The organism is Novosphingobium sp. HNCC26BN242, from assembly GCF_057180525.1.
The window spans coordinates 282610-340280 of the sequence record NZ_JBXUGM010000002.1 but is presented as its reverse complement, the minus strand read 5'-3'; the positions used below and the strand labels follow the sequence as shown (position 1 = coordinate 340280).

Sequence of the window (57671 nt, the reverse complement as noted above, 5' to 3'; positions counted from 1 at the left end):
CGAGTAGGCGGGCTTTCACATTGCCCATCGCATCGACATACTGCCGGGTCAGCGTGGCGACGCCCGAGAGGTGTTGCACAGTGTTGAGCGCGCTGCGCTCTGCCGTCAGCATCGCGCGGGCATTGCCTTCAAGGCGCATGAGCGGGGTGCCGGGGGTGACCCTTGCGCCTTCCTCGGCGAGAATTTCGATCTTTATTTCGGGATCAAGCGCGCGGAAGAACGCCGCGGCAATCGGCAACCCGCAAACGGTGATCGCATCGCGGCTGTCCATGACGCCGGTAAAACGCGCGTCTGCCGGGATCACGCTTTCCGAGGTTACGTCATGCCCGCCGCCGGGCAGACCTTCGCCCAGATCCTCGGCCAGCGTCGAGGCGACGAAGCCGGGCAAATCGAAGCCGGGGATGGAGAACTCGGACATCAAACCACTCCGCTCGTCCTGAGCCTGTCGAAGGACGCATATTTGCCGCTAACGGCTCTGGTATGCTTCGACAAGCTCAGCATGAGCGGGGTTGTGCAAAGAGTAGGGGTGTTAGGGTAGGGGGTGACACGAGGGGTATTGTGCCGAAGGCCTTCAGAAGAATGGTTCGCGCAGAGACGCGGAGAAGAAAAAGAGACGCAGAGGATGTTGCGCTGCATGCTCCGCGTCTTTCTTTTTTCTCCGCGTCTCTGCGTGAAACCCTTTAAACGGCTGCGCCGAAAGCAGGATCAGTGAACGAAGCGGGCCACCACATCGCGGTAGGAGCGCGAGACTTTTACTTCTGCGCCCGATTCCAGCACCAGGAAGCATTCGCCGTTGGTGTGGGGCTTTACCTGACGGACCTGATCGAGATTGACGATCTTGGAGCGGTGAACGCGCTGAAACACGCGGGGATCAAGGCGGCGTTCGAGGTCTTTCATTGTTTCGCGCAGGATCAGCGAATTGTCGCCGGTGTAGATGCACATGTAATCGCCTGCGGCCTCGATCCGTTCGATCGTGTCGACATCGACGCGGAAAATTTTGCCGCGATCCTTGATATTGATCAGCTTTTCAAAGCGGCCTGCGGCGTGTTCCTCCTCGTCGTCCATTTCTGGCATCGCGCCGGGGGCGACTTCGGCCAGCACGCTTTTCAGCTTGTCGGCCTCTTCGCGTCCGCGCTTTTCGGAAAGGCGGGTGCGCGCGCGGTCAAGCGCGTCGGCAAGGCGGTCTTCGTCCACTGGCTTGAGCAGATAGTCGACCGCGTTCGCCTCGAACGCCTTGATCGCGTGTTCGGAATAGGCGGTGACGAAAACGAATAGCGGCGGATCGATCTCCATCACGCCTTTGACCACCGAAAAGCCATCGAAGCCGGGCATCTGGATATCGCAGAACACCAGATCGGGCTTTTCGGTCTTGATCTTGCGGATCGCTTCGCGCCCGTTCGAGCACGTGTCGATCACTTCGACATCGGGGAAGGCCTGAAGGCGCAGCTGGAGGCCCTGAATAGCCAGTTTCTCATCATCGACGAGGATGGTGCGGATGGTCATGCGAATCCTTTGTTCATCACGTTGTGCCCCCGTGATTTACCCCCCGTTGGAGCTTTACTGAGGGAAGGACGGTGCAACCGGGATTCGGTTCCCGAAATCCGGTTACCGAAATTGGGTTCCAAGGCGCGCGGCCCTTCATGCCGGCACCCCGACTGGCCGCCGTGCCGGTGCGATGGTGGGCGCATCGGCCTTGGCTTCGAATGGCAATTCCAGCACCACCTGAAAGCCGCCCTCCGTGCGGTTGGAAATGTCAAAGCGCTGGTTTTCGCCATAGGCCTGCACCAGACGATCCCGGATATTGGCCAAGCCTATGCCAGTGCTGTCGCTGCTTGCGCCGAAGACGGTTGAGGGATCGGTGCCCGCTGGCAAGCCCGGCCCGCTGTCTGATACGATGACTCGCAGCATTGGGCCGACGAGTTGTGCCTCGACCGTGATTTCCGCGCCATATTCCAGCGGGCTGACCGCATACTTGATCGCATTTTCAACCAAGGGTTGCAGCAGCAGCGAAGGCATCAACCCGTTGCGGACGGCATCATCGATGCGGAATTCGGTGCGCAGCCGCTCTTCGAAGCGCATGCGTTCGATATCGAGGTAGAGCTTCAGCGTCTCGATCTCTTGCGCCACGGTGACGCGCGCGGTCGGCTCGTTCACCAGCGTATAGCGCAGGAACGAGGAGAGGCGCGAGAGCATGGCGTTGGCAGGCTCGGTCTGCTTGAGCAGGACCAGCGTGGAGATGGAATTGAGCGTGTTGAACAGGAAATGCGGGTTGAGCTGGTAGCGCAGCATGGCCAGCTGGGCCGATGTGGCCTGCGCCTCAAGCCGCATCAGCTGATCGTTCTGCTCTTCGACCTGCAGGAAGAAATTGATCGCGTAGTAAAGCCCGGTCCACGATATCAGCAGCGTGAGATCAAGGTAGAACACGCCGAGGAAGAGCTGCGCAAAGCTGGCATCATCGCCCTGACGGTAGAGGCTGATCACCCACGAATCGATGAAGGCATAGAGGCCTACGGCAGTTGAGAGCGCGAGCGAGGTGATGCCCCAGGTAACCAGCGGCCGCCGGTTGATCAGTGCGCGGTAGATGACCGACAGAATTAGCGAGATCGAAAAGCCGGTGATCGTGGCGATGACCACGATGACGAGGAACGACCACGGCTGGCCATTGGCAACCGACGACATCGCACGCAGCAGCATCGCGCCGCCCCAGCCAAGGAACTGCAGGCGCCAGAAAGCGCGGTTCTTGTTGCCGAAGAACGGCGTGGGTCTGAACGGCAAGGCTGCCATGATAGGGGTTGTAACCTGTTGGGGCGGGCTAGGCTAGTGCAGCTCAGCCTTTACGCGCCGCGTCGATGGCCGATTGCAGTTCTTCGGGTGGAACCGCGCCGCTGATGATGCGCCCGCCGATGATCCATCCAGGCGTGCCGTTGATGCCAAGCTGGCGGGCAAGTTCGAGATTGCGCTTGAGTTCGTCTTCCACATCGGGGCGAGCGGCGAAAGTTGTGGCGGAGGCCAGATCCAATCCGGCGGCGCTGGCCGCTGCGGCAATGCTGGTATCGGACGGGCGCGCGCCTGAAAACATGGCTTTGTGATAGGCGGGATATTTGCCCTGTGCGGCGGCGGCGAGCGCCATGCGGGCGGCGGCTGCGCTTTCGGGCGCAATGATCGGCAGTTCGCGCACCACCACGCGCAGATCAGGGTTCTGGGCCACCAGTGTTTCGAGCGCTTTCACGCTTTGGCGGCAATACCCGCAGGCAAAATCGGTGAATTCAACCAGCGTGACCTTGCCCGTGGGGTTGCCCAGCACCGCGCCGGGGAAGGGCGTTTCCAGCGCGCCGCGCATCGGGCCGATGCGGGCCTGCGCCTCGCGCGCCTGAAGCCGATCCATCGCTTCGGGCAGGACTTCGGGGTTTTCCAGAATGTAGTTGCGCACCACGTCTTCAATCGCGGCGCGATCGGCGCCGCTGATCCCGGCGGTGGCGCGCTGATTGGCGTACCACCATCCGCCGCCAGCGCCTGCGAGGGCAAACAGGGCGGCGGTTGCGGCGAACAGGCCGAGGCGGCGGGGCGGGGTTTCGGTCATCGGCTCAGTCATCGGGTGGGCCTAGCGCGATTTGCGCTGGCGTTCCATCATCGCGCGGGCTGACATCGCGATATCCTGTGCGCGTAGCCAATCGGGCGTGCCTTTGGGCAAGGCGGCCTCAGCCGCCTCAGCGCTGCGCACGGCATTGCCCAGTTGCATGTTCATCAGCTGCTGTTCGGCGCTGGCAAGACGCGCGCGGGGAATATCGCCCTTTGCTTCATAGATCACGCCAAGCTGATACCAGGTGAACGGATTGTCCCGATCACGCACCACCGAGGCGCGAAGCACCTTTTCGGCTTCGGCAAAGTTGTCCTTGTCTTCGGTGGCGATCAGCGCGTGGCCGAAAGTGGTGGCGATCAGCGGGGAGTTGCCGGTCAGCCTAGTGGCTTGCCGCAAGGGGCCAAGCGCTTCGGCAGGTCGGCCGGATTCGAGCAGGATCTGGCCTTCGAGTTCAAGGAAATAGGGATTTTGAGGATCGCTGGCGATCAGGAATTTGGTTTCGGCCAGCGCCTTGTCGACCAGCGCGTCCTTGTGGAAAGCATAGGCGCGGGCATAGCGGGCGGGAACATCAGTCAAATATTCAGGATAGGCGCGCAAGGTCTCCTGCGGATCGGCGAGGTATCCGTAGAGCTTGGCCTTTACCCGCAGAAACCGCGCTTCGAGCGAGGCGGGAGGCGGGGTGTTCCACGCCGGGTCCTGCGAATAGGTGTCCAGCAGCGTGGACAAACGGTCCGACGTCATCGGGTGGGTGCGATAGAATTCGGCATCGGGATTGCTGCGCGCGCTGTAGCCATAGCGAAATTCAAGGTTCTGCAGTTTCTTGAAGAATTCAATCGAGCCGCGCCCGGAGATTCCGGCCTTGGCCAGAAAGTCCGCGCCAGCAGCATCAGCCGAGGATTCCTGCGCGCGGCTGAAGGCCAGGAATTTGCCCATGGCGGCTTGCTGCCCGGCCATGAACACGCCCATGGCCGCATCGGCAGACCCGGCAGCAGCGGCAAGGCCCCCCAGCAGCAGCGACAGCACGGTGATGCCGGTGGCAGGTTTGAGCCCTTCATTGAAACGGACGATGTGACCGCCGGTGATATGGCCCAGCTCGTGCGCGATCACGCCCTGCAGTTCGTTGACGCTGTCTGCCGCGCCGATCAGCCCCGAATGAATGTAGATCGCCTGCCCGCCCGCGACAAAGGCGTTGATCGAACCGTCATTCAGCAGGACCAGATCGATGGCGTCAGGATTGAACCCCGCCGCCTTGAAGATTGGGGCGGACGCCTCGCGGAACATCGCTTCGGATTCGGCATCACGCAGCACCGATTGCGCCGCTACCGGTTGCACGCACAGCGACGCGGCGGCGATCAGAGCAACAATGCGGGCAAGAATCCGGGTCACGATGCGGGACTATCCCTGTGTCGCCTTAACCGCAACTGAAGGCGCGGTGACCTGATTCAAAAACGGCAGTACTGCATCGATGGCACGGCGATCCCGCGCGAAGGGCTGGGCGAACATCATGATGATCTTTTCGTGGGTGACGCCATCGAGCAGGACCGGCTGGTTGGGTACGCCTGCCTGCGCGAGCAATTGCGCCAGCCGCTTTGAATTGCGCGGGCGCACCCGCGTATCGGCATCGCCGGTGACCAGCAGCAGCGGCGGGGCCTCACGGCGAACAAAGTTGATTGGCTGGGTCTTTGCCAGATCGGGCGCATTGCCGAAGGAATGGATCGTGGCGTCGCTATCGAGCGGCAGGAAATCGAACGGGCCGGCCAGCGCCACGGTACCACGGATGACTGCGTCATCAAGGCCCACCGCCCGCAGCCATTGCGGATCGAGCGTGATCATGGCGACGTTATAGGCTCCGGCGGAATGGCCCATCAGCGCAATACGCGCAGGATCACCGCCCAACTGCGTTGCATGATCATGCACCCAGCGCACGGCAGCGGCGCCATCTTCCAGCATCGCGGGGAATTGTGCCTTGGGATAGAGACGATAGCCTGCCAGCACCACGGCATAGCCCTGCGCGCAGAAGGTGCGGGCGATGAAGCGGTAATCGTGCGGATCACCGCCGGCCCAACTGCCGCCGTGGACAAAGATCAGCACCGGCAAGTTGCCCTTGGCCCCTTGCGGCACGAACATTTCCAGCTTCTGGGCAGGGTCCTTGCCATAGCGCAGATCGGCCACCTGCCGGATTGCGCCATCGCCGCCGTTCAGCAGCTTGTCTGCGCCATCGAGCACGGCCACGGCATTGTTTTCCAGCGCACGGCGGAACGCATAGACGCCAATGCCGCCCAGCAGGACGAGGCCCAAGACCGTCCAGCCGATCCATCCCATGCGCCGTTTGCCTTTTGCCATGCCTGTCATCGGGCAGGGGCTAGCAGGGCGGCGGGCGGGGTGGAAGAGGCCTAACCGATCAGGTGGCGGGCGGCCTTTTCAAACAGCGTTGCATCACCGGCCACTTCGCCCAGCGCCACGATTTCTCCGCTTTCAAGGCGGCGCACCATGACCAGCGCAAACTCTTCGCCTGCGGGCATGGCAATCTCGGCAACCTTGCGCAAGGGCAGCGCGCGCAGCGATTCGGCCAGAGCTTCGGGGCCGCGCTTGGCCAGTGCCTTGCCAGCCTCTTCGCGGCGCAGGCGGCGTTCGGTGTTGATAACGCCTTTCAGCCCGCCCGGCGCATCGGACAGATAGGCTGCCAGTTCACCCTGCCCAAGGCCGATACGCTGCGCATGAGTGAGCGCGGCGGCATATTCGGTCAGACGCGTCTTGTCGTAATCCGCGCCGAACACGAGTTTGACCACCGGCGTCATCGGTGCGCGGTCCTGCATGGTCAGGCCTGCATCTTCAAGCAGTTCGGCAAAGTCCCCAGGCTCTGCCTGCGCCGCAAGGGCAAAGTCCCACGCCCGGCCAATGGCGGCATAAAGCGTGGCGCGTGTGCGGTCTTCGCTGGAGTTGGCAGCAAGCGCGAGTTCGCGGGCAGAGGCGAGCCAATCGGCCAGTGCTTCCGGCTCCGGTTCGCAGGTGGCTATAGGCAGTGGAAGAATGTCATCATCCAGCGCAAAAGCGGGTTCGGGCAGTTCGCGGCCATCGAACACGTTGCTTTCCGGCAAGCTGGCATGAAGCGACGCCGGGCCATCGGCCCAGGCGTCCGATGCTTCGATCAGGGGGCGACGAGGTTGCTTGCGGATAGGCGAGGCTTCCAGCGCCTGTCCGATTTCGAGCAGCAATTCATCGGTCGTGGCCTGATCAGCCAGTTCCTTCCAGTTGATCGCGCCCATGATGTAATCGATCACTGCGCCATCGGATGAGAATGGCAACAGAATGCCCCGATAGAGGATAGTGCGGCCATGCTGGTTGACGAATTCGGCCTCAAACCCGATCGGTGCCTGATTGGCGATGATCTGCATGTAATGATCGGTAATGCGTGAGAGCAGCGAGCGCCCGGGAACATGGCTCAACCGTTCGATCGAACATTCGGTGCCGCACTCTTCGGCCAGCTTCGCGCCCAGAAATGCGATGGCTGGATCTTCGATGCCGGAGTCGAAATGCAACAGAACGATGTTTTCGGCAAAATCGGGATAGTCCCCGCCAAGCAGGGAATCCGCCAGTGGGAAGGCATGGTTGCCAAGCAGGCTGGCCCAATAGTTATAGGCCCGCACCTGCATGCGGCGCTCATCCTGGCCGATCTCCTGCGGTGGCGGCTCACTTGCCACGTCGTCTTCAAACCGGTCTTCGTAACCCGAAAGATCGAGTTCGCTTTCGATGCTGCCGTCTCGATCAAATCCGCGCAAAGTATCCATTAAACCCACCCGGTCCCCTAAGTGTCAGGCAGACCTTCTGGCGCAACTTTGTGAAGAAGTGCTTAAGTTGCGCCAACAAGGCTTACGGGTGTTAACGGTTGGCGATGGCTGCCGCTTTGGCCAGCAGACTTTCAGCCTGGGAAAGATGCAAGAGTTCTGCCATCTTTCCATCTACGCGCAGCGCTCCCTTGCCTGCATTGGCCGGGTCGGCAAAAGCGGCAACGATGGCTTGCGCTTGCGCAAGGTCACCGGCCGAAGGGGCGAAAACCCTGTTGCACACATCAAGTTGCGCCGGGTGAATCAGGGTTTTGCCATCAAAGCCCGAATCGCGGGCCTGCTGGCATTCAGCCGTGAGCAGGGCCTGATCTTCTATTGCGTTGCACACACCATCAAGGATCAGCAGACCGTGCGCGCGCGCGGCCAGCACGGCCATGGTCAGCACAGGCACAAATGCACTTCGGCCCGGCAGTTGCGCAATGCCGCTGTCCTTGGCCAGATCGTTGAGGCCTAATACAAAGCCGCGCAGCCGGGTGGTGGCTCCGCAGGCGGCGATCCGTTCGAGCGCGAGGACGGCGCGCGGTGTTTCGATCATCACCCACAGCGCAACTTCGGGCGGGAAACCCGAGCTGTCCATGGCGGCGGAAAGTGCTGCGATATCTGAGGCATCGTCAACCTTGGGGGCGAGCACGGCTTCGACAGGAGCAGCAGCCAATGCCTGAAGATCGTCATGCCCCCATGGCGTTGCCAGCGCATTGATCCGGGCAATCAGGCGGCGGTGGCCAAAGCCGCCCGCCTGCGCCTGCGCCACCAGCGCGATGCGGGCGTCAGCCTTGGCTTCGGGCGCGACCGCATCTTCGAGATCGAGCGCGACGGCGTCGCAATCAAGCGTGCGGGCCTTGGCCATGGCGCGCGCATTGCTGGCTGGCATGTAGAGGACAGAGCGAAGCGGGCGGCAATCGATCAAGGTCTGGTCTCCGGGAAGTTATCGGGCTGGAACACTGTCGATCCGGCCTTCCTCGCGCGTGGGCATGGGGGCGACAAAGTGCATAGCAAGCGATGCTATGAGCCAGATCGCCGCGCCATGCAGCGCGGTTTCAAGGCTGGTCGCATCGGCCAGCGCACCCCAGACCCATGCGCCAAGGGCCATGCCGCCAAACGTCACGGCCTGATAGATGGAAAGGCAACGGCCCAGAATATCCTCGGGGCTGCGCAATTGCATGGCCACGTTCAGGCTGGTCATCGTGCTGGCCCAACCCATGCCGCCAAGGAACGTGGCCACAACGGCCATCGGGATGCTGGTGGCTGAAGCCATCAGCACCAATGCGCTGGCAAAGATCATGGTGGCCGCAGTTACCACTGCTTCGCTGCCAAAGCGCTGCCGCACCCGCGAAATCCTTAATGCCGTCAGGATCGAGCCGATGCCAAAGCCGCCCAGCATCAGGCCATAATCCAGTTCGGTACCGCGCAGCATATCGCGCGCGATGCTGGGCATCAGCGCTTGCAGGCCCGCTGCGCCAAAACCGATCAGGAGGCCGCGCGCCAGCACTTTGAGGATCGGAGGCGATGCGGCACAGAACCGCACTCCGCGCACGATCGCAGCCAGCATCGGCTCGCGCCGGGGCGGTGTGGCCACAGGCCGCCACAGCATCAGCACCACGATCATGCCGATGTAGCTGACCGCGTTCAGCGCAAAAGCCAGACTTGTTGACCACAGCGCGATGAGGATGCCGCCAAGCGCCGGGCCGACGCTGCGGGCAAGGTTGAAGGATATGGCGTTGAGCGAGATCGCTTGCGGCAGATCGGCGCGCCCCACTTGCAGCCGCACCGAGGCTTGCCATGCCGGGCCATTGAGCGCGGTGCCCATGCCCACCATCAGCGTGAGCGCCAGCAGCGACCATGGGCCGACATTCCCGCTGTAGGACAGCGTAGCGAGGACCGCAGAGACGACCAGCATCCCGGTTTGCGCAGCCAGCATCACCCGTCGCCGATCAAAATTGTCGGCAATGGCGCCTGCGAACAGCCCCAGTAGCAGGATTGGTATAGTTGCCGAGGCCTGCACAAGTGCGACCAGCACATGACTGGTGGTCAACTCGGTCATCAGCCAAGCCGCACCGACCGACTGGATCATTGCGCCGATGTTGGAAAACAGGTTTGCCGTCCAGATGGCGCGGAAGGCAGGGTAGCGGAACGGGGCGAGCGCGCTTCCTGGAGCGGTCTGGCCCTGAGCAGTCTGAACCGGCGCTGTTTGCACTACAGGTAGCGGACCTTCATCTTCATGCGCACGGGGGCACCGTTCACGTCAAAGGCTGCCGCTTCAAACTTCGGTGCGGACATCTTGACCGGAGCATCGCGTGAAAAGCCGAAGCCTTCTTTGGGCAGGAACAGTGTCTTGTCCATCTTCTTGTTCGAATTTTCATCGTGCAGCAGGACGATGGCATAACGGCCCGGCATCACATCGCGGATCACCAATGGTCCTGTTTCGCTGGCTTTGAGCGAGACTGAGCGGTGAGCGGGGTCCTTGTCGCATCCTTCAGGAAAAAGCTTGGGATTGGCGCTCATGCACAGCCATACCGTGCCTTTGGCATTGCGCAGGCCGGTGATGTCCACGGTGATCGTGGCCGGTGCAGGGGCAGCGCTGACACATGTCGGGGTCAACAGCACGGATAGCAGAAGTAGAGCGCGCTTCATGGGGCAGAAAGTCCCTTGTCGGTGCCGCAAAGCCGGTCCCAGAAACGGAAATAGAGACCGTAGTTGCAGCGGTAAAGTTCGTGATGACGGCTATGATGGCTGGCTGTTATCACCCAGTTCCCTGCGCGGGCATGAACAAGCCAGTGGGGAAACATCTCCCAGCCCATGTGATTGGTCACGCCCATCACGGTCATCACCAGCAGAACAAGGCCAAGCATCCCGGCATGGATCGGGATCACGAAGACCAGCGCCGGGATCAGCAGCGAGACGATAGCCGCCTCAATCGGGTGAAAATTCATCGCCGCCCACGCGGTTGGCGGGCGGCTGGCGTGATGGATGGCATGGATGCGCTTGAACACCGCCGGACGGTGCATCCAGCGGTGGGTCCAGTAAAACCAGGTATCGTGGATGAACAAGTAGGCGAGCAAGGACACCGGCATCCACCACAGCGGGTAGGCGGCAGGTTCGGTATAAATCTGGGTCCAGCCGCGCTGTTGCCAGCCCCACGCAACCACCCCTGCAGGCACGCCATAGATGGCGGCAGTGGCAAGGCTCCACGTGATTTCGGACCGGATCTGCTTGCCCAGGCCAGCGTAATGGCCGGGCCGCACTTTGTGCGTGGCCCATGCGAACAGGCCGCTGGTGAGCAGATAGCGCACGGCCACGATCACGGTCATGGCAAGGGCAGAGGCATAGACGCTGGTCATCGTGCGCCGCTATGCCAAGGTTTGGCAGCGGGGGACAGCCCTGCCTTAGGGCAGGGCTGGATGTTGTTGGTTGCTGGATTCCCGCCTGCGCGGGAATGACGATTGAACGATGCTTTCGTCATTCCCGCGAAGGCGGGAAACCAGTGAAGCCAAAATCAGTGCCCCAGATCAGCTTGCGCGGCGGACCTTGTTGCGGTGTGCGCCAACGCCGGGAGCGCCCCCGCCGCCGCCATTTCCATTACCGCGGGGGCGGAAATTGCGGGGCTGGGCGGCATCGCGTTCACCGCCATTGACGGTGGCATCGAGCACCGGATTGCGAACCGGACCACGATCATTCACGCCACCATCGCGGCGTTCCTGACGCGGGCTGACGTCGCGCGGGCGACCATCACGGCCCTGGGCCTTGCCACCGAACTTCTGGCCAGAGCTTTGGCCGGAATGCTGATTGCCGCGCGGTTGGTCACCGCGGTTCTGGCCGCTTCCACCACGGCCACCATTGCCGCGCTGGGCGCGGGCATCGTGGCGGGCATCGCGCTCTTCCTCGGCCGGCTTGCGGCTGGGGGCGGGCAGCTTGGCCGCTTCGGACAGGAAGTTTTCGGGCAGCGCCATCGTGTCGATCTTGAGGCGCGTCAGCTTTTCGATGTCCTTGAGGTACGGCTTTTCATCGGGTGCGCAGAAGCTCATCGCGATGCCATCGGCACCCGCGCGGGCCGTCCGCCCGATGCGGTGGACGTACTGTTCGGGCACGTTGGGCAGTTCGTAATTGAACACGTGTGACACGCCCGAAACGTCGATCCCGCGCGCAGCAATGTCAGTGGCGATAAGCACCGGGCATGAACCCTGACGGAACGCTTCCAGAGCGGCGGTGCGCTGCGCTTGGCTCTTGTTGCCGTGGATGGCGCGGGCTTCGATTCCGGCGGTGGTCAGATGACGCACCACGCGGTCTGCACCATGCTTGGTGCGGGTAAACACCAGCGCGCGGTCCATTTCTTTCGACGCCAGCAGCGTGCGGATGCGCAGTGTCAGAAGCGCCTGCTTTTCAGCCTGGTTAATGAAGGTGACGTACTGTTCAACGCGCTCGGCGGTGGTCGAGTTTGGGGCGACTTCGACGCGCACCGGGTTGACGATGAACTGCTTGCCCAGATCCTCGATCGCCTTTGGCATCGTGGCCGAGAAGAACAGGCTCTGCCGTGTCTTAGGCAGGAGGTTGGCCACACGCTTCAGCGCATGGATAAAGCCCAGATCCATCATCTGGTCAGCTTCATCGAGCACGAAGATTTCGGTGCGGCTGAGCGTCAGCGCGCGCTGATCGATCAGATCGAGCAGGCGGCCGGGGGTGGCGACGAGGATGTCGACACCGGGCACCAGACGGCGGGCCTGCTTGCCGACGGGAACGCCGCCGAACACGCATGCCACCGAGATGTTCAGGTACTTGGCGTAGCCTTCGATGTTGTCGGCAATCTGTGCAGCCAGTTCGCGCGTGGGCGAAAGAATCAGCATGCGGCACGATGCCGGCTTGCGATCAATCGGGTTGGCAGCGAGGCGGTGCAGCGAAGGCAGCGCGAAGGCTGCGGTCTTGCCGGTGCCGGTTTGCGCAATGCCGAGCAGATCGCGTCCTTCGAGCAGGGCAGGGATCGCCTGACGCTGGATCGGGGTGGGGTCGCTATAGCCCTTGGTGGCAAGCGCGCGGAGGATTGGTTCGGCAAGGCCGAGTTCAGCAAAAAATGACATAGGTATGCTTTCGTGGGAGCGCATCGGCAGATGTGCCGACGCGCAATTTGGGTTCGCTGGGCGCAAACGCCCAAAAGGCGCATGCGGGGTCGATCATGCGACCCGTGCGTGAAAGGGGAAGCGGGCGGGGCAAAAACCGTTCATCCGGGGCGGAACCAATGCCTTCAGGCAGATTCTCACGCCAGCACCCGGATTGCAGCGGAATGATCCACCGCCGGTCTTGCTGCCGTGCACTTAGGTGTGGAGTTTCCATAAAGCAAGGAAATTCGGGGAAAAGCAGGTTGCACAAGGCATCGCGCGCGGCCAACCTGCCTAGCAAAGGAGCAAGGCATGCCTCTGGTTGCGCGCGTTATCACCGGCTTGGCGCAGTGCACCGCGCCCGGTTTCAACACCCGGCTGACGGCCGAAGAGGTGTTTGGCAAAAGGTCTGTGCCATGACCTTGGCCGATCCGCCCAGCCCTTGCGCCAAGGTTTGCGCCATTGATTCAGCCAGCAAGCTTTGCCGGGGGTGCCATCGCACGTTGGATGAAATTACCGAATGGGGGTTTGCCAGCAGCCCACGCAAACATGCGATACTCGAAGCTGTTGCCCGCCGTCAGAAGGTAAGCGTCAGGTCTATGTAGCCATAGCGGGTATTGCCGCTGGCAGGCGCATTGGGGGCATCGCGCAGCAATCCGCGCTTCAGCAGCAACGCTGCGCCTGCATCCATTTGCAGTCTTTCGGGCCAGATCCAGTAGCGAACGCGTCCTTCGATCTGGTGTGCGCCGAGGCTGCCAGCTTCTCCGCTCGCATCGCGCACCCCGGTTGCAGCGAACTGGTCCCGTCGATCTTCGGCCCAGGCGGTGCGCCATGCAATGAACGCGTCACTGCGCTTTGACGGAGCGACTTCAAGCCGCGCCGATGGCGAGACGATGTTGCTGCGGCGAAAGGGTCCGTACAACCCGTTTGGCCCGAATTCAAAGCGGCGCGCGGAATAGAGAGTGTCGAAGCGGGTGAACGTGCCCGGCTTGCCACCATCCCCGCTGGCTGCATCAATCATGGCCAAAATCCGTGGCGTCCATTCAGCATCAAATGTGCGGCCCAGCTCTGCGTGGAAAAACCATGCAAAGACATCAAGATCGGTTCGATCAGCGGCAGACGTGGTGCGCCGTGCCTTGCCGAACTGCACCGCGCCTTCCAGATCGTGATCCCACTTGCCCGCCGCCGCCTTGGCAAAGTGCCGTGCGCCCAGCGTGCCGATGCGGCGGTTGGCAGTGGCCAGCCTTTTGCCATCACGCTCGATCAGGCCGAAGACATAGGGTTGTAGCGTGCCGCCTGCCACATCGGGCAAGGTGCCATGCGCGCCAAAGAACAGGACATCAAAGTTTTCGCGGTCCACCTTCACGCGGTCGGCCAGAATGCCTTCTGCGTCATCGGGCAGGCGCTGGTGCGGCAGGGTGAACACCAGATCCAGCCTGCGCCCAGCCCCGCCATCAAGTGCCAGATGCGCCCCTGTAAAGGCATTGGTGGTGTTGCGGAACCGCTGGCGCGCCATCATGCGGCGGTTGCCCAGGTCAAGCGTATAGCGCCCCAGCTTCAGCACGCTTTTGCCGCCCAACGGCACTTCGACATTGGCCTGCACCAGTTCGAAAGCGTTGACCTCTCTGGTATTGGCCGATGAACGCGCATCCTGCCCCCAAGCGCGCGCGTCCCACAACTCGGCGTTGAATCGCACCGCGCTTGCATCGTAACTGGCTGTGATTTCCGTGCGGAGCGACACCATCGTGTCCGTTTCGGGCGCTGGAGATGGGTTGAACTGGCCGTCTATGGATTCCAAGCGCAACCGGGCCGAAGCTGAAAGTGTTACAGGTCCTGCGGGCTGCTTCGCCAGCGCAAGGCCCGACCAGCTGACAAGCGCAGGCAAGGCGAGGCCGATGAGTTTCCGCATTGCTGCGCCGTAACCTGTGCTTGCACCTTTGGCCATAGGCCGTTATCGCGCGCCCACGTCACTTGGGGAGTAGCCACCGCTTAACAGCGGCCCTCAGCGTCAACATGCTTGGCCGAGAGGCCATGGCGCAGGCGGCGGGACCTTTTGCGGTCCACCGGGCGAGACCAATGACAGCGCGCTTTCTGCCCGGGCCGGGTGGAGGGGCCCGCTGTCGTTGGCCTGATCGCTCCACCCGGCCCCGGAATTACCATGATCCTCGAAGCGTTTACCACCTCCACCGCCATCGTTGCGCTGGCCGAAATCGGCGACAAGACGCAACTCCTTGCCATCGTGCTGGCCACGCGCTTCAAGCGCCCGCTGCCGATTGTGTTCGGCATTCTGGTGGCAACGCTGGCCAACCATTTCCTTGCCGCACTGCTGGGGGCAACGGCAGCCGCGTTTCTTGATGGCCAGTGGTTCCGCTTTGCCATTGCCGTGGGTTTCGTGGGCATGGGCCTATGGACATTGGTGCCTGATAAGCTGGACGCAGACGACACACCAAAGCCCTCTCGCTATGGCGCCTTTCTGACAACGCTAGTGGCCTTTTTCATCGTGGAGATGGGCGACAAAACCCAGATTGCCACGATCGCGCTGGGCGCGCGCTTCAATGATGCGCTTATGGTCACGGCGGGCACTACGCTGGGCATGATGATCGCCAATGTCCCTGCGGTGGTGTTCGGCCAAGCCCTGATCAAGCGCGTGCCGCTGGATATGGTGCGCATGATCGCAGCGGCGCTGCTGGTAGCGACCGGCGTGTGGCTGTTCGTGCAGACGCTGGGGCTGTGGTAGGCGCTTTACCTGTTCGTCATTTGTTCTTAACCTGATGCCATGATCGAATCACTTACGGCAAATCAGGACATTATTGAGCGTGAGGCGAAGGCCGTAACGCGCGGGATATGTCGCCTTTTCGCGCGAAATGATATCTGGTGCTTGGCTGAAATGCCCTTGCGGTCTGGCCGCCGGGCCGATCTGATGGGCATTGATGCCAAAGGGCAGGTGGTGATCGTAGAGATCAAGGTCAGCCGCGCCGATCTGCTGGGCGATGCCAAGTGGACCGATTACCTTGATCATTGCGACAGGTTCTATTGGGGGCTGGCACCGCACCTTGATCGGTCGGTGCTTGAGACGGAAAACTTTCTGCCGCACGCCTGCGGGGTGATCGTGGCCGATGGCTATGACGCTGAAATCCTGCGTCCTGCACCCACGATTCCGCTCGCTGCCGCACGGCGCAAGGCCGAAGTGGAAAGGTTGGCGCGCACGGCGCTGAGGCGACAGCTGGTCAGCCTCGATCCCGAATGTAGTGCCTGGGCGCAATAATCCGGTTCAGGGCCTGCGCTTTATTCCCAACGGCGGGATCAGCGTCAGCAGAGCGCTGCGGGCTTCAACGAATTCGTGCCATAGCGCAGTGGCTGCCGCCGCCGGTGATTGGCCTTTCGCTGAAATCGCCAATAAGGCAGCGAGCCCGGGTTCCATGATCGCCGCCAGATCATCCACGCCCTGCTTGGCGTGATCATAGCGCCAACCGCCAGTATCGCGCATGATGGCCGGAAAATTGCGCACTTCGGGCTTGCGCATTTCAGGCTGCAATCCCGCCAGCTTGCACACCACGGTCGAAGCATCGTGGAGAGCCGACCATTTCATCGACATGGCATTGCCCGAAGCCTGGCCGAACTCGGCCCGAGGTTCGGTTGACCGCGAATCAGATTGGGCCGGGGAAAGTGGTTGCATGGCTGTGGTTTTACAGGCCAGCGCGCTACCAAATCCCTAAGCAAATGCCGATTGTGGTCCTTTATGGCCAATGACTGACAAGAAAAACCACTGGCAACCGCGCAACGGCACTGCTAGTTGCGCCTCTGGCTTAGGCACCCGTAGCTCAGCTGGATAGAGTACTGCCCTCCGAAGGCAGGGGTCACAGGTTCGAATCCTGTCGGGTGCACCAGATTCTTCAAGTAAAATCAGGGAGTTGGCTGTTTGAGCCGACTCGGGAAAATCGGCTCGGTGCACAGTATGTGCACATAACGCGGATTTCCGACCCTCCAGACCGATGGCGCAAACGAAAAACCGCCGGAAGGGCTGGCACCCTTCACAGCGGTCATTTCGATAGCTTCGCGGCTATTCTTCCCATTTACGCGACCCGCGAATCGGGTGCAAGGGCAAACCTTGCGGGAGGTGCTTCATGAGCATCTCTTTGGCACACAACGGGCTTCCACCCGGTGTCACCCACTTCAACATGGCTGACTTGATCGAGAAGATCGCGTCAGGGTCTCGCCGCGAGGAACGCCTGTCGGCGACCGCGGTGCGCGTCCTGAAGCACTACCTGCTCGGCTGCCGGTCGTCCGACTTTGAGCGTGGCAAGATTTGCGGGGTGTGGGAGCAACCACAAACCACGGCTCAGACGCTGCGCATCTCAACGAAGGTCCTGCACAACGCTGAAGCCGAACTTGAACGCGGCGGGTTCATCGAGCGGAGCCATGTTCCCCATGCGCGTCGCACCGGTCAGCGGCGTGACGGCGTAATCGTCAGCCTTGCGGGGATCAGCCTACGTCCGCTCATCGATGGCTATGGCCGGTGGAAGGCCCGGCTTGAGGCAATGGAGTTGCACGAGCGGGCGGTTACTTCATTGCGGCACGAGATTGTCATGCTCGGTCGCGAGATCCGCGCGACGCAGGCGGCTGCTGTGATCGAAGAGGCAGAACGTATTCTGCCCCGGGGACGCGTGTCCCGCATCACCTCCATAGAGAAGCTGGGTGCCTTGAAGGGCATGCTCGAGGCGCTGCTGGTGCAACTGGATCTTCCGTCCGGTGACACGAAATCTTCCCACCGGACGGAAGAAATCTTCGCACCCAATATACCTGTCAAAGACTCGTCCAAAAACCGTAAGCGCGCGACTGGCGCTGATCGGTCGGACGAGGTCTCCCCAGCAATGGCTGCCAGCCTTGCCAGTGGAGACTATCGCAGCCTGCTGCCTTCAGACCGGCAACCGAGCTGGCCAGACATTGTTGACGCGTCGGCTATCGCCTGCCGTTGGCACAATGTCTCACAACCGGCCTGGGCAGAGGCGTGCGAAAGGCTGGGGCGCGAGCGTGCGGCGCTATGCGTCCTGGTCATCGACCGCAACGCGCGATTGCCAAGCGATCACCGCTACCGAGCGCGGTCAGGCAGGAAATGCCTGAGCGGGCTGCTGCGGAACGCCTCGAGCCTGTTGCCCATGATCAAGGCTGCCAAGGGCTATCCAGAGGGGAGCTTGCCGGACCGCCAATTCGAACCGGAGATGTCAGCCCCCAGAACCGGCCAGAGTTTTGCAGGAGCATGTCTGTCAGCCTTGGCGAAGCTCTCCGGGGAGGTGCAGCCATGACAGAAACGCGAAACACAAGCCTTTGGGCAGAGCTGGAGGCGGGCAACATCTGGTGGCCGTCCTACAAGCCCCGGCGGGACCCCGTTTTGAGCTGGCGCCATGCCGCGGCGATCCTGATGCGCGACATTGATCCGGAGCCGATCTTCGATGCCCTGCCAGCGGTGTTCGGGGAGATGTACGATCTCACCGCACACGAAGTCTCCGATCAACTCCCAGTTCCTGACGGCCAGGTCCTTTGGCCTGTGTGGCTGGAAAGCTGGGTCAGCCATTTCGACCATTGGCACGTGGCACGACCCGGTCAGGCAACTCGTCGAGCAGCATTGTACCACTCCAGATGCCCGGGTCATTGCCGGCATGCTGACGAGGCTGGACGGGGCCGCCTTCTGTGACTTCGTCCTTCAGGCTTACGAGAGAGCGGTCATTCTGCGGTCACTCGGTGGGGCGCCCATCGGCGATGACCCGCTGCCGATCGTCCAGACGATCCCGAATGCGGCACCGTTCGAGCGGCTCAGCTACGGCTTTTACCAGCGGTTCTGCGCCGAGCTGAACCGGGAGGCTGAGCCTCCACCGACCCCGATGTCGGGCCTGGATTTCGACCGAGCCGGAAACCCCAACATATTTGGCGGAGACGTCACATGAACACTGCACAGAACGCGATCATCGCTTTCCGGCTGCTCGGTCGGTGGCACCCGGCAGGAAATGCCAAGCCACGTTATGACTCCCCACCATCAGAACGTCAGTCACGAAGCAGCGCATATAGAAGTGCACACTCCACGCTGAATTCGAGCGGTGGCAAGGGGTGCGCAAACCCGCAGAAATCAGCCATTCTAGGCCCTAGGCGCGGTTCTAGGGGCGACCAAAAAGCACTGCAAAGCTGTCGCGCACAGCAGCGTGGCCTTCTAGAACATCTCTATATCAGACACTTAGATTGTAGGCCCGTCGATCTCCCTGCAATCCGGGGGAGGGTCTGATGGCACAGGTCAATGTCTCGGTTGAGGACCGCATCCTTGCCGCCCTCGACAGGGTTGCGCAGGCAAAAGCGCTCAGTCGGCCCGAGCTTTTGCGCAAGGCGATCCAGGAGCTGATCGAGGCGCACGATGCCGGTCGGCCGACCTTCCAGACCGAAGCTGCGCCCAAGCTCGATGCGACCGTCAGCGGGCTGGTTCACCAGTTGCGGGAGCTGGTGATGGAGCTGGACCGGGCACAAGCGGACAATGCGCGGATGCTTGGCAAGCTGACCGAGAAGTGGAACGGCGGCGAGGAAGCCAATCGCATCGCCCTGCAGAAGCTGATTGTCGAGCTTCGCGAGCTGGATGAAGCCGGCCTCTCGCCGTTCATGACGCAGACTGGTGAGCTGCTGTCAGCCTTCGATGCGCTGGAGCCCAAGCTGCTAGGGCTGCTCGAGCCGCACTTGGCGAAGATTTCCGCGCAGCTTGATCGGTCGATAAAGCTGGCGAGCGAGCCGCGGCAGATGAGATCCATCTACCTCGGTGACAACCGCTTTCTGTCGCTCAAGTTTCTGTCGGCATGCGGAGGTTTGGCGCTTTTTATCGGCGCGCTCATTGCAACAATCCTGCCTACCCAGTTCGATGGCTGGTCGGTCTGGCAGTCAGCCAAACTGATCGATCACCCTGCGAAAATGTGTCGGCTGATCGCCCGCAAGTACGGTGTCACCGATTGCAGGGTTCCAGAGCAGGAGCGCGATCTCGGCCTGCGCGTCATTGCCCATGAGGACCGGCGATGATTACGCTCGGCAGCATAGGCTCGGCTTCATCCGCAGCGGAGTACTACTCCCAGGACAACTACTACACCGCTGATCAGACGCAGGATGCCAGCGCGTGGTTTGGCAAAGGTGCCGAGGCGTTGGGCCTGACCGGCAAGGTGGAGGAACAGACCTTTGCCGCTGTGCTCGAGGGCAAGCTTCCCGACGGGTCGGTCATTGCCGGGAAGGCCGGCGTGCATCGCCCCGGCGTTGATCTCACCTTCTCGGCGTCGAAGTCCGTGTCGCTGGTGGCGATGCTCGGCGGCGACAAGCGTCTGGTCGAAGCGCTGAAACAGTCGGTTTCGGCGACACTGCGGTGGGCGGAGAAGAACGTTGTCGAAGCGCGTGTCTGGGATGCGGCGCAAGGGCGGCAGGTGCCAGAGCGTACTGGCAACATTATCGCCGCGACCTTCCTGCATGACGTGAACCGGAATGGCGAGCCGCAACTACACATCCACGCCGTCATCGCCAACGCGACCAAAGCCTCGGATGGCAAATGGCATGCGGTGCGAAATGATGAACTCTATCGCGCGCAGCATGTGCTGTCGGCGGTCCACAACGCCGAACTGCGCAGCCGTGTCGAAGCCTTGGGCTACGAGACCGTGCCTGCCCGCAATGCCATCGATGGTGCTTTCGAGATCAAGGGTGTGACGCGGGAGGCAGTTGAGGCGTTCTCGTCGCGCCGCGCGGAAATCCTCGCCGAGCTGGCCAAGGAGGACAGAGGCAGTGCACGCGAGCGCGAATTGGCGGCGCTATCGACACGGCGTGGAAAGGAGCTGGAGCCCGATGCGGCGCGGCAGGTCGCGGCGTGGAAGGAGACCGCCCGCGCCATCGGCTTCGATCCGGCCCGGCTGATCCAAAACGCTATGGCACGAGTGGCGGGCGAACAGACCGTCTGGTCGCGCGTCGTTGACGGCATTCGCGGCATCGGTGAGCGCGGCATGGCGATTGCCAGTGCCATGGGGCTGACCCCACGCGATCGTGATCCGCTGGTGCCCGAACGCCTCGGCCGACTTGAACCCAAGGTCTTTGCCGCAGCGCAAGCGGTGGCGTCGGCTGCGCGGGAACTTGGCGAACGCGAAGCCGCCTTTTCCCGCAATGATCTGATCCGCACCGCGCTCGAACGGCAGGGCCCGATCACCGTCGACATGATCGAGGCGCGGATCGATGTGTTGCAGGAGCGGGGACTGCTGGTCGGCAGCGGCCCGGCGGATCGCGACCGCATGCTGACCACCGAGCAGGCGCTGGCCATGGAGACCAAGGTCATCTCCTTGGCGCAGGCGGGCAAGGACGGCGTTCAGCCCATTGCTGATAAGGAGGGTGTCGTCGCGCGGCTGCAGGAGCAAGCGCGGGCCATCGGCCTGCGTCGCCTCAATCCCGGGCAGGAGCAGGCGGGCGTCGCGATCCTCACCTCCAAGGACCGCGTGCATCTGGTTCAGGGCGGCGCGGGTGTGGGAAAGTCGGCGGCGCTGGCTCCGGTCGCAGCCATTGCGCGGGAGGAAGGGCGGCAGGTTGTCGCGCTGTCCCACGTGGGCCGGATCGCGCGGGAGTTTGGGGAGAAGACAGCCAGTCCGGCATCGACCGTCGATGCGTTTTTGGCACGGTATGCCCGTGTCATCGATGGCAGTGCCAGCGCGGATAAGGTGGCAGCGGCAAGGGCAGAGCTGTCCGGTGCGCTGGTGATGGTGGATGAGGCCAGTCAGATCGGCACAGACCGGCTCGCGCGGCTGATCGCCCTCGCCAACCAGATGGACGTGGGAAAGCTGGTGCTCGCCGGTGACATCAAGCAACTGCCCGCCATCGAAGCCGGCAAGCCCTTCGCGCAGTTGCAGCAGCAGGATCTCAGGCAGAGCCAGATCACCGAGAACCTGCGGGCGCAGACCCCGCAGATGCAGGCTATCAACCGCGCGCTCGAACAGGGCGACGTCGCGCAGGCCTTCGCCGCACTCAAACCTGCGACCATCGAAGTTGCGCCGGGCAAGATCGCGGGCATCGCCGCCGACATGTGGGCCGACCTGCCCAAGGAGCAGCGCGACAACACCATCCTTCTGGCGGCAGGGCGCGCGATGCGCAGCGCGGGCAATGCCGCTGCGCAGGCTTCGCTCATCGATCGTGGCCAAATCAGCGCGCGGGGGATCAGACTCGAGGTGCTCGACCGCGTCACCGTCACCCGCGAAGGTGCGCGGCAGTTGAAGGGCTATCAGGAGGGGCGCATTGTTGCATTCGAGACCAACCTGACCAGGCTGGGTTTTGCCCGCAGTGAGCGGGGAACGGTCATCGGCGTCAAGGACGGTAAGGTCGAGCTAGCCATGCCCAATGGCGAAGTGCGGCGCTTCGATCCGGACCGTCTGCCCCGCAACCTCAAACACGATGCGGTCACTATCTTCGAGCGCAAACAGATTGCCCTCCACCAGGGCGACCGCATCCGCTGGACCGCCAAAGATGGCGCGCGCGGACTGCTCAACGGCGACATCGCACATGTCACGCGGATCGACGGCGGCACCATCACTGTGACGGCCAGCGACGGCAAGCTGCACGATCTTCCGCGCGGCGATCCGATGCTGGAGCGGCTCGACCTCGCCTACGCCATCAACGTCCACGTCGCGCAGGGGATGACCGCGCAGAACGGCATCATCATGATGTCCGAGCGCGAGCGGATGCTCAACACTTCTGCCTCCTTCCTAGTCGCGGTGACTCGGATCGCGGAGAATGCGACACTTGTCACCGACAACCCTGACCGGGTCGAACGCCAGGTCGATACGCGCTCCGGCGCAAAGACCAGCGCGCTCGAGACCGCCCGCGGGGATACGAACGGGGACCGTCCAAATCAGCAAGAGGTCGCGGCCATGTCCGAAGACCTAAAGAAACTCGCTGAAAAGCTTGGCCCAGAGTTCGCGCTGGCAGTGCTCACCAACAAGGAGCGCGACATCACGCTCGAAAAATCCCTCTACCGCAGCGAACCCGGAAGGGGCTCCGGCGACCGGGAGATGGACCGGGAGCGCCAACTCGAGCGAGAGCGCGACCTCGAGCGGGGCCGCTGACCATGTCGACACCCGCACATCCCATGTCGACACCCGCACATCACCACAATCGCACAGCATCACATGCCCACATGTGAACATGAGGACCGCCGCACATGACCACGCATTCATATGCCCACACCCGAACTGTCGCCATCATCAGTCAGAAGGGTGGCGCTGGAAAAACCACGCTCGCTATTCATCTCGCCGCCGCTGCTACCCGTGTAGGGCGGGTCAGCCTGTTGATCGATACCGACCCGCAGGCCAGCGCCTCGCAATGGGCCGAGTGGCGGAAGGGCACGCCTCCCGAGGTGATCGACAGCGCTCCGCCGCGCATCCCGGCCAAGATCGCTGCGGCTGCCGCGCAGGGGGCCGAGTTGATCGTGATCGATACGCCGCCGCACGCCGATCTTGCGGCCAGCAAGGCGGCCGAGTGCGCTGACCTGGTGCTGATCCCATGCCGCCCCAGCGCCTTCGACCTCGCCGCCATGCGCACGACAATCCGTCTGGTCGAACTGCTGGCGCGTCCCGCCTTCGTAGTGTTCACCGCCGGGCCGCCCCATGCGCCGCACATCTATGCCGATGCCCGCGAGCTGGTGGCAGGTTTCGGCGGTCAGACCTGTCCCATCATCCTGCCGGACCGCGCCGCCTATCGTCATGCGGTCGCAGGCGGGCAGACGGTGTTCGAGCTCGATCCCGGCGGAAAGGCGGCCAGCGAGATCGAACAGCTTCACATGTGGACGTGTGAACAACTCCATATGTCCACGCGCCCGCAGACCCCGGCACAGCAGAGGAAGACCGCATGAACCGCTTCGCCAATCTTGCCGATCGCCAGCCCAAGAATGACGAGGCGGACCAGACCGCACCGGCATCACCGGTCGCCCATATCCCGACGCCGCCAAGCCGCGTCGGTCGCAAGGCGATCTCAGGCTACTTTTCACCCGAGCTATCGCTTGCCTTGCACACCTGCGCCCGGCGCCATGGTCTTAGCCTTCAGGATCTGATGGCCGAAGCCTTCGACGACGTCCTACGCAAGTACGGCGAGAGCCCGATCGGGCGCTAGTCGATCCCCAAGCCGGGCTGGGAGAAAGGGGGGTGTGGCGATGTGAGCGTGTGTGACTGTGCACATGTGAACGTGTGAACATGAGGGTAGCGCCAGCTCAATCGAGCCGCCGAAACCTTTCAACAACAGGAGAAACCGATGCGATTGTTCCAGTGGCTGACCGATCTGTTCGCAGGATCAAGTGACCCGCAGCAGCCCTCCTTTGACGAGGGCGTCTCCATCAACCCTGCCACCGGGCTCCCCATGACCGGGCCGGGCCTCGGCGGCGTAGATGTCGGAGGCAATCCCTTCGGCCAGAATCTGGACCGCTGGGACGACCATCATCCCCATAATGGCGATGATCATCGTGCGCCGGGTTCGACCGGCAGCGGAATGGATCTTTGGTAGGCACTCTGGCTCTGGTCTGGCGTCTCAAAGCTGACGAGGCCCGGAGTCATCGGTATTCGAAAGGCCCATTATGACCTCTATCCAACGCACCGCGTCCGGCTTGCGGTTCATCGCGCGTCCGAAAACAACCCGGATCGAGCGGATCGCATTTTCCGTTTTCCGCCATTGGCGTTGGACCGGAATTGCCGTGTCCAGCCTGCTCACTGCCGGCTTGATGTTGTTGTCGGGCACACTGACAGCAGGGCTTCACGCAGAAGAGCCCATCCGCGCTGGTACCATCGGTTTCCTGCTCGCGATCCTGCTTCTCGCGGTGCCTGTCTGGCATGTATCTCGCATCGAGCTGCGCGCCGCCCCCGCATGGATGATCCGTGCGGCACTGGCTACCGCCACCGACAATGAGCGCGCCTTCCTGTTCGAGCGGCTCCTGCAACTCGCTACATCAGAATGGCGCATCGATCCAATCAGCTGCGGCGCGCTGCTCTATTTGTACCGAGAAGCGAAGCTCAACTTTGGTGATCTCGTCTCGCTAGAAAGCGAACGGCTCATGTCGCAGCGTGATGAGCAGGTTGCGGCCTTGCGCAAAGTTGCCATTGCAACAAAGACATAGTCTAGTATCTTCACCTCGGCGGCATTGAAAAGCGGCGCGCAGGAGGTAACTTGGACGCTCTTCCGCAGTGGACGACCAAAATCGACAAGCGGGGTCTCGATCCGCTCGGAATGCAGAACGCAGGCGTGGGCTTGTATCAAGATCTGCTACCCGGAATCAGCAACATCACACTGCGGATGCGATACTACGGGTTTTTTTGCTGGCTCAGCGACGCCTACGCACGCCGCGGTGTGACGACTGATTTTGAGCTGTGGCGCAAGTGGGTACGGCGGGCCGAGGCCCTATTTGCCCTCGTTTGTGCTGACGCAAGCGGCGAGGGTGGAGTAGGAGGCATCGAGTGGGCCAGTGAAGCGCTTCAAAGCGGTGAGGCGGTTATCGATTTCGATGCGGCGGCGTCGACAGACGCCGATGTGAAGCGATATCTCATACAGAGTCTCGGTGTTTTCGGCGCGGCGTACTTCACGCAGATGCAGGAAATGGGGCTCTTCGAGCTCGGGCCAAATGGCATTCAGCGGGTCACCCCAAACGCTGGTCTTGAATTGGCGAATGCCTTTCGCGCATCGATTGGTCCGGATATCGAAACGATGTTCACCGCGGCAATGGATGCGGCCCAAGTCGATCGAGATACCCTAAAGGCCCTACATCCGATTGTGCCGTCGGCGATTCCTGATCCATCAGACGAACGGGTGGTTTACGAGAAGGTACTGTTTGCTGGCGGACCGGCAGCGATAGCTGAAGACAAAAGCCGTCGTGACAGCCTCAGCCTGATCCTCGAGGTCGCAGGGCGTAAGGCTGAGCGACCGACGCCGGAAAACTTTCGATGGGCGCTGTTTGATCCTCCATCGACCCCGCTTTCAGCTGATCTCGAAGGCCAACGTCTGCGCTGGGAGGCGTATCAATGTCAGGACCTGTTTCAGGTCGCTGCGGCAAGTTTGCTCGCTTGGTCTATCTCGATCATAGGAGAGACTGATGAAGGCGCCAGAATCCCTGAAATCCGGGATGCGGTCGAGGCGCGGTTAACACAGGCAGATACCGCGTCTGCGAGCGTTGCATGGTCGGATCTGCGGGACGCTATGGACATCGAAGGGTTTGCCTGGCGAGAGGTTTGGTCGAAGCTCACCGGCAGACGAGGATCACCGGAGGAGAAATCTTGGGATGCAGTCCGGCTGATCGCCTCGCTTCATCGCCGCGTCGCGATCCGCACTGATCTCGCAGACACAATGCGCAAGGTGTTGCCAATCAATGGGCAGGCTCGATCGATCGTCACAGAGTTGCGCTGGTTTGAGGGCCAGAATGCCCGTTCTGTCGCCGATGTCGTCGGAGAATACGTCGTGCAGCGTGTGGTCCTCCGCCATAGCTGGGTCGCAATGCAGAAACTGAGACGCCAGCGTGACTATACCTTCCTGTTTGAGGCGCGGGACGGCAGGCTAGTACACCGGGCCGCATATCAACCCGTGCCGACCACACCGCGCTTGGCGCCGGCGATCCAGTTCCTCGAAGATGTCCACCTTGTGAGTGCGGACGGTTTGACCGCGCGAGGGCGCGCACTGCTCGGAGCGAACCGTTGAAGCTGCCGGAGCGGCTAGCAAGGCGGAAGGGCAGAGGCTTCCACTCGGCGGTAGTGACAAGCTTCTCGCTCGAGTTTGCCGCGTTCGAAGAAGTGATGCTTCCGCAGATATCGGCGTCGGGCGCGACAAATGTGCTTCTGATTGCAGACGGTCGCATGGCGACAATGGCGCTGAGTGACGGATCCGCCCTGCCGGAAGCTTTGGGCAGAGATTACGTGCTGCATTCGCCTCCTGTCTCAGACGGGATATTCCACCCAAAAGTTGTCTTGCAGGTGGGGCGCGAGGGCGGTCGATGCTTCGTCAGTTCAGCGAATGTCACGGGCGCAGGTCTAGGCGGCAATGTCGAAGTTGCGGTCGAAATCGAATGCGGCATTGAACCCGGTCCCGAGAAGGAGATTGTGCAAGCGGCGTGGCGTTATGTCGATGCCCTGGTGCCCGCCGACGCGGGCGCTGCACGCGAGGCAATTGTCTGGGCTCGTGATCGTGCGCCCTGGCTGGACGGAGGCGGGAAGGAAGAAAGTCTTCACCATTTAAGCGATGGCACAGCAATTGCGTTCCTTGCGAGGCCAGGCGGCGAGGGAATCGGCACACGATTCTGCGGCATGATTGGCGATGAAGCAGTCGAACAGTTGCTCATCGTCAGCCCGTACTGGGACCAAAATCTGGAGGCCGTTCAGGACCTGACCCGCTTGCTCGCCCCTGAGCGCACAAAGATCCTGCTGGATGTAGCTCGGCACGAATTCCCAATAGGCACAGTGATGCCGCCAAGGTGTGACATCATCGACATTTCAGGCTGGCAAGCTAGCCGATTCAAGCATGCTAAGGTCATCATTGCGGTCACACAGACGCACGACCATGTGCTCAGTGGCAGCGCCAATTGCACTGTCGCGGCGTTAGGGCGTGAGGGCTTCCTCGGCACTAACGCTGAGGCGTGCATCTATCGACGACTGCCGAGGGGCGCAGCCACAGCAGCGCTCGAGGTGGACAAATGGTTGGAAGCGGACCCGTTTCCCTTCACCGATCTTCCTGAACCGGTGGGGACGACAGCCATACCGCTCGACGAAATGAATGCGGGAGGAGCTGGCACATTTGAGACGGAGGGTGGCAGGCTCAGTTGGCGCAGACCGCCGGAGCGTTGGAACGATGGTATCGTCATCCTGTCGAGTGCGTCCGGCGACATCGTGGCCGAGATCGAAGTGGCGAGCTTCGCAGAAGCGGGTGACCGATTGACGGCGTGGGTGGGTGAAGGCGTGCTCGAACTCGCTGCGTTCGCGCAGGTTCGTTCAAGCACCAGCGAGTCATTGCGTGGCTTCGTAGTCCATCGATCGGCACTGCGCGCGCGGCGGCGGGAGTCTGTCAGCGGACGCGTCAGCAATGCGCTGGCGACTTTCGACGATGCATCGGAGATGCAGCTCCGGATGCTTCAGATGTTCGACGAGTTAGCCAGAGCCGACGTAGAGGAAGAGGGCACCGACGAGGTCGCCACTCGCAAAACTGCGCGCGCAAAGTCTGCTGCTTCAACCGAACCTCCGGAGGTCAGCTTCATGACCTACGAGGAATTCATGGCCGCCCGCCCAACGCGAAAGGGAAGGGGTGGCCGCAGCGATAGTTCTGTTGCCGGCACGCATTTTGACAGCGTTCGTGCACTGTTGAATCGCCTGTCCGGCGTGGAGCACAAGCAAGCGGGTGGTCGCGGCCCTCAGGACGATGGATCGTGGATGGATCTCGGTGATGAGACTGGTGAGCTCGCGGATACCAGCGAACCTTCAGAGGCGGAAGAAGCCGTCGAGCCGAAAACTCGCCCCGCTCCCGATATGGCGGCCTACGACCGTGCCGTTAAAGCCTACGTGGAGGGGGTCACCGCGGAAGGTAGAACTATCGGTCCACGCGAGGTGCTACGCCTGCGACTCTGGATTGCGCTCGTGCTGTGGGAAGCAAGATGTGAGGCAGCCCCGAAGGGGATGCCCGCGGTGGCAGATGACAAGGGTTGGCCACGGTTGGTTGTCAGGGTCGTTGCCGCTTTTTTTAGGGGCAAGAATGCCCCGATCGGAAGACTGGTGATGTCTAGCGATTATGCCGACATGCCGGTGGACTTCTTCGAATGCTGGTCCACCATCTTATGGGCACTGGACGCTATCATTGCACTGGTGCCCGATCAGCCGAGAACGCGTGAATTTAAGAAGCGGATACCTACTCTCCGCGCCCGGGTCGTGACAGCTCTTGGCCTGACGCATGCGGAATTGCTGGGCGAACCGATGAAGTCGCAGCGCCTGGGGCTCAATGCTGAGTTGGGAAATCGCCTAGGTGTACTGCTGGACGAGAGTGCGTCGTAATGCGTTGTCTATCGACCACGAACGTCCGGAAGCACGCGACCAACTCACGTCGTTGCAGTGCACCGAGGTGATCGTCGGCTATCGCCAAAACCTTCCGTTGCCATATGATCGCGGACGCACGCCGCTCCCGCCCCATTGCTGACAATTTGAGGAAAAACGGATCTTTCGATAGCTGCCGGTCATTTATAGGGGTGCAATACCCCAAAAGCATCTGCGTGTTGGTTCTGCGATGATGGCGGCGACAGGTATGGAGCCAATGGCAGCGAACTGCCCATTCTGGAGACGCGCGAAGCTCGGCATCGCGCAGGCTCGACATCGGACGACATTGCCTCCAGTTTGAGGCCATGAAGCAGAAGCCGCTAAAGACTGAACTGCACCATTGGTGGCCGCGAACGCTGGCCGATCATTGGTCTGCGGGAGATGGCATGGTCTCGGTGATCCGACCGGACGGAACCGTGCGCCGCGCGCCGCCCGGCGCATTCGGCGCGATCACCAATGCCCATCATATGAAGATGGGCGGGCCATGGGACTCGACCTTTGAGCCGATCTTCAATGAGCCCGACAATGAAATTGCGGCGTTTGTGCAATGGCTGGCGACGCTCGATGCTTCGCTAGCGACGCCCGACCGGGCGATGGTTGAGCGGATTTTGCCGCAACCGCTCCCCGAAGAACGCGCATCACAGATTGCCCGCGTCACTGCATCGTTACTGGCCCGCAGTCCGAACATTCGCGCGGCGATCAAGCGGACCACCGAATATCATCGGCGCAATTTCGGGCTGGTCGATCCCACCGCCGACAAGACGCTGATCGCTGCAAACCAGCGTGGGCTCTATGACGCCTATCGCAAGCGCATGATGCATGGCCGTTGGGCGATTTTGTTCAGCGACGAAAAGGAGTTCATTGCGGGAGACGGCTTTCTGCACAATTTTCCTGCCTCGCAGGACGCGCTCAACTCCGGGCTAAAGCTAACGCTACCGATCTTGCCGACGGCGACGATCGTCTACATGTCGCCAATGCAATATCCCTCTGAGCCACGCCTAGTGACGCTGCGGCTTGGCGCCCAGGAGGTGGAACGGCTGAACGAGATCACTCAGGTTTACGCCAGCGACTTCCTCTTCTATCGCGACGACAAGCCCGAACTCTACGAAGCCTTCCAGCACGGTGGGCATCGCCAGTTCCGATATCATGGTCATCACTGGCTCGATCCGATGCTCGACGATCTGTCGCAGTATAACTGCTGGGGGAAGGGCGGCGCTGCCGGCATCTCTGGCCGCCGCCCTTATAGCGAATCGCTACAAGGCAATCGCTGGCTCGACGGTCTGGTTGCCCGGGGCAAATAGCTTTAGGTCCGTAGTAGTAGCACGGCATGCGTTGCCTCGTCGCTCACTGGCGATCGGCTACCTCTCAGCAGCTTTGCCCAGCCTTATGCTTTCCTCTCGACGGCACCATCCTGGGGCACACCAAGAGCGCTCGACCATGGTCCAGACCATGGCGGGAGCGTTCCATCGAAGCGGACTTCTGAACTTCTGAGAGCATAACTGCCCACCGCTCTGGCCGGGTCATCCTAGTCTTGCGGATATCGGCTACAAGGCTCATCTAATCGCCAATGTCCAAGTCAATAAGCCTCCCTGAAAATTCTAAATTCACTCGCACGTTTCGCAATCTTTCGCGTGAAGAAATCGCTGATCCGGATAAGCTTGAGGCCTATGAGTCCATGGGTCTCGGCGGGCAGACGGACTGGGGTGACTTGCTGGGATCGAAACGGGTTCTGATTGTTTCCACAGCGGGTGCCGGCAAGACACACGAATGCCGGGAACAGGCCAGACGACTGTTTTTGGAAGGTAAGGCCGCTTTCTTCCTGACCCTCGAGGGCATTTCCACTAACGACATTCGCTTCCTGCTCGAGCCGGCGCAATTGGCCCGCTACCGCCACTGGCTTACGGATGGGCATACTGAAGCTCACTTCTTTCTGGATTCCGCCGACGAACTGCTTCTGTCGCATGGCGATTTCCGGCTCGCGCTACGCAAGCTCGCCGCCGCCCTTGATGGGCAGTTGCACCGCGCCAGCATCGTCGTCACCAGCAGACCTATCGCGCTCGACCTAGATGCCTTCGCCAACGAGTTTCCGGTTATCCCTCCGCCTCCCGAAGTCGAAGTCGTCGATTCTCCCGATGAACCATTCCGGCGCCTGATCAGCGGGGAAGAGCGCAAGGAACATCACGGAAGCAACAATAAACCTCGGGATCTTGACCCTGAGACCGGGGTTCGCATTGTAGGTTTGACATCGCTGAGCCAACCCCAGATTGAGAGGTTGGCGGCTTCGCGCGGCGTCAGGGACATGCCTGCCCTCATTGCCGAAATCGATCGCAAGCGGGCCTGGGAATTTGCGCGGCGACCGCAAGAACTGATCGAGATTTGCTCCTATTGGAACGAACATGGGCAGTTGGGCACCCGATCCCAGCAGGTCGCCGAGGACATCCGCAGGAAGCTGCAGGAAACGGGTGAGCGCAAGCGTTACGTCACCCTGTCCGATGCGAAGGCGCTGGAAGGGGCCGAACGCCTTGCCCTTGCCCAGATCCTGACACGCAAGCGCACGATCCGCTTCTCGGACCTATCGCTTGATGCTGCCGAGCAGGAGTCGGCCACCGATCCTTCGCTCATTCTGGGTGACTGGTCAGAAAAAGAGCGAACCGAACTGCTCCAGCGCCCATTGTTCGGGTTTGCGAGCTATGGGCGGGTTCGCTTCCATCATCGGTCAGCAGCCGAGTATTTAGCCGCGCAGCGCCTGAACCGGTTCTGTCAGAACGGGCACATGGCCAAGTCTGCACTGTTCGGCCTGCTATTTGGCGAATGCTACGGCCAACAGCTCGTTTTTCCGTCAATGCGCGCAGTTGCTGCCTGGCTAGCCATCGGGAATGACGCTGTACGCGACGAACTGCTTCGCCGCGAACCCGAAGCGCTGATGGACGACGGTGACCCCGAGAGTTTCCCGCTCAGCGCGCGGCGCCGAATATTGGCCGAATATGTCCGTCGTTATGGCAAGGATGAGTGGCGCGGTGTGCGCATTCCATATCCGCAGGTCCTGCGCTTCGCCTCGCCCGAACTGTCGCCGACCGTTCGCGAACTCTGGGGCGAAGGCAGCACCAGCCCTGAAGTGCGCGAGTTGCTGATCGATCTGGTGCAAGCGGGTCAAATGCAGGATTGCCTCGACATCGCATCAGAGGTGGCCAACGACCCCGATGCCACCCCGACTGATCGGGTGACCGCGCTCACGGCGCTTGCCGAAATGACCGACCCCGGTGGCCTCGACGCACTGACAGCCTCGATTTTGGCTGAGAAGCACTGGCCCTCGCGGGTCAAGGAAGGCGTACTCGGTACGTTGTTTCCCAAGCACATGACAATCGATCAGTTTGTCGAGATGATCGGGCAAATCGAAATCACTAAACACACCGTCGGCGGGATCGAGTGGACCCTGCCGCGTTTGATCCCGGCCATGTGTCTCGACAGTACCCAGTCAAGGGAGTTTAGGGCTGCGCTCACGCGGTTGATGGAAGCCAGCATCGAACACAGTGAAAATTGGCCGCATTTTGCAAGCCGCTACAGCCACCTCTCCTCGACGCTTGCCACCTTATGCCTTGCGGAACTGACAAGCGATGCGGTCCCGTCGCGAGACCTGATCGCTGCGGCGGTCATTGCAACGCGCCTGGGCGGCCATGAATATGGCGACGAAAAACCGGGGGCGGACCTCATCAACCGGTTCCACCGGGCACCGCGTTCCTGGCGCAAGGATGTCTATGTGGCTGAAAGCGCGTTCTGCGCAGCGCACATTCCGGCCCGCAATGGCAATGAGTTCGGCGCGAACCTGACGCATGGCACGCTGGTCGGCCAACTCGACAATGACGACTTCGGCTGGCTGGTTGCAATCTGCCGTGACGCAAGTGTCGAGCAAAAGACCCGCGCGGCCGCGTACTGGGATGCGATGTGGTTGATGAGACCAAACGGCACGCTCGACGACAACCGGGTCAGCGAACTGCGCGAGATAGCGGCCGGCGAGCCCTCATGGGCGGAGAAGCTCGAAGAACGGCTTGCTCCGCCAAAACGCGACAGGACGTACGAAGCGCAGGAAGCCAAATGGAAGCAAAAGGCTGAAAAGCGAAAGGCCAAAGAACAGGCCGCCATCGAGACCTGGGTCACCTGGCGCAATGAGGTGGTTGGCGATCCCGACGCCTATTTTGCCAAGACCAAAGACAGGCAAGTGGTCTGGGATTTCGCCCAGGTGCTGGAACGCGACCCGCAAGACCGCGGCTGGCGCGCACACTGGCACCGTTCGACGATCACCGCACATTTCAGCGACGCGATCGCTGACAAGGTCCGGGCGGCGTTTTGCCGCTACTGGCGCACGGTCAAAGTCCCACTTCGCAGCGAACGTGCTGAAGACGAGCGCAATACCGTTTGGAGCCACTGGGTCCATGCCCTGGCTGGCGTCTACGCCGAAGCTGAGGATCCGGACTGGGCGAAGGGCCTGACCGCCAAGGACGCAGAATATGCGGCCAGGCTGGCACCCGAGGAGATGGACGGCATGCCGCCATGGCTGACCCAGCTCGTCGAGCATCACCCGGATGTTGTTGACCGGACGTTGGGCAAGGAACTCACAGCACAGCTCAGCGACGCGGTCAGCTTTGCTTTCCCTGGGCTGCTCGCCGATTTTTCGCGCGCGGATCACACCGTTCTGGAATTTTTCGTCCCCCGCGTAAGCGCATGGCTGTCCACTACGCCCGCAACCTTCGATGGCGAGCACGAACTGGCGCGGGTCTACGATCACCTCGAACGGGCGATCGACTATCTCCTGCGTAGCTCAGGCGACAGATCGCAGTTGCTCGACCTGGCCCACCGACGCCTGGAGACCGACCCCGAAAGCCCCTTCGTTCTGCTGTGGCTCATGTTGTTGCTCAGTACCGCTCCGGAAGAGGCGATAGAAGCCCTCGAGCGGATTGTTGACCCGCTAGACCCGCAGGCGCGCTACCAGATCAGCGTCAATTTGTTCGCTGCGTTCAGTGACCGACGCAGCGCGCGCTTCTGTCCGGATCTGTCCGATCCACGCTTCACCCCACCATTGCTCCTGAGGCTGGTCCGGTTGGCCTACGCCGAGATCCGCCTTGCCGACGACATCGACCGCGCCGGCACCGGCGCATACAGCCCCACCGCACGCGATGAGGCTCAGCACGGTCGGAGCGCCGTGCTGAGAGCATTGCTCGCCTGCACCGGGCCCGAAGCCTGGGCGATCAAACAGGCCATGCGGACAGACCCATTGTTCGCGCATTTCAGGGATCGGCTGGACCAACTCGCGCGTGAGAAGGCGGCGAGCGAGGCGGAAGGTCCTCCGCAGGCAGACGCCGATATCGCTAAGGTTGAAGCCCATGGCGAAGCCCCGCCGACGGATCGCAACGGCATGTTCCGCCTGATGATCGATCGGCTTGCCGACCTTCAGCATGACATTGCCGCGCATGAGTTTTCAGAGCGCCCGATCCTGCTCGGGATAACGCTTGAAAAGAACATGCAGGTCTGGTTCGCGAAGCGCCTGCAGGAACGCGAGAACGGCGCCTACCGGGTCGATCGGGAGGCATTGGTGGTCAACGACAAGGAGACCGACATCCGCCTCCTGCCTGTCCGCTCGAACGCGCAAGCCGTGATCGAAATGAAGCTTGCGAACAACGGCTATACGATCCCTGATCTGGAGAAGGCACTCGCGGAGCAACTGGTCGGCCAATACATGCAGCACGAAAACTGCCGGGCTGGATGCCTGCTGGTGACGATGAACAAGACCCGCCATTGGGACTGTCCCGGCACTGGTGCGAGACTGGATTTCGAGGCTGTTCTCTCTCGACTGCGGACGCAGGCCGCCGAACTCGAGATCAGCATGAACCATGACGTTCGGCTTGCGGTGATCGGGATTGATCTAACCAAGGCGGACTGATCCGGATCTCCGTCATCTCATTCCTGCGGTGAAGGCGCAGTCATTGACCCGATCGTCTCGATCTCCGCAATGCGCTGAAACTCGGAAAGATATTCCTGCCGATGGTTCGAAAGCCAGCGAACCACCCGGGCGTTGCTGAGCAGTTTCGTGACGTATCCACGCGCGAAGGTCAGGTGGAGATTGTCGATGCCGTAGCTGTCTTCTACCGATTTCACCTGTGTCTGGAGAGTGGCAAGCTCACGCTCCATCCGGGAAATCTGCTGACTGGTCGGACCGACCAGATCGTTCTTGCGCGCCTTTTTCGCTGGCGCTGTCAGCTGATCTTCCGGCGTTGCTGCGAGGAGCGCGCGTGCGAAGATCAGCGAATAATTGTTCTGGCCGATCATCAGGTCGGCAGCCTCAATCTGGCGCATAGGCGACATGCGGCGCAGCATGTCGAACACCCGCATTGAACAATTGGTGTCCTTGAGCATGTCAGCCGTCTCGTCGCAGATGCCATCGAGCAGGCGGAAACGCGCGCGGATCGATCCCACCTCCAGGCCGAGCGCGTCGGCGATCACAGCCTCGGTGACACCGCGCTCAATGGCCCGAACGATCATGCGGTGCTCCTGCACCGGGGGCAGGCGATTGACGCGCTTGTTATAGGTGTAGGTCTCGTCATCATTGGCGACGAGGCATTCGACCGTTTCGACACCGAGCTGCTTGAGCACCTCGATGCGCAAATGGCCATCGAGCAAGAAGTACTGCTCTTTATTCTTCGGATTGGGGACGACGGCAGGGGCTTCGACCAACCCGATGGCTTTGATCGAACTCACGATCTGGGCATATTTGCGGCTCTCCCGCACGCCCTCCCGCAATGATTTCAGGGGCACGATCTGATCGATGCGCAATGTCACAGACTGGCGCTCGAAGCCTAGCCGGACACGATTGTCGGCGCCGGGATCTGCGGGCAGCCGTTCTGCCGATGGCCACTCAGTCATCGATTTCTCCCGCGATCCGCATGGCCAGCGCCCGAGGCATCGTTTCGAGCCCTTCCGCCCTCAGCAGGGTCAGAAACCCGTCGTCCGTGAGCAAATCCTTGATTGCCTCGACGATGAACAGAAGGCGGGTCTGCGTGAAATCAGATTTCTTCACGAGCAGACGCTGCTTTTCCGCCTCGCGCTGATAGACCTGCATCAGGTCGCCGGCCGTCAGCTTGCGATTAGTACCTTTCCTTCCAAACTTTCCTGACGTCATAGACTTGCTGCGTCCGCGCATGCGGAGATCAAGAAGCCTGCGAACCGATGCCAGCTTCTTGCCGCGCAGCTTGCCGGTCTCATAGGCATCAAGAAGTAGGTTTTGCGCCTCTTCGCTTTCGGCGCGCGAGATTTCCATGGCAAGGCTGATGGGGATCAGCCCAGTCTCGACCGCTGACAGCAGCCTTTCCTCTCCGCGCTCGAGCAGGGTCACGATCATGCTGACCCACGAACTGGTGATGCCGATTTTGCGGGAGATCTCGGCTTCTGTGTAACCGCGTTTCCTCAGGGCACCGATCTCATTCATCACGTCGATCGGGCGCTGCACCCGGCGGGCAATGTTCTCCACTAGGCTCATGACGAGGCATTCGCTCTCGCTGGCTTCAATCACGACCGCCGGTATCTCGGTCTGACCAAGCATCTGGAAAGCTTCGAGCCGCCCTTCGCCGCAGACCAAATCGTAGCGAGTGCCGCCGGGACCATCATGCTTGCTGACCGTGATCGGACGCTTGAGGCCGATGGTCTCGATATTATTGACGATCTCGCGGTGCTGACGCTTGTTGCGCGCCCGAGGGTTGAGCACGGTGATCCGCGAAATCGGGATCATCTCGATGGTCTGGGGACGGGTAACGGTCATCAGGCAGCCTCCGCGACTCTGACGGGCGCGGCGATCTCGTAGAAGAAATCGAGGGCGTCGAAGCGGTATGCATCGAGCAGCAGGTCGTTGTCCTCGGCGAGCCGCACCCGTTCGGCGGCGACATCAAGCCTCGGGAAGAGATAGTAGTCGAACGGCTGCCGGTTGCTGGCGTCCATGCGGACCACAAGCGTGATATCCGGCATCTTGGAGGTGTCGAAGCGGATCTTCCAGCGCAGCAGGCCCGTTGGCGTGGGCGTGCAGCGGACGATGACGACAGACAGGCTGAACTCATCGTTCACGATGACCCGGTCGGTCTCCAGATCCTGCCATGCTTCACTGCCCTGGGCCTTCAGGCCTTCGAGGACCTCGCGAAGAATGTCCGGGTGTAGCCGGCGTAGTGCACGATTGACGGCGAGGTAGCGATAGTCGCGATCCGGCGAATAGCCGACCAAGCTGTAGGCCCGCAGCAAGCTGCCAAACCGCGACGAATAGGCGCTGCTGGAGGGCAGGCCCTCACATTCGTCGATGATGATCCCCGAGAGCAAGCCCTTGCTTTCATAAACCGTGCGCAGCGCGTCGATCATTTCGGCATCTGACAGCCTGAAGGACCGCGCGCCGATGAGCGCCTGTGCAGCATCGAACAGGTCGCGTTCGACGATCGCCTCGAAGGCACCAAGGCTGCGAATCCACATTTCGGGGTCGTTGCGGACCCGCTTCTTTTTCAGCTTGAACGACTGCCGGTTCCACACATTGTCGCCGACGTACTTGCCGTTGATGAGGAGCTGATGGACTGTACCGCGCGTCCACGGCCGGCCTAAATCGGTGACGATGCCTCGGCTGTTGAGGTCATCGGCGATTTCGCGCTCGCTTAGCCCGTCATGGACAAAGGCTGCATAGACGCTGCGGACAAGCACTGGCTCTCCGGTCAACATGGTCCCGATACTGTGTTCTTTCTACGCCTGGTCGTCAGCTCACCAGTGATCAGAGCATTCGTGATCGGGCTCATCGAAAGCTCCCAGGGGGCGGGCGATGATCGGCACGGAGTGGACCAAAAAGCTGCTCGCCGACCATCAAAAACGTCCGATACGCAGCCGCCACGGCAGGATCGTCGCCAGAATGACCGTATAAATGACCCTAAAACTGACCCTATAAATGACCCAATAACCGAAGCACTGAACGAGCGGCAGCGCTGGTTTCTCGGCCGAGTCGCAGCGGGTCATCGGTGCCGCGCGGCGGACATTTGTGGCCACTGGAAGGTCAGTGCGAAAACCGCACGACGGGATATCGCGGCGCTCAGCGCAATGGGCTTGATCCGCTTCACAGGTGCGCGCCGCAACGGATGTTATCGACCTGCTTCTGGGGCAGGATAGTCCGGGCGGATTTCAGGTCCTAGACGCCGAGACCCAAAGAAAGTGAAGAGGGAGGGGTGTGTCGAACTCAGCAAAGGAGATCGACATGCCCCTCTATCCCATCGATATCGACAAGCGCCTCAAGGCCCTGCAGCGTCAGGCGCGGTACGAAGCGGAGGGCGCGCCTTACGTCGTATATGCCCTTCTCGATCCTGGTGAGCCCGGCCTGCAGTTTGCGGAGGGTCCGTTCGACGGCATCCCGTTCTATGTCGGGCAGAGCTGCGAAATCGAGCGTCGACTGCGCCGGCATTTCCGAAAATCGCAGAAACTCAACCCTGATTCCCAAATGGTCCATCGGCATATTGCTGGGTTGTTTTCCATCGGTCGATTGCCCCGGCTCGCAATTCTGGAGATGGCACGGACGCGAAGCCAAAGCCTGATGGCGGAATTGCGGTGGGGACAGCGGCTCATGCGAGACGGGTACGAGCTGGCGAACACCAGCCCTGATATTGGCCGGATCATGGGCGTCGATGAACTGACTGCCTGGCTGGATTTCCGTCGATCATCGATGCTCGCCAGCGAGGCAGCGCAGGAGGGAGTCGTCATTGTTCACAACTGCACATGTGGACATGTGAACAGGTGGATCGATCCGGCGGACTATGCGGCGTGCTGGCCCAAGCGGCTGCGGGTCTCGAAAATTGCCAATCGAACACAACAATGCCCCGGCTGCGGCGAGGACTGCGAGTGGTGGTTGGATGATCGCGAATTACTCGCGTCGACGTCTGGCGCGAGCTACGTGAATACCTGTTCCAGCTTGGCCTTGCGTCGCGCATGATCGGGCATCAGCTTCCCTAGCAGTTGGGCAAACTCCGGCCCGTGATTTGGGTGTGGGAGATGGCAAAGCTCATGGGTAATCACATAGTCGATCAGTGGCACCGGCACCTGCACCAGAACGTGGTTGAGCACGAGGCTATGCGACGCTGGAACATAGCTTCCCCAACGGCGCTCCATTTCAACGATTTTCAGCTTGGGGCGCTTGAAGCTCGAGCCAAATGGCTGAACGCAAGCCGATAATCGTTCAGAAAATATGTGATAACCCTGAGCCTCATACCACCGCACCAAGCGATTTCGGATCCTGCTCGGTTCGTCTGAAGCTACGCCGCCCACAATAATCCGATCGTCCTCGCGGCGGGTGCCTCGCGCCTCTGGATCAACCCGCAATCGGTATTGGCGACCAAGAAAATAGTGGGTTTCGCCCGGGATGTATCGACGTGGGGGCAAGGGCGGCGTGCGCAAGAAAGACTCATCGACCTTGTCGAGGATCCATGAGGCTCGCTTGCGCAGAATGGCCTCGATCTGGCTTGCGTCGGCAGCTTCAGGAGCAGTGACAACGACGCTGCCGTCCGGCTTTACAGAGATTCCCAGGGTCTTTCGCGCAGATCTGCGGAGCGTGTAGTCGAACGCTTCCGCGCCAATTTCCAACCGCCCGGCTACCTCGGTCATTGGGCCGCGAGCTTTCTGGCGCGGGCAATGGCCTGATCGAGCATCTCATCGATCAGATCGAAATCGAGGCCGTACTGACCGCGCTTGTTCTTGATCTCATCGATCAGGAAATCATCCATGTCCTGCCGCATCAGCTTTTCGATGTCTGCATCGTTCGTCCAGCCCACACGGGCGTGTCGACCAATGATGTTCGCGAACTCGAGAGCGATGAGCGATGCAATTTCTTCGGTTTGAGCGCCCGAGATTTCACGCATGGACTCCGCCGCCTGCCGGTACAGCGCGCTGGTCAACGGAGTGCCGCGCACAGCTTCGGGCAGGTCACCGCCACCCTGCCCCTGAGACTCGCGCACGACTGTGGCACGCACTTCCTGCGCCTGATTGAGATATTCGGCTTCGCTCAGGCGCCCCTCACGAAAAGCGTCGATGATTTCCTGAACCATCCGCGAGAAGCGCGCATAGAGCGCGGGGTCTTCCTCCATTCGCTCGTTGATGGTGCGGGTTGCTGCGGAAAGAATGGTGTCGGCCACGGAGGCCGGGCTTCCGCTCTGTCCTTCCACCACCTGCCGGAAGCTCTGATCGTCGAAGATATCGACGGGGGGAACCACGGACATCAGCTCGCTGGCATCGATATGCTTGTCGAGCAGCGCGCGGATGGCCGCCTGATAGCGGCGATAGTCGTAATCCTCGTCAGCGTCGCCGTACCGAAGGCGGACCGCCCGGCGCAACTCCTCGAAGCGCTTGAGGTCCGCCTTGTAGTTGGCAATGACCCGCTCTTCGGTCTCCTCGATCCATTGCTGGCATGAGAACGCAGTCTGCAACGTGCGGGCGAACGCGCTCAGCCTTTCATAGAAGCGCCTGCGGGTCAGTTCCTCCCGCAGGTGAAGCTGATAGGCTTCCATGTCGAACACGTTGCCAATGCCCTTGAACATGTCGAGCATCGCAGCATGCCGGTCTGGCAGGAGCTGTGCCTCATCATGGAGCGACAGCATGGCCTGCGCGACGTCACTTTCGTCATAGCCCGCGAACTCGCGATAGCTGGTCAGCGCCTGATCGAGGTTTCCGAGGCTCCCGACATAATCGACGATCCGCCCATGTTCCTTTTCGTGCAGCGGGCGGCCCATTTCGTCTTCTTCGCTTGACGAGAACAGCCGGTTCACCCGGGCAATGGCCTGCAACAGCTTATGTTCGCGCAGTTCCTTGGCGAGATAGAGCGTCTGGTTGCGCGGCGCGTCGAAGCCGGTGAGCAGCTTGTCGACCACGATCAGCACATCAACGCCCGTGCCGGCGATGAACGCCCGGATTGTGTCCTTCTCAAAGGTCTTGAGCGGCTGCAACGCCGTCACCTGCTTGAGGTAAGCCTTGACGACATCGTCCTCATCCTCGGCACCGACAGCCTCGTGGCCCTGCCGGTCGTCCTCTTCGGAGATAATGACCGCGCTGGTCACGAGACCGGTTTCATCGAGCAGCTTCTTGAGCAGCACCGCTTCCCGCTTGAACGGTGCGACCAGCTGCGCCTTGTATGGCGTGCCACGCAGGTTGCGGTCAAAATCGTTGGCGACGTCCCAAGCCACTTCCTGAAGCCAGGGTTTGACCCCCTGCACCACCTGCGCCCGGGCCATGCGCTTCTTGAGATCGGCGCACTGGTCGGACGAAAGCTCCCGCGTCACGCGGTCGAACCACTTGTCGAGCGGGGCTTGCTGCACCGTCATGTCGACATGGCGACCCTCGTAAAGCAGCCTGACCACGGCCTTGTCCTCAACGGCGCGATCAATCTTATAGTCGTGGATCAGCCCGCCGAAGCGGTCGAAGGTGCTCTTCTCCGACTTGAGCAGGGGCGTGCCGGTAAAGCCGATATAGGAGGCGCGCGGCAACACCTTGCGCATCTGGGCGTGCAGGCTGTCGATGTCGGTCACGGCCTGACTGCGATGGCTTTCATCGACCAGCACGAAGACGTCCTGATCATCGTCCACGAACTGACCGGCAGCGGCAAGGCCCGAGCGGAACTTGTGGATCAGTGTCGTGACAACCGCGCGCTTTTCCCGGAGCAGACGGATCAGCTCCTTGCCGGTCGCGGCCTGTTCGGGCGATTTGCCGGTGTCGCGGAAGGTGCCGGTCAGCTGGTCGTCGAGATCGACGCGGTCGGTCACCAGGATCAGCCGCGCGCGGGGATAGGCCCGCTCGATCGCGCCCGCCAGCATAACCATGGTGAGCGACTTGCCGGACCCCTGCGTGTGCCAGATGACACCGCCGGCGCGCTTGCCCGCAGTATCGACCTGCGCCACGCGCTCCAGCGTGCGTTCCACGCCGAAGAACTGCTGGTAGCGGGCGACCTTCTTCACGCCATTGTCGAAAAGGGTAAACCCGCGCACGATCTTGACTAGGCGCTCGGGCGTGCAGAGGCCGATCAGCGTGCGGTCGAGTTCGGTGGGCAGACGCCCGCCGCTGCCTGCATCCATCAGACGGTCATGGGCGCGGCGGAACGGGCTGAAATCGGTCCAGATCCGCGCCGCCTCTTCCGGGTCGAGCCCGCGGTTGACGCGCGTGTGCAGCTCGGCCTCGCCAAAGCCTTCCTCGCGCCAGTGTGCCCAGAAGGGGGCGGGGGTGCCGGTCGTGGCATAGCGCGGGGCGCTGTCATTGGCCGCGATCAGCAGCTGCGCCGGCACGAACAGCCGGGGGATTTCGCCGTCCGGGTTCTGGTTGCGGATCATCTGGCTGACGCCCTCGGCAGTGGCGACGGCGCTCTTCTTCACCTCGATCACGACCAGCGGCACGCCGTTCACGAACAGCACGATATCGGGCCGCCGGGTATCGTCCCGCCGTTCACGCCGCACCGCGAATTCGCAGGTCATGTGGAAGCGGTTTTTGGCGGGGTTGTCCCAATCGATGAAGCGCAGCTGCCGCCCCTTGGTCTCCCCCTCGATCGTCATATCGACCGAGGTGCCGAGCCGCAGCATGTCGCTCGCCCTGCCATTGGCGGTGAGCAGGCCTTCGGAGAGGTTGGCGGCAAGACCCTTCAGACGGTCCACCGCCTCGCGCGCCGCAGATTCGGTTACGGGATGGCTGCGACCGCGCTGGCGCACTGTGTTGAGCGCCAGAATGCGTTCGGCCAGCACATCCTCCAGAACGATGCCATCAAGCCGCCCACGCCGTTCGGCATCGACCTCGGCGCGGGGCATGTAGCGCCAGCCATTGCGCGCGAGCGTCATCACTGCGGCAAGCTGCACACCGCCCATTTCGGAGGTCGCGAAGCGGGGGCCGGTCACTCGTCCACGCCCTGCGCGCGGGGATCACCGCCAGCTATGCACTGCCATTCGCCGGGGTGACGCTGGACATAAAGCTGGCCGGAGCCCCAGCCAATCGCCACACCGTCCCTCGAAAAGCATGCGAAGCACATGTTTGCCCAAGACCCCATTTGGCGGCTCGCGCCGTCCGGGTCCAAGATCGAATGCACGTTAAGGCGCGTCTCTCCGTCCACGAACACCACCTGCTGCGATAGTTCGGCAGAGCACAGGTCACAGTTGGCAGGTGGATCGACGTGCATCGGATTGGCCCCGATCACGCCGACTTCATCGAGACAGACCAGCATCTGCGCCAGCAGTGTCGCATGGCGCGCGCGGAACGCCTTGCGATCATCGAAGCTGGCATAGGGAATGGCCGCCGCGCGCAGCTCTTCCACGAAGGCTCCAAAATCGGTCATGCTGTCGCCTCGCTGTCTCCAGACAGCAGCGCGTCGATGCGTCCAGGTGCAGACGAGTCACCCGTGAAGATCTTTTGCATCAGCCCGCGCTTTTGGGAGCGGAGTAGTGAGGCGAGTGCACGTTGCTCCGCAATTTCGTTGTCCAAGCCCTTCAGGATGCACGAAATGCGATCCTGTGTGGAGAGGTCCGGGATGGAAATTCTAATTTGACGGAAATGCGTGAACTTTAGCGATAATGTATCGTCTACCAGCCCTTGTGAATAGCTCCAGAACCGATGGATCATTGCTGGGAGCTTAAAGAGTTGAGCCGAAAATTCTCCCGATATTTCAGAATTCGGTCTAATTACTGTGTAGGCTGGACTCACGATACCTTCAAGCGAAGAAAGCGCAGAAACTCCCTGCCACATTCGCATGGTGTTATAGCCAATGTCACCAACCATGATCTTTTTGTATTTTGTCTTGTCGGGTGAGGAGGAGTCCTTTCGATCAAGGTCGTCCCGCCGTACAACCCCTCTGCTACTTGTGATCGAAAGCAACTCTGCATTCGGGGCTGTCTCGTTGCGCTCTGTGAAGAGCTGCCCCAATCGGTAAGTCCGCCATCCTTCCATGGGTGTTGTCGCGAGCGCTGGCATAAGTAGGGTTTCTGCCAATGCAGCTTTGGACGCTTGTTTCGTCTCGACTAGCCTTTCGCATAAGGCAATAGCATCGTCCCAGGACTCTAGGGCAACCGCAATCCTTCTCTGCTCGGCTACATCAGGCCATACGACGGGAATTCGGAGGAACTCCTTCGGATATAGCCGCAAGCGGTCATCCGTCAGGCCGTAGGAATAGGCCCACAGCAGGTAGAGTGCGCGATCTGATTTCAGCCATTGCGCTGCAAATCGGGGTTCGAGGGTAGGCTTCGCGCGCATCACAACATATGCTGGGCTGACGTTGACCGGTGCGCTGGCCAAGCCAAATGCCCCCTGCCACATTCGCATCATGTTATAGGCAATGTCGCCGGGCTCGACGAGCGAGTGGTCATCGGCTGCAAGGCTGGTCTTCGTCTTGCGCTCCTTGTCTCGCTCCAAATCGGCGCGCGGCACCAAGCCATTGTGCATGGTGACCGACGCGAGCGGCAGCCCCGGCTTGCCCTTCCGCTTACTGTGCGTGAAGTAGTGGGAGAGCTTTTTGGTCTGGGGATCAGACATCGTCCTTCCCCTTGCGCTTCGGCTTCTTCTTCTCAGCCGCGATCCGCTTGGCCGCGTGCGTCGCCTCCTGGAAATGCTGCTCGACCGCGCTGGGGGCATTGATGCGGCGCTGGTTCCAGATGGGGTATTCCGCCTCCACCTTGGCCATGGCAGCGGCATGGCTGATCCCCCCTGCGCCGGTCAGAATGTCGCGATCCGCCAGCTTCAGGAACTCGTCCAGCTTGGCGATCCAGTCCGCCATGTGCATCGGGCGCCGCCCCTGTGCCTGCAATTCAGCAAATTCGAGATAGGCCGTGGTGACGCGGTTGAGCGGCTCGATCTGCTCTTCGCTGAGATAGTTTTTGGCGATCATCGCATCAGCCTTGCGCGGCGGCTTGCCCTGCTTCTGGCCGTCCCAATGCGTCAGGCCCATATGGTCCTTGCTGGCATTGGCATGGGTGTAGATCACCTCGGCCGCCGTCTGCCCGTGCGCGGCATAGTGCATCTTGTTCTGCACCGTCTTGAAGAACCGGGTCGAGCTTTCGGCCCGTGGATCATAGTCCACGCTGGTCGCGTAGATCTCGAGCACCTTCTGGTAGAACCGCTTTTCCGAACTGCGGATGTCGCGGATGCGAGCGAGCAGTTCCTCGAAATAGTCGGTATCGGGGTCCTTCAGGCGCTCGTCGTCCATGACGAAGCCCTTGACCAGATACTGGCTGAGCGCCTCGGCTGCCCAGCGCCGGAACTGCATCCCGCGCGGGGAGCGGACGCGGAAACCGACGGCGAGGATCATGGGCAGGTTATAGTGCGCGACCGTGCGCTCCACCTGCCGCTGCCCTTCTGATCGAACTATTGAGTAATCCTCAATGGTTGACTCGTCGAGCTCTCCATCGGCCAATATGCCCTTGATATGCTTGTTGATGTTGGAGACCGTCGTCTGGAACAGTTCGGCCATGTCCGCCTGACTAAGCCACGCGGTCCCATCGCGCGCCTGCAGACGAATAACGGTAACGCCATCCTCGGTCTGGTACTGGATCAGGTCACTGGCCATCAGAGCGAGACCCCCAGTTCCTTCAGGAAGCCGTCCATGCGCTTGCGCGTGTCGGCCAGCTGCTTTTCCAGCGCCACGATCTCAGCCTGAACGGCAGCAATGTCGATTTCGGCTTCGGCCTCGAAGGTGTCGACGTAGCGGGGGATGTTGAGGTTGTAGCCATTCTCCCGGATCTGGGCGCGCTCGATGAGGGCGGCATAACGCTCCACATTCTCGCGCGCCTGATAGGTGGCGACGATTTTTGCGATGTGGCCTTCCTCCAGCTCGTTTTGCTTCTTGCCGGGGGTGAAATCGCGGCTCGCATCGATGAACATCACATCGTCCACGCCAGCGCGCGCGCCGCCCTTTTCCCGCGAACGGTCGAAGATCACGATGCACACGGGGATGCCGGTGGAGGGGAACAGCTGCGCGGGCAGGCCGATCACTGCATCGAGCAGGTTCTCCTCGATCAGCTTCTGCCGGATCACACCTTCGGCCGCGCCCCGGAACAGCACCCCATGCGGCGCGATCAGCGCAACCTTGCCCTCACGCGGCCGCGCGCTTTCGATCATGTGGCTGACGAAGGCATAGTCCCCGCGCGACTGTGGCGGCAGGCCGCGATGGTAGCGGTGGAAGCGGTCGTTCTTCGCCGTCTCGCTGCCCCACTTCTTGAGGCTGAAGGGCGGATTGGCGATCACCCGATCAAACCGCATCAGCGCGTCTTCGGTCAGGAACTTGGGGTTGGTCAGCGTGTCGCCCCATTCGATGCGCGCGCTGTCCAGCCCATGAAGGAACATGTTCATCCGGGCGAGTGCCGAGGTCTGGTTGGTTGCCTCCTGCCCGAACAGCGCGACATTCGCTTCGCTGGCGTGGTGCTTTCCTTCCTTCTCCGCCACATATTCGGCAGCGCGGATCAGCAGCGTGGAAGAACCACAGGCCGGATCGCAGATGCGGTTGCCCGGCTGCGGATCCGCCAGCTTGACCAGCAGCTCGGACACCTTGCGCGGGGTGAAGAACTCGCCCGCCTTCTTGCCCGCATCACTGGCGAAGCGGGAAATCAGATAGATGTAGGTCTCGCCGATCACGTCTTCGGCGGTGTCCTTGCCCGAGAAGCGCGAGGGCGAGAAATCGAGCGCCGGCTTGTGGAAGGTGTCGAACAGGTCTTTCACTCGCCGGTTGCGATCGGCTGTTTCACCAAGATTGTTGCGGCTGTTGAAATCGACTGCGGTCAGCACGCTTTCCAGCTTCGCAAGGTTCGCATCCTCGATCGCTTCCAAGGCGATGTTGACCAGCTCGCCGATATTCTCGGCGTTCCGCTGCGGATAAAGGTCATGGAAGCTGGTGCCATCGGGAAGCTGGAAGCGGAAGCGCGAAAGGCGCCGGGCGATCCGCGTTTCGTCACCGTCATACTGCTCGGCAGCCTGCTTGCGCTCGTCGGCCCAGATGTCGCTCAGGTACTTCCAGAACAGGAAGACAAGGATGTAGTCCTTGTAGTTGGCGGCATCGATGGTGCCACGGAAGGTGTCGCAGGCATCCCATGCGGCCTTGTTGACGTCGGACTGCTTGACGGGGGTCATAGGGTGGCTTCCTTCATGGGCAGGGCGGCGGCCTCGGCCAGACGATGATTGATGAGCGTGGAGCGAAGGCGGGCAAGCTGATCGGCCAGACGCCGTTCTTCGGCTGCTTCGCGTGCGAGGGAAACAATCGCCAACTGACGCTGCCAGTCGGGAATGGGAACCTGAAGGCTTTTCAACGGCCCCAGCGGCAGGCGCTTAGCGGCCGACCCTTCCCGGCTATCGGCAAGGATTGCCTGCGTTGCCGGCAGATTCAGGTAGGTGGCGATGTAGTGCGGGCTGACGCTTTCAGGATCGGCGAGCCTGATGACGGCCAGATCAAGGGTGGCGAACAATGGCGGGCCATCAAGATCGCTAGGCTCAATGACCGCGGCGTTGTTGGCATTGCCGCGCAATGAGATCACGATGTCACATGCACGCAAGGTCCCCGAGCTTCCAGAGGGAGGGGCGCCCACCTTTGTGAGCAGCCGGGGAAGAACGCCGCCGCCATCAAGGTCGCCCACCATCACGGCGCGCGAGTCGCTTGCCCCCCGCACAACGGCGGAACCGCTGAATATGCTGGCGCACGCCTGAAGGTCGATCGCTTTCATGGATTTCAGTTCTAGCCAAAAATCAGAAAATGTCAATGGAAGTGCATTCCATAGAAATATGTGAGCGGCCATTCGATTGGTTGGGCTGGCGAGCTAGCGTCAACGGCCACTTGCGTAGAGAGGCAGCCGATTCGCTGATAGGTGGGTATGAATTCATTCCCACCTGGGTCTGGATTCAGACCCACCCGGGTCGGAATTTATACCCACCTGGGTCGGAATTCATGCCCACCCGGGTCTGGATTCATGACCACGCAGCGCGGCGAAGCGGCATCTGAGCGCCAAAAGACCGCAGGGAGCGCAAAAAGACGCCAAAATTCAGCACTGGGTTTAGCCAAAGCTTCCAGCTCGTCTTTCGTCGCAATACACTAGATCCAACACCCACGCTTCGATGACAGAGGTTGGATCTGCATCATGTCTACGACCAGAATGCCGCCGACAGGCAAAAGCATGCTGAGCCCCAAAGAACTGGCGCAGCAGTCAGGATGGCCAGAAGGCCGAATTCGTCGCATGATAAAGGCGCGCATGCTGCGTCACGTTCGCGCAGGTGGCCTGATCTTGTTGCCATCGGATGCTATTGACGAATTTTGTATGACCTTCGAGGTGCCGCCGTGCCAAGACAATCCATCGGCCCCAGACTCGTCCGCAGAAGCGGTAAGCCCAATTTCTACGTCCGCTACATCGACCCCGCCACAGGTCAGCAGAAGGACGTATCAACAAACACTCGAGACAGCGAAGAAGCGCAGGAGGTCCTCGAGGAATTCCTGAGGGATCGGCGTCTATCGAAGAGCAGTCGGGCTTTGCCACCCTATCGGGTCAAGATCGCAGACGTTCTCGATGCCCATCACGCGCGGCTTTCAAAGACTGATCGTGGAGACAGGTTCCTGTCGTCGATGCAGCACATTCTCGAGTTCTGGAAGGATGCGTGTCTCGACGCGATTACGCCTGACGCCGTGCTGGACTACGAAAAAGCAAACGTCCGGAGCGATAAGAAGCCCGGTCGATCGCGCGCGACAATCCGCCGTGAACTGAGCGACCTCAGGGCTGCCGTCAAGGCGGCGGCGGTCAACCACAAGGTGCACGCCATCGTGTTCCCGAAGCTTCCACGCGATGGAGCACCGCGGAAGCGCTGGCTGAAGCGGCACGAGTTCGATCAGCTGTTCGCCGAGGCAGCCAAGGAATATCGCGCTGCGGAGCCACTTCAGCTGTTTCTGATGATCGCCTACTACACCGGCGCGCGCAGCGGTGCGATCATGGACCTGCGTTGGTCGAACATCGATTTCGACCGGAACGTAATTGACTACCGTCTGCCCGATCGCGGTGAACTGATCGTCGACCACAAGCCACGCGCGGTAACGCCGATGGCGCCGCCACTGCGAGCCTATCTGCTGCAGCGATACATGGCCTACGAGACGGTTCCCGAGTTCGTGTTCCACCAGAAGCTCGATCACACGCGACGCGTCAATTCGGTGGTGAAGGGCTTTCGTGCAACGGTGGAGCGATGCGGCTTCAAGGATGTTACCCCGCACACGCTTCGCCACACGAGGGTCACGGAGCTACGGAACATGGGGATGCACAGCCACCAGGTCGATGCATTTCTGGCCATGACCGCCGAGACACAGGATCGGGTCTACACCCACGCTGACCACAGTGATCTTCAGGCATTGGCCATGCAAATCGCCTGAGGTGTCGACCATCCGCGAGCAAGCCTCTGCAGTTACGTGAGGTTCGCGCGTCAGATCGAGTCGATGTGGGGGCTAAGGACGGATGCCGTTACGAGAAGCCCGTGGGCCTCTAGTGACCTAAGGTAAGATTCGGCCGACATTTCGGGACGTTGCATCCGCAGGCGCAAATTTCTGATTGCGGCCACGGCTCTGCCTTCATCAAGCTCGATGGTGTCGGCGATGAAATCATCGGCAGTCCGTGCCTCGATGCCCATGGGCGCTAGAATGTCGGACGGAAAGTCTCGAATGTTCTCGGTGACTATCGCTTGAGCCTGGGTTTGTACGGCGGCTTTGATCACATGCTCATCATTCGGATCTGGCAATGGTAAGGTCAGATTCAAAGGCTCCCCATCGGGGTTCACCAATGCCTCGGGAAAAGCGCTCTGCATCGCGCCAATGATGCGGCCAGCTATAACGCTCGGGTCGCCCAAGCCCCGTTCTGCGAGAATTTTCTGAAGTGCTGCCATTGTTTCATCGAGGATGCGCGCGGACCAGCGCACCCTGAAGAACTCGGCTTCCGCGAGGCTCAGAAGCAGATCACGGCGTGGCGCGCTCACAAGCGAGCATGCGTCAACCAGCGCAGTATAGCGGTTGGCGAACATCCTTGTCAGCGATCAGTAAAGGTCCGCGTCGTTTGCGACCAATTCATCCAGCGCGTCAGAGCGCGCCTTGTCACGAGCTATCTTGTAGGCGAACACATCCTCGGCCTTGAGGCGGCGGTGGCGTCCCACAGTGCTGTGTGGGATATCTCCCCTTTCGATAAGCTTGATCAGATAGGGGCGCGATACGTTGAGCAGGTCAGCGGCCTGCTGCGTCGTCAGCATTTGCTGAATCGGCACGAGGGTGACAGCGTCACCACTGCCGATGTGACGCAACAGCTCCAGGAACAGATCAGACACGGCCGGCGTCAGAGTGATCTCCAGCGGCCTTTTTGTTTCGGGATCAGGCACGCGCAGCGTTGCCTCACCTGCCTTCTGGGCTGCCAGAATACGACGCAGCTGATTGGCAATCTGCCTATCGTCAGCCGATGGAAGCCTGTTGCCGAAAGGCAAGGCGCTCGCTGGCAATGTCATAGTTTCTCTCCGCGGGGTGCCGAGTGTATATCGAATATTCGAAATAAACGCAACGACTATGTGTCGATCGGCTGAACCCGAGCAGCGGGAAGCCGGTTGGACAGACCATCACATTTGACGGCGCTGGATTGCAGCAACACCGCACCGATCTGCCTTAGCCCTGTTCCGTGATTGAGCAGTATCGGCTATACATAGAGGTTCAGGAGACCGAGATGGCAACCCACACTTCGATGCTGCATGTCCGATTGGATGCTGAACTGAAAGCGCAGGCGATTGAAGCGCTGAGCGCGATGGGCCTGTCGACTTCTGATGCAGTTCGGTTGTTGTTTCACAGGATCGTGGCTGACCAGGCTTTCCCGCTGGAATTGCGGGTGCCGAACGCAAATCGACCTGCTGAGCTGCAGCCTGTAGATAAATGACGCTACCCAGTGGTGGCCAATTGAGATACATAATCGGACACCGGCAATTCCGGTGCACATGAGTTCACAGAACGTCTGAAAGGTTCCATCAAAAAGCGCGGAAATCCGTCAAAGTTCACAAAAGACGATAAGGAAAATCCAAATGATTCCATATAGTTATGGAATCTGGAAGCCCTCCGAAGGCAGGGGTCACAGGTTCGAATCCTGTCGGGTGCGCCATTTTTCCCAATCCCCCCGGAACCGATGCGTTGTTTATGACGCAAGATGTCTCGGCACGTCGGTTTTCTGGCCATGGGAAGCTCTTGCGCCAAAGCGAACGATCATTACGACATTGCTGATTGTTGCTGAAGTTTGGTGCCACCTTGCACCGATCGGCTTGAGGGGACCTCTGCATGGTCAACATTCGGCGGACTGCCGCTATTGCGCTGGCCTTTGTGCGCCATCTGGCAGTGGTCTGTCTGGCAGTGCCGGTTATGGCAACGGTCGGTTCGGCATGGGCCGCAGCTGTTCAGCCAGACTCGCTGGAGGCGCTTGACCAAGCCCTCACGCGGGCGATCAATCGCCAGAACGCCAATCCCAACCGAGACACGCAGGCCGCCAGTGTGCAGGCGGCAAAGGTGCTGGTTGCCACTGCCGAAAAAGCGCCGTCTGGTGCTGTGACCGCGCCTTATCTGGCGCGCGGGCTGGTTGCCCTGGCCGATGGTGCGCGCGAAGATGGTGATCTGGATGCAACGCTGACAAATGCCGAAAAGGCTTATGCGGTTGTCAGGCCCTATCGTGATCTTGCACCCGATGCCTATGTTCAGGCGATTGCACTGGCGGGCGATGTAGAGATGCGCCGGGCAATGTACCGCAAGGCAGCAGAGCGATTGGGCGAGGCGGCGCGCTATCTTGCGCAGCGCCGCGGGAACATGCCTTCCACACCGGCGCTGGACATGGGTGAATCCAACATCGCCTATGTTCTGGCCCTCGCCCATCTGCAGCTTGGCGAATATGACGATGCGGTCCGCGCACAGGAAGCGGGGGTCGCTGCGCGGGTGCGGGCGGTCGGCGAATTCCACCCTTCGACCATCAGCGCCCGCTATAATCTGGCACTGCGTATGGTGCGGGCAGGCCGCTATGAAGAGGCCGAAGCGTTGGCTCGCCTCGCGGTTGAACAGGTGACTGTCCATGTCCCGAAAAGCGATCTTGGCCATGTGCGTGCGGTGGAATCACTGGCGCTCGTCCTTGCTGGTGCAGGCAAGCGCAGCGAAGCGGTGGAGGTGGCACGCCATGCGCTGGAAATTCGCGTGACCACAACGGGATCGCGTGATGGCAACTATGCCAGCGGGCTGAGCACGTTGGGCGGCCTGCTGGCGGATCTTGGTCGCTATGCAGAAGCAGAGCCTGCGCTGCTGCAGGCGATTGCAACGCTTGATACGCTGGGAGACCGGGCCAGCGCGCAAGACCGCCTGCGTGCGCTGACGTTTCTGGGTCATACGCGCCTTGCTCTCGGCAAACTGCCTCAGGCGCGCGAGACGCTCGACCAGGCCTTCGAAATCTGGAACCGCTCGAAAGCCGCTGGAGCTGCAGAAACGCTGCTGCCCGGTATTGCGCTGGCCCGCCTTGATGAAGGCGATTTTGCGGGTGCAGCGGCAGCAGCGCAAGCGCACCTTGCGGTGGCCAAAGGCCCGCGTGTTCCAGCTTTGGGGCAGGCGCAGGCTTGCGTCATGGCCGCGCTGGTGGGCGCTGAGGCGCCAGATTGCGCAGGCCAGGCCGGGGAAGATCTGGTGCGCGCGGTGGCTGACAGGCTGGATGGCAGTGCTGATGGCGAACTGCTTCTCGCCGATCGTCTGTCGCTTGATCTCGCCATGCGGCTGGCCGTGCAACGCGGCGATTTGCAATTGGCGCTGAACGCATCGCAGATTCTGGTCGGTTCCAAAGTGGCGCGGTCCACGCGGCTTGCTGCCGCGCGTGCCGGTGCCGCCGATCCTGCCTTGGCCGTGCGTCTGCGCAGTTTGCAGGATGCCGAACAGGCCTATCGCCGGGCCAATTCGGTCTATCTGTTGCTGCTGGGCAATGGCGGTGATTGGGAAGCTGCGCGCGCTGCGCGCGATACTGCGCTGGAAGAGCTGGCACGGCAACGGACGGCACTGGCACAAGCCGATCCGTCATGGGCCGTGCTTGCGGCGCGGCAAACCATTTCGCCGGACGATCTTGCAGCGTCGCTGGCCAAGGATGAGGCGGCGCTGGCCATTATTCCGGCGCTTGGTTCATCCTTCGTGATGTTAGCAACGCCCGGCACTATGCAGGTCCAGCGCATGAAGCCCACGCGGGCGGCTTTCGCAGGCAACGCCGTGCAACTGCGCCGCGCGCTGGATCGCGGGGCGTTTGATCCGGTGGCCTCGCACGATCTCTATCGCGCCATCTTTGCCGACCTTCCGGCAGCGGGCCTGCGCAACACGCGCACCTTGCGCATTGTTACTGGCGATGATGCCGCCGCCATTCCCTTTGCCGCGCTGCTTGAAAAGCCGATGGGTACCACGGCCAAAGGCGCCCCGTTTCTCATCAGACGCTATGCCATGGCGATCAGTGCCACGCTGGTTCCGGTGCGGGGGCAGGCGCGCCGGTCGATGGCGCAAGGCACGATGCTGGCGCTGGGCGCGCCCACCCCGTTCGGGGCCGATCGGATGGCCGACAACCATCCGGCCGCAAACAGTCCGGCAGGCGCGCGCACAGTCCTGGCCAGCGCGGTATTTCGGGGCGGAAAGGCCGATGCCACCTCGCTCGCCGCGCTGCCATCGCTCGAATCTGCCGAAATCGCCACGGTTGCCCGCAGCGTCCGAAATGCTACGGTGCTGACCGGAGCTGCAGCCAGTGAAGACGCATTTCGGGCTTCCCCGCTCGACCAGTATCGCGTGCTGTTGTTTGCTACGCACGCACTGGTGGCGGGCGAGATGGAGGGCATTTCCGAACCCGCGCTGGTGCTGGCCCGCCCTGATGAAAAGGCAAATGGCGACGGCGTGCTAACGGCGTCAGAAATCAGCCTGCTCAGGCTCGATGCCGATTGGGTGATCCTGTCGGCCTGCAATACCGCTGCCGGTGATGGTGAAGCTGCGCCGGCCTATTCGGGCCTTGCCCAAGCGTTCCGCTATGCCGGAGCGCGCACGCTGATGCTGTCACACTGGCCGGTGCGCGATGATGCTGCCGCTGCGATTACCGGCAGCGTGCTGCGCGAGGCGGCAGGAGGGCGTTTACCTGCCGAGGCGCTGCGCCGGGCGATGTTGCGCGCGATGGATGATCCGAAGTTGCCCGATTCCGCCAATCCGCATGTGTGGGCGCCGTTCGTGGTGTTTGAATAAACAAACGGCGGCAGAGCCAAAGCCCTGCCGCCGCTGCCTTTGTGCGGTTATTGATCAGAACCGGTCGGCGTTCATCACCTTGGTCCATGCCGCCACGAAATCGGCAGTGAACTTGGCCTTGCCATCGCTGGATGCATAGACCTCAGCCACCGCGCGCAGTTCCGAATTGGAACCGAACACCAGATCAACCGGGGTTGCGGTCCACTTCACCGCGCCGCCGTTGCGGTCCTTGCCTTCATAAAGGCCCGGCGTTGCCGCCTTGGTCCAGACGTTATCCATCGACAGCAGGTTGGTGAAGAAGTCGTTGGTCAGCGTGCCCGGACGGTCGGTGAACACGCCCGCCTTCGAACCACCGGCATTGGCACCCAACGTGCGCATGCCGCCCACAAGCACGGTCAGTTCCGGTACAGTCAGGCCCAGCATGTCGGCCTTGTCGACCATCGCTTCGACCGGCGCATAGAACGAGTCTGCCGCGTAGTAATTGCGGAAGGCATCGGCCTTTGGCTGGAGGAAGTTGAAGGAGTCGACATCGGTCTGCGCCTGCGTGGCATCGACGCGGCCCGGGGTGAACGGCACGGACACGTCCTGCCCGGCCGCTTTGGCTGCCTGTTCGATGGCCGCATTGCCGCCCAGCACGATCAGATCGGCCAGGCTGACCTGCTTGCCGCCCTTGGCACCCTTGTTGAAGGAGGTGCGGATCGCATCCAGCTTGGCCGTAACCTTGGCCACTTCTGCCGGATCGTTGACCGCCCAGTCCTTCTGCGGGGCAAGCCGCAGACGCGCACCATTGGCACCGCCACGCATGTCAGTCGCGCGGAACGACGAGGCCGAAGCCCATGCCGTGCGCACCAGTTCTGCGGTGGTCAGGCCCGATGACAGGATGCTGCCCTTCAGCTGCGCAATGTCACCTGCATCGACCATGGCATACGTTGCTTCAGGCAGCGGGTCCTGCCATGCCAGCGTCACCTTGGGCGCGTCCTTGCCCAGATAGCGGGCCTGCGGACCCATGTCGCGGTGGGTCAGCTTGAACCATGCGCGGGCAAAGGCATCGGCGAGCAGATCGGGGTTCTTCTGCCATGCCATCGTGATCTTGCGGAAGCCGGGGTCTTCACGCATCGCGATGTCGGTGGTGAACATGATCGGCGCGTGGCGCACATCGGCGCGGTGCGCATCGGGCACGAGGCTGGCGGCGGCTGGGTCCTTGGGAATCCACTGCGTGGCACCGGCCGGGCTCTTAGTCTTTACCCATTCGAAGCCATAGAGGTTGTCGAGGTACTGGCTGCTCCACGCAATCGGATTGGCCGACCATGCGCCTTCAAGACCGCTCGATACGGTGTCTTCGGCATTGCCCTTGCCACACTTGTTGGCCCAGCCAAGGCCCTGCTGTTCGATCTTGCCCATGCCCGGATCAGCGGCAACGCATTCGTCTGGCTTGCGTGCGCCGTGCGCTTTGCCGAAGGTGTGGCCGCCCACGATCAGCGCGGCGGTTTCTTCATCGTTCATGGCCATCGCGCCAAAGGCACGGCGGATGTCGTTGGCAGCGGCCAGTGGATCGGGCACGCCGTTCGGGCCTTCGGGGTTCACATAGATCAGGCCCATCTGCGTTGCGCCCAGCGGACCTTTCAAGTTGCCCTTGGCATCACGGCGCTTGTCGTCCAGCATCTTGGTTTCCGGGCCCCAGAACACCAGATCGGGCTGCCAGGCATCCACGCGGCCACCGGCAAAGCCCAGCGTCTTGAAGCCCATGTCCTCCATGGCAACCGTGCCTGAAAGCACCATCAGATCGCCCCAAGACAGCTTGCGACCATACTTCTGCTTGATCGGCCACACCAGGCGGCGTGCCTTGTCGAGGTTCACGTTGTCGGGCCATGAGTTCAGCGGTTCAAAGCGCATTTCGCCGCCATCCGAACCACCACGCCCGTCACCGGTGCGATAGGTGCCCGCGCTGTGCCATGCCATACGGATGAAGAACGGGCCATAGTGACCATAGTCGGCCGGCCACCACGGCTGCGATGTCTTCAGCGTCTTGCGGATGTCTTCCTTCACCGCATCGAGATCGAGCGAGGCGAACTCCTTGGCGTAGTCAAAGTCCGGGCCATAGGGATTGGCATTCACGGCTTCGTTCTGGCGCAGCGCGGTCAGATCCACGCTCTTGGGCCACCATTCCTTGGTGGCAGTGCCTTCGGAAATGACTGGCGATGCCCCGCCGTCTTGCGCATGGGCGGCACCGGTCAACGCCAGCATAGAACCGGCGGCCAGAAATGCGGCCAAATGGAATTTCCTGATTGTCATGGCTGACTCTCCTCCTGTTATCCCCGCGCAAGAACGCGGGCTGTCAGTCGGTTAGGTCAGATGGCCTGCCATTCCCAACGGGTTTGCCTCATAACAGTGATCGATAAAACCGCACGTTGTGCAAGAGTTCTGCAATAAAAGCGATATTGCAGCGCAACATCGGAACTCAGCCGACACCCGCCTTGCGCGCCTTGTCGACCGCTTCCATCAGCTGGGTCAGCGAAGCCGCTCCTCCAAAACGGGCATTGCCGATCAGCAGCCCCGGCGTGCCTTGAAACTCCAGCGCCTTGGCCCCGGCATTGCTGCGCCCGATGACGGTGTCGATCTCTTTGGCGCGGGCTTTCATGTCCTGCTGCAAGCGTGCCCAGTCCACACCCGCTGCCTTTGCTGCAGCCTTGACCGTTGCCTCGGTCACGCGCCCCGGCTGTGCAAACATCGCAGCGTTGAAGGCGGCGTGTTTGCCCTGCCACTGGCTGGCAATCGCTGCACGCGCCGCCAGCAGCGAAGCTTCGCCAAAGATCGGCCAGTCTCGCCAGACGATCCGTACTTTGGGATCGCGCGCCAGCAGTTGCACCAGCGTGCCGTGCAACTTCTTGCAATAGGGGCAGCCGTAATCGGAGAAGACGATGACGGTCACGTCATGGGCTTTCGGCGTGGTCTTGGGTGCCAGCGCTTCTTCCGACATCGCCGGAAAGGCTGTTTCGCGCGCCAAGGCTGCGGGCGCAAGCGTCAGCAGGGCGGCGGCGATGACAGCACGAAAGAACGAGAGCTTCATGCCCAACCCGTGCCTTCAGATCGAGGTAATGTCCACCACCGTCGGGATTGTGTCATTGAGCAGCGTGATCTTCTTGCGCGCGATCAACCAGTCGGCACCCTCGCGCCGCAGCGCGTATTCATAGCGTCCGAAGAAGCATTCGGCGCGGTTCATGCGCACATCGAAGCGGTGGCAGGTGAACACGGCGCTCACCTCTGCCGTGTCCGCATCGGCGGGTGTGACGAGCACGTTGCTCACCGCATGAACCACGCGCGGGGGCGGGGTGGAGGCGGTGGACAGGCCCGACGTCAGCCGCATCACGCGGTCCTCCAGATTGCGCCGGCCCTTGTAGTAGATCAGCGAAAGCTCGCGGTCTGGGTCGGTCGTCGTCTCGGTTTCGCTGCGCCACGCGGGCATCCAGAATTCCACATCGGGCGTGAACATCGCCAGCCATGCGTCATAGCGGCGCGTATCGATCAGCAGCGCCTCGCGGAACAGTAGGTCTTCGGCTTGCGCGCGCATAAGAGGAGCCGTCATGCCGCGTCTCCCATCCGCTCGGCCCACGCGCGATAATAGGCGTGGTAGAGCGTTTCATCGCACAGCTGCGAATCCGCCAACACGCTGCGCGCCGGGTTCAGGCTGATGCGATCTGAAAAGCGGTTTCCGCCCTCCACCGATGCGGTCATCCCGCGCGCATAGCCTTGCAGCCACGGATCGACAGTCCCGGCATAGCCGATCTGGCAGTTCTCATAACTCAC

The 57671-nt window shown here is 61.5% G+C and carries 50 protein-coding genes, 1 tRNA gene and 1 riboswitch (2 of these 52 only partly in view); of the genes, 21 read left to right on the top strand and 30 right to left on the bottom strand.

Going from position 1 to position 57671, the window contains the following annotated elements; translation table 11 throughout:
- The 12 genes from nadC to AC2A1F_RS09175 all read right to left on the bottom strand — a co-directional run.
- Positions 1–418, bottom strand: partial view of a carboxylating nicotinate-nucleotide diphosphorylase gene (gene nadC / locus AC2A1F_RS09230; protein ID WP_484208470.1) — the 5' portion only. The gene continues 449 nt to the left of window position 1, outside the view; the window shows 418 of its 867 coding nt (coding positions 1–418); the start codon lies at positions 416–418; its stop codon lies beyond the left edge, outside the window.
- A 287-nt stretch (positions 419–705) separates the two neighbouring features.
- Entirely contained in the window at positions 706–1503 is a 798-nt protein-coding gene (locus AC2A1F_RS09225; RefSeq protein WP_292629493.1) for a LytR/AlgR family response regulator transcription factor, read from the bottom strand.
- Positions 1504–1638: 135 nt separating this feature from the next.
- Positions 1639–2784 carry a sensor histidine kinase gene (locus AC2A1F_RS09220; RefSeq protein ID WP_484208469.1) on the bottom strand — a complete coding sequence of 382 codons (1146 nt, stop codon included), beginning with the start codon at positions 2782–2784 and terminating at the stop codon, positions 1639–1641.
- A 43-nt stretch (positions 2785–2827) separates the two neighbouring features.
- Positions 2828–3592: a DsbA family protein gene (locus AC2A1F_RS09215; protein WP_484208468.1), complete on the bottom strand. Its 765-nt coding sequence runs from the start codon at positions 3590–3592 to the stop codon at positions 2828–2830.
- Between the two features lie 9 nt (positions 3593–3601).
- A complete protein-coding gene (locus AC2A1F_RS09210) occupies positions 3602–4966 on the bottom strand; it encodes a M48 family metalloprotease (RefSeq protein ID WP_484208467.1) in 1365 nt (454 codons plus the stop codon).
- Between the two features lie 9 nt (positions 4967–4975).
- Entirely contained in the window at positions 4976–5932 is a 957-nt protein-coding gene (locus AC2A1F_RS09205; protein WP_484208466.1) for an alpha/beta hydrolase, read from the bottom strand.
- Between the two features lie 41 nt (positions 5933–5973).
- On the bottom strand, positions 5974–7368 hold the full coding sequence (locus tag AC2A1F_RS09200; protein ID WP_484208465.1) for a PAS domain-containing protein: 1395 nt from the start codon (positions 7366–7368) through the stop codon (positions 5974–5976).
- Positions 7369–7459: 91 nt separating this feature from the next.
- Positions 7460–8329 carry an HpcH/HpaI aldolase/citrate lyase family protein gene (locus tag AC2A1F_RS09195; RefSeq protein WP_484209013.1) on the bottom strand — a complete coding sequence of 290 codons (870 nt, stop codon included), beginning with the start codon at positions 8327–8329 and terminating at the stop codon, positions 7460–7462.
- A 21-nt stretch (positions 8330–8350) separates the two neighbouring features.
- Complete coding sequence (locus AC2A1F_RS09190; protein WP_484208464.1) at positions 8351–9619, bottom strand: MFS transporter; 1269 nt, start codon at positions 9617–9619, stop codon at positions 8351–8353.
- Entirely contained in the window at positions 9619–10056 is a 438-nt protein-coding gene (locus AC2A1F_RS09185; protein ID WP_484208463.1) for a DUF2141 domain-containing protein, read from the bottom strand. Before AC2A1F_RS09185 ends, AC2A1F_RS09190 begins: the two co-directional genes overlap by 1 nt.
- Positions 10053–10763, bottom strand: a complete 711-nt coding sequence (locus AC2A1F_RS09180) for a sterol desaturase family protein (protein WP_484208462.1) — start codon at positions 10761–10763, stop codon at positions 10053–10055. Before AC2A1F_RS09180 ends, AC2A1F_RS09185 begins: the two co-directional genes overlap by 4 nt.
- Before the next feature lie 168 nt (positions 10764–10931).
- Complete coding sequence (locus tag AC2A1F_RS09175; RefSeq protein ID WP_484208461.1) at positions 10932–12494, bottom strand: DEAD/DEAH box helicase; 1563 nt, start codon at positions 12492–12494, stop codon at positions 10932–10934.
- Between the two features lie 434 nt (positions 12495–12928).
- Between AC2A1F_RS09175 and AC2A1F_RS09170 the strand changes: the two genes are divergently transcribed.
- Positions 12929–13117 carry a DUF1289 domain-containing protein gene (locus AC2A1F_RS09170; protein ID WP_484208460.1) on the top strand — a complete coding sequence of 63 codons (189 nt, stop codon included), beginning with the start codon at positions 12929–12931 and terminating at the stop codon, positions 13115–13117.
- On the opposite strand, the gene AC2A1F_RS09165 is transcribed toward AC2A1F_RS09170, so the two are convergent.
- Positions 13090–14421, bottom strand: a complete 1332-nt coding sequence (locus tag AC2A1F_RS09165) for an alginate export family protein (protein WP_484208459.1) — start codon at positions 14419–14421, stop codon at positions 13090–13092. The two genes, AC2A1F_RS09170 and AC2A1F_RS09165, sit on opposite strands and share 28 nt — an antisense overlap.
- A 51-nt stretch (positions 14422–14472) precedes the next feature.
- Positions 14473–14609, top strand: a riboswitch (yybP-ykoY riboswitch).
- A 61-nt stretch (positions 14610–14670) separates the two neighbouring features.
- Between AC2A1F_RS09165 and AC2A1F_RS09160 the strand changes: the two genes are divergently transcribed.
- Both AC2A1F_RS09160 and AC2A1F_RS09155 read left to right on the top strand, forming a co-directional pair.
- Positions 14671–15249, top strand: coding sequence for a TMEM165/GDT1 family protein (locus tag AC2A1F_RS09160; protein ID WP_484208458.1), 579 nt, complete (start codon positions 14671–14673; stop codon positions 15247–15249).
- A gap of 39 nt (positions 15250–15288) precedes the next feature.
- Positions 15289–15777 (top strand): MmcB family DNA repair protein, encoded by a 489-nt coding sequence (locus AC2A1F_RS09155; protein WP_484208457.1) that lies wholly within the window; start codon positions 15289–15291, stop codon positions 15775–15777.
- 6 nt (positions 15778–15783) lie between these two features.
- Here the strand turns inward: AC2A1F_RS09155 and AC2A1F_RS09150 are convergent, their stop codons facing one another.
- Positions 15784–16188: a hypothetical protein gene (locus AC2A1F_RS09150; RefSeq protein WP_484208456.1), complete on the bottom strand. Its 405-nt coding sequence runs from the start codon at positions 16186–16188 to the stop codon at positions 15784–15786.
- A gap of 134 nt (positions 16189–16322) precedes the next feature.
- Here AC2A1F_RS09150 and AC2A1F_RS09145 point away from each other — a divergent pair.
- The 13 genes from AC2A1F_RS09145 (at position 16323) to AC2A1F_RS09085 (ending at position 34529) form a co-directional block, all read left to right on the top strand.
- Positions 16323–16399: transfer RNA gene (locus tag AC2A1F_RS09145), tRNA-Arg, on the top strand.
- A 237-nt stretch (positions 16400–16636) separates the two neighbouring features.
- The gene (gene repC, locus AC2A1F_RS09140; protein ID WP_484208455.1) at positions 16637–17815 is read left to right on the top strand and encodes a replication initiation protein RepC; all 1179 of its coding nucleotides are present in this window, start codon (positions 16637–16639) and stop codon (positions 17813–17815) included.
- Positions 17816–18169: 354 nt separating this feature from the next.
- The gene (locus AC2A1F_RS09135) at positions 18170–18454 is read left to right on the top strand and encodes a hypothetical protein (RefSeq protein ID WP_484208454.1); all 285 of its coding nucleotides are present in this window, start codon (positions 18170–18172) and stop codon (positions 18452–18454) included.
- A gap of 331 nt (positions 18455–18785) precedes the next feature.
- Complete coding sequence (locus AC2A1F_RS09130) at positions 18786–19559, top strand: ribbon-helix-helix domain-containing protein (protein WP_484208453.1); 774 nt, start codon at positions 18786–18788, stop codon at positions 19557–19559.
- Positions 19556–22618 carry a MobF family relaxase gene (gene mobF, locus AC2A1F_RS09125; RefSeq protein ID WP_484208452.1) on the top strand — a complete coding sequence of 1021 codons (3063 nt, stop codon included), beginning with the start codon at positions 19556–19558 and terminating at the stop codon, positions 22616–22618. The genes AC2A1F_RS09130 and mobF overlap by 4 nt, the downstream gene beginning before the upstream one ends.
- Positions 22619–22713: 95 nt before the next feature.
- Positions 22714–23403, top strand: coding sequence for a ParA family partition ATPase (parA, locus tag AC2A1F_RS09120; RefSeq protein ID WP_484208451.1), 690 nt, complete (start codon positions 22714–22716; stop codon positions 23401–23403).
- Positions 23400–23660 (top strand): ribbon-helix-helix domain-containing protein, encoded by a 261-nt coding sequence (locus AC2A1F_RS09115; RefSeq protein WP_484208450.1) that lies wholly within the window; start codon positions 23400–23402, stop codon positions 23658–23660. Before parA ends, AC2A1F_RS09115 begins: the two co-directional genes overlap by 4 nt.
- Before the next feature lie 138 nt (positions 23661–23798).
- Positions 23799–24047, top strand: coding sequence for a hypothetical protein (locus tag AC2A1F_RS09110; protein WP_484208449.1), 249 nt, complete (start codon positions 23799–23801; stop codon positions 24045–24047).
- Between the two features lie 100 nt (positions 24048–24147).
- On the top strand, positions 24148–24654 hold the full coding sequence (locus AC2A1F_RS09105) for a hypothetical protein (RefSeq protein WP_484208448.1): 507 nt from the start codon (positions 24148–24150) through the stop codon (positions 24652–24654).
- Positions 24655–24704: 50 nt separating this feature from the next.
- Positions 24705–26222 (top strand): hypothetical protein, encoded by a 1518-nt coding sequence (locus tag AC2A1F_RS09100; protein ID WP_484208447.1) that lies wholly within the window; start codon positions 24705–24707, stop codon positions 26220–26222.
- A 53-nt stretch (positions 26223–26275) separates the two neighbouring features.
- Positions 26276–28555, top strand: coding sequence for a phospholipase D-like domain-containing protein (locus AC2A1F_RS09095; RefSeq protein WP_484208446.1), 2280 nt, complete (start codon positions 26276–26278; stop codon positions 28553–28555).
- Positions 28556–28899: 344 nt separating this feature from the next.
- Positions 28900–29895 carry a hypothetical protein gene (locus tag AC2A1F_RS09090; RefSeq protein ID WP_484208445.1) on the top strand — a complete coding sequence of 332 codons (996 nt, stop codon included), beginning with the start codon at positions 28900–28902 and terminating at the stop codon, positions 29893–29895.
- 266 nt (positions 29896–30161) lie between these two features.
- Entirely contained in the window at positions 30162–34529 is a 4368-nt protein-coding gene (locus AC2A1F_RS09085; protein ID WP_484208444.1) for an NACHT domain-containing protein, read from the top strand.
- A gap of 17 nt (positions 34530–34546) precedes the next feature.
- Here AC2A1F_RS09085 and AC2A1F_RS09080 read toward each other — a convergent pair whose 3' ends face one another.
- The 3 genes from AC2A1F_RS09080 to AC2A1F_RS09070 are packed head-to-tail and all read right to left on the bottom strand — an operon-like array spanning position 34547 to position 37315.
- Entirely contained in the window at positions 34547–35509 is a 963-nt protein-coding gene (locus AC2A1F_RS09080) for a plasmid partitioning protein RepB C-terminal domain-containing protein (RefSeq protein ID WP_484208443.1), read from the bottom strand.
- Complete coding sequence (locus AC2A1F_RS09075) at positions 35502–36401, bottom strand: plasmid partitioning protein RepB C-terminal domain-containing protein (RefSeq protein WP_484208442.1); 900 nt, start codon at positions 36399–36401, stop codon at positions 35502–35504. Before AC2A1F_RS09075 ends, AC2A1F_RS09080 begins: the two co-directional genes overlap by 8 nt.
- A complete protein-coding gene (locus tag AC2A1F_RS09070; protein ID WP_484208441.1) occupies positions 36401–37315 on the bottom strand; it encodes a recombinase family protein in 915 nt (304 codons plus the stop codon). The genes AC2A1F_RS09075 and AC2A1F_RS09070 overlap by 1 nt, the downstream gene beginning before the upstream one ends.
- On the opposite strand from AC2A1F_RS09070, the gene AC2A1F_RS09065 reads away from it, so the two are divergent.
- Together AC2A1F_RS09065 and AC2A1F_RS09060 are read left to right on the top strand one after the other, a co-directional pair.
- Positions 37280–37771: a DeoR family transcriptional regulator gene (locus tag AC2A1F_RS09065; protein WP_484208440.1), complete on the top strand. Its 492-nt coding sequence runs from the start codon at positions 37280–37282 to the stop codon at positions 37769–37771. The two genes, AC2A1F_RS09070 and AC2A1F_RS09065, sit on opposite strands and share 36 nt — an antisense overlap.
- An 85-nt stretch (positions 37772–37856) precedes the next feature.
- Positions 37857–38585, top strand: coding sequence for a GIY-YIG nuclease family protein (locus tag AC2A1F_RS09060; RefSeq protein WP_484208439.1), 729 nt, complete (start codon positions 37857–37859; stop codon positions 38583–38585).
- Here the strand turns inward: AC2A1F_RS09060 and AC2A1F_RS09055 are convergent.
- From AC2A1F_RS09055 to AC2A1F_RS09025, 7 genes are read right to left on the bottom strand one after another with little or no spacing between them, the layout of a single operon-like run.
- The gene (locus tag AC2A1F_RS09055; protein WP_484208438.1) at positions 38543–39253 is read right to left on the bottom strand and encodes a M48 family metallopeptidase; all 711 of its coding nucleotides are present in this window, start codon (positions 39251–39253) and stop codon (positions 38543–38545) included. The genes AC2A1F_RS09060 and AC2A1F_RS09055 overlap by 43 nt on opposite strands.
- The gene (locus AC2A1F_RS09050; RefSeq protein ID WP_484208437.1) at positions 39250–42516 is read right to left on the bottom strand and encodes a type I restriction endonuclease subunit R; all 3267 of its coding nucleotides are present in this window, start codon (positions 42514–42516) and stop codon (positions 39250–39252) included. The genes AC2A1F_RS09055 and AC2A1F_RS09050 overlap by 4 nt, the downstream gene beginning before the upstream one ends.
- The gene (locus tag AC2A1F_RS09045) at positions 42513–42950 is read right to left on the bottom strand and encodes a hypothetical protein (protein WP_484208436.1); all 438 of its coding nucleotides are present in this window, start codon (positions 42948–42950) and stop codon (positions 42513–42515) included. Before AC2A1F_RS09045 ends, AC2A1F_RS09050 begins: the two co-directional genes overlap by 4 nt.
- Positions 42947–44140, bottom strand: a complete 1194-nt coding sequence (locus tag AC2A1F_RS09040) for a restriction endonuclease subunit S (protein WP_484208435.1) — start codon at positions 44138–44140, stop codon at positions 42947–42949. Before AC2A1F_RS09040 ends, AC2A1F_RS09045 begins: the two co-directional genes overlap by 4 nt.
- Complete coding sequence (locus AC2A1F_RS09035; protein WP_484208434.1) at positions 44133–45170, bottom strand: virulence RhuM family protein; 1038 nt, start codon at positions 45168–45170, stop codon at positions 44133–44135. Before AC2A1F_RS09035 ends, AC2A1F_RS09040 begins: the two co-directional genes overlap by 8 nt.
- Positions 45170–46726 carry a type I restriction-modification system subunit M gene (locus tag AC2A1F_RS09030; protein ID WP_484208433.1) on the bottom strand — a complete coding sequence of 519 codons (1557 nt, stop codon included), beginning with the start codon at positions 46724–46726 and terminating at the stop codon, positions 45170–45172. The genes AC2A1F_RS09035 and AC2A1F_RS09030 overlap by 1 nt, the downstream gene beginning before the upstream one ends.
- Positions 46723–47313: a restriction endonuclease subunit S domain-containing protein gene (locus tag AC2A1F_RS09025; RefSeq protein WP_484208432.1), complete on the bottom strand. Its 591-nt coding sequence runs from the start codon at positions 47311–47313 to the stop codon at positions 46723–46725. Before AC2A1F_RS09025 ends, AC2A1F_RS09030 begins: the two co-directional genes overlap by 4 nt.
- A gap of 608 nt (positions 47314–47921) precedes the next feature.
- Here AC2A1F_RS09025 and AC2A1F_RS09020 point away from each other — a divergent pair.
- Positions 47922–48995 (top strand): tyrosine-type recombinase/integrase, encoded by a 1074-nt coding sequence (locus AC2A1F_RS09020; RefSeq protein WP_484208431.1) that lies wholly within the window; start codon positions 47922–47924, stop codon positions 48993–48995.
- A 50-nt stretch (positions 48996–49045) separates the two neighbouring features.
- Here the strand turns inward: AC2A1F_RS09020 and AC2A1F_RS09015 are convergent, their stop codons facing one another.
- Both AC2A1F_RS09015 and AC2A1F_RS09010 read right to left on the bottom strand, forming a co-directional pair.
- Positions 49046–49636 carry a PIN domain-containing protein gene (locus AC2A1F_RS09015; protein ID WP_484208430.1) on the bottom strand — a complete coding sequence of 197 codons (591 nt, stop codon included), beginning with the start codon at positions 49634–49636 and terminating at the stop codon, positions 49046–49048.
- A gap of 12 nt (positions 49637–49648) precedes the next feature.
- Positions 49649–50107 carry a helix-turn-helix domain-containing protein gene (locus AC2A1F_RS09010; RefSeq protein ID WP_484208429.1) on the bottom strand — a complete coding sequence of 153 codons (459 nt, stop codon included), beginning with the start codon at positions 50105–50107 and terminating at the stop codon, positions 49649–49651.
- A gap of 212 nt (positions 50108–50319) precedes the next feature.
- Here AC2A1F_RS09010 and AC2A1F_RS09005 point away from each other — a divergent pair, with 212 nt between their 5' ends.
- Together AC2A1F_RS09005 and AC2A1F_RS09000 are read left to right on the top strand one after the other, a co-directional pair.
- Complete coding sequence (locus AC2A1F_RS09005; protein ID WP_484208428.1) at positions 50320–50526, top strand: type II toxin-antitoxin system RelB/DinJ family antitoxin; 207 nt, start codon at positions 50320–50322, stop codon at positions 50524–50526.
- A gap of 392 nt (positions 50527–50918) precedes the next feature.
- Positions 50919–53867 (top strand): CHAT domain-containing protein, encoded by a 2949-nt coding sequence (locus AC2A1F_RS09000; RefSeq protein WP_484208427.1) that lies wholly within the window; start codon positions 50919–50921, stop codon positions 53865–53867.
- A 54-nt stretch (positions 53868–53921) separates the two neighbouring features.
- Here AC2A1F_RS09000 and katG read toward each other — a convergent pair whose 3' ends face one another.
- From katG to AC2A1F_RS08980, 4 genes are all read right to left on the bottom strand, one after another.
- Complete coding sequence (gene katG / locus AC2A1F_RS08995; RefSeq protein ID WP_484208426.1) at positions 53922–56159, bottom strand: catalase/peroxidase HPI; 2238 nt, start codon at positions 56157–56159, stop codon at positions 53922–53924.
- Between the two features lie 166 nt (positions 56160–56325).
- Entirely contained in the window at positions 56326–56934 is a 609-nt protein-coding gene (locus AC2A1F_RS08990; protein WP_484208425.1) for a DsbA family protein, read from the bottom strand.
- A 15-nt stretch (positions 56935–56949) separates the two neighbouring features.
- Positions 56950–57450, bottom strand: coding sequence for an aromatic-ring-hydroxylating dioxygenase subunit beta (locus tag AC2A1F_RS08985; protein WP_484208424.1), 501 nt, complete (start codon positions 57448–57450; stop codon positions 56950–56952).
- Positions 57447–57671 carry the final stretch of an aromatic ring-hydroxylating oxygenase subunit alpha gene (locus tag AC2A1F_RS08980; protein WP_484208423.1) on the bottom strand. 1113 nt of this gene lie beyond the right edge of the window, so only the last 225 of its 1338 coding nucleotides appear in the window; the start codon falls outside the window, past its right edge; it ends in the stop codon at positions 57447–57449. Before AC2A1F_RS08980 ends, AC2A1F_RS08985 begins: the two co-directional genes overlap by 4 nt.

Excerpts from the sequence above, each read along its gene's own strand:
- AC2A1F_RS09225 (WP_292629493.1), bottom strand. The coding sequence starts at position 1,503 with ATGACCATCCGCACCATCCTCGTCGATGATGAGAAACTGGCTATTCAG.
- AC2A1F_RS09220 (WP_484208469.1), bottom strand. The coding sequence starts at position 2,784 with ATGGCAGCCTTGCCGTTCAGACCCACGCCGTTCTTCGGCAACAAGAAC.
- AC2A1F_RS09215 (WP_484208468.1), bottom strand. The coding sequence starts at position 3,592 with ATGACTGAGCCGATGACCGAAACCCCGCCCCGCCGCCTCGGCCTGTTC.
- AC2A1F_RS09205 (WP_484208466.1), bottom strand. The coding sequence starts at position 5,932 with ATGACAGGCATGGCAAAAGGCAAACGGCGCATGGGATGGATCGGCTGG.
- AC2A1F_RS09200 (WP_484208465.1), bottom strand. The coding sequence starts at position 7,368 with ATGGATACTTTGCGCGGATTTGATCGAGACGGCAGCATCGAAAGCGAA.
- AC2A1F_RS09185 (WP_484208463.1), bottom strand. The coding sequence starts at position 10,056 with ATGAAGCGCGCTCTACTTCTGCTATCCGTGCTGTTGACCCCGACATGT.
- AC2A1F_RS09180 (WP_484208462.1), bottom strand. The coding sequence starts at position 10,763 with ATGACCAGCGTCTATGCCTCTGCCCTTGCCATGACCGTGATCGTGGCC.
- AC2A1F_RS09175 (WP_484208461.1), bottom strand. The coding sequence starts at position 12,494 with ATGTCATTTTTTGCTGAACTCGGCCTTGCCGAACCAATCCTCCGCGCG.
- AC2A1F_RS09170 (WP_484208460.1), top strand. The coding sequence starts at position 12,929 with ATGACCTTGGCCGATCCGCCCAGCCCTTGCGCCAAGGTTTGCGCCATT.
- AC2A1F_RS09165 (WP_484208459.1), bottom strand. The coding sequence starts at position 14,421 with ATGCGGAAACTCATCGGCCTCGCCTTGCCTGCGCTTGTCAGCTGGTCG.
- AC2A1F_RS09160 (WP_484208458.1), top strand. The coding sequence starts at position 14,671 with ATGATCCTCGAAGCGTTTACCACCTCCACCGCCATCGTTGCGCTGGCC.
- AC2A1F_RS09155 (WP_484208457.1), top strand. The coding sequence starts at position 15,289 with ATGATCGAATCACTTACGGCAAATCAGGACATTATTGAGCGTGAGGCG.
- AC2A1F_RS09150 (WP_484208456.1), bottom strand. The coding sequence starts at position 16,188 with ATGCAACCACTTTCCCCGGCCCAATCTGATTCGCGGTCAACCGAACCT.
- repC (WP_484208455.1), top strand. The coding sequence starts at position 16,637 with ATGAGCATCTCTTTGGCACACAACGGGCTTCCACCCGGTGTCACCCAC.
- AC2A1F_RS09135 (WP_484208454.1), top strand. The coding sequence starts at position 18,170 with ATGCTGACGAGGCTGGACGGGGCCGCCTTCTGTGACTTCGTCCTTCAG.
- AC2A1F_RS09130 (WP_484208453.1), top strand. The coding sequence starts at position 18,786 with ATGGCACAGGTCAATGTCTCGGTTGAGGACCGCATCCTTGCCGCCCTC.
- mobF (WP_484208452.1), top strand. The coding sequence starts at position 19,556 with ATGATTACGCTCGGCAGCATAGGCTCGGCTTCATCCGCAGCGGAGTAC.
- parA (WP_484208451.1), top strand. The coding sequence starts at position 22,714 with ATGACCACGCATTCATATGCCCACACCCGAACTGTCGCCATCATCAGT.
- AC2A1F_RS09115 (WP_484208450.1), top strand. The coding sequence starts at position 23,400 with ATGAACCGCTTCGCCAATCTTGCCGATCGCCAGCCCAAGAATGACGAG.
- AC2A1F_RS09110 (WP_484208449.1), top strand. The coding sequence starts at position 23,799 with ATGCGATTGTTCCAGTGGCTGACCGATCTGTTCGCAGGATCAAGTGAC.
- AC2A1F_RS09090 (WP_484208445.1), top strand. The coding sequence starts at position 28,900 with ATGAAGCAGAAGCCGCTAAAGACTGAACTGCACCATTGGTGGCCGCGA.
- AC2A1F_RS09085 (WP_484208444.1), top strand. The coding sequence starts at position 30,162 with ATGTCCAAGTCAATAAGCCTCCCTGAAAATTCTAAATTCACTCGCACG.
- AC2A1F_RS09080 (WP_484208443.1), bottom strand. The coding sequence starts at position 35,509 with ATGACTGAGTGGCCATCGGCAGAACGGCTGCCCGCAGATCCCGGCGCC.
- AC2A1F_RS09075 (WP_484208442.1), bottom strand. The coding sequence starts at position 36,401 with ATGACCGTTACCCGTCCCCAGACCATCGAGATGATCCCGATTTCGCGG.
- AC2A1F_RS09065 (WP_484208440.1), top strand. The coding sequence starts at position 37,280 with ATGGACAAAGGCTGCATAGACGCTGCGGACAAGCACTGGCTCTCCGGT.
- AC2A1F_RS09060 (WP_484208439.1), top strand. The coding sequence starts at position 37,857 with ATGCCCCTCTATCCCATCGATATCGACAAGCGCCTCAAGGCCCTGCAG.
- AC2A1F_RS09055 (WP_484208438.1), bottom strand. The coding sequence starts at position 39,253 with ATGACCGAGGTAGCCGGGCGGTTGGAAATTGGCGCGGAAGCGTTCGAC.
- AC2A1F_RS09045 (WP_484208436.1), bottom strand. The coding sequence starts at position 42,950 with ATGACCGATTTTGGAGCCTTCGTGGAAGAGCTGCGCGCGGCGGCCATT.
- AC2A1F_RS09040 (WP_484208435.1), bottom strand. The coding sequence starts at position 44,140 with ATGTCTGATCCCCAGACCAAAAAGCTCTCCCACTACTTCACGCACAGT.
- AC2A1F_RS09035 (WP_484208434.1), bottom strand. The coding sequence starts at position 45,170 with ATGGCCAGTGACCTGATCCAGTACCAGACCGAGGATGGCGTTACCGTT.
- AC2A1F_RS09030 (WP_484208433.1), bottom strand. The coding sequence starts at position 46,726 with ATGACCCCCGTCAAGCAGTCCGACGTCAACAAGGCCGCATGGGATGCC.
- AC2A1F_RS09025 (WP_484208432.1), bottom strand. The coding sequence starts at position 47,313 with ATGAAAGCGATCGACCTTCAGGCGTGCGCCAGCATATTCAGCGGTTCC.
- AC2A1F_RS09015 (WP_484208430.1), bottom strand. The coding sequence starts at position 49,636 with ATGTTCGCCAACCGCTATACTGCGCTGGTTGACGCATGCTCGCTTGTG.
- AC2A1F_RS09010 (WP_484208429.1), bottom strand. The coding sequence starts at position 50,107 with ATGACATTGCCAGCGAGCGCCTTGCCTTTCGGCAACAGGCTTCCATCG.
- AC2A1F_RS09005 (WP_484208428.1), top strand. The coding sequence starts at position 50,320 with ATGGCAACCCACACTTCGATGCTGCATGTCCGATTGGATGCTGAACTG.
- AC2A1F_RS09000 (WP_484208427.1), top strand. The coding sequence starts at position 50,919 with ATGGTCAACATTCGGCGGACTGCCGCTATTGCGCTGGCCTTTGTGCGC.
- katG (WP_484208426.1), bottom strand. The coding sequence starts at position 56,159 with ATGACAATCAGGAAATTCCATTTGGCCGCATTTCTGGCCGCCGGTTCT.
- AC2A1F_RS08990 (WP_484208425.1), bottom strand. The coding sequence starts at position 56,934 with ATGAAGCTCTCGTTCTTTCGTGCTGTCATCGCCGCCGCCCTGCTGACG.
- AC2A1F_RS08985 (WP_484208424.1), bottom strand. The coding sequence starts at position 57,450 with ATGACGGCTCCTCTTATGCGCGCGCAAGCCGAAGACCTACTGTTCCGC.